Below are 57,671 nucleotides of genomic sequence, written 5' to 3' on the forward strand. Positions count from 1 at the left end.
ACGGCCCCGTCCCGCGGGGTTGCGCCCCAAAATCCGTCATGCTGCGTTGCTCGTCGTTCATTTAGACACGCCAAACCTCTCTCCTCGCGCCTTGCCTGACGTATTTTGGGGCAGCAACGCTGCGCCAAGCGTAGTGTGAACAGGCCCTAGTTCTTTCTGCCCTTCCCGTCCGGCAGGTCAAATGCCACGACCTGTCGCGTCGACGGCTCGTCGACATAGCGCGGCCGCAACAGCTCCTCACCGCCGATTTCACGTTCTCGCGCCGCGATCAGGGCCAGACACTGGCGCACATCCTCCACGGTCTGTGCCGAGAGCGGATGGCGCATGCCGGGCGCAGGCGTCACGTCCTTGATGATCGCCGCGAGCGTCAGGCGCATGGCGCGCAGAATTTCGCGTTCCTTGCCGACATCGGCGACGGCATTCGGGTCGTTCATGTTGCTCATTGCTCGCAATTCGATGCCAACCCCGGCTACTGCGCCAGTCGGCGCGTCAGGGGCCAGCCAATGGATTCGGAGCGCGAATGGTACCCCACCGCACACCTGTCATCGCCGGTCGCTTGCGGTGGACATTTCGGGCCGCGGCGATCTTGGATTGCCCCAGAGTTGTGCGGCCGGCCTGTTTTGTGCGAAATCAGAGCGAGATACTGGATTTTTCTCGAAAACTTCTTCAGACTTGCGCGCCCTTGAGATCCGCCCCGGGAACTCCGGGCAAGCATCTGAATCTACTGTCTTTTCTGGCTGGATTCGACGCCGGACCGAAGACCGTGTGAAGCAGTTCCGCGACCGGCCCCGGTGCTGGCGCGAAACTTGAATGTAATGACCGGGGACTACAATTTCCCTGCCATCGCCCCAGGGTTTGGGGCATCGGGTATTGCCATCATGTCGTTCCACGTCCGCCTGGGTCTGGCCCTGTTCGTCGCCGTCGCGCTGGTCGTGTTCAGCGTCGCGACCGTCATCGTGACCGACCCACGCACCGCATCCGGCGTCAACGAGACCGCGAGCGGCGTCCCGACGGCGCTGCCGCGCGTTCAGCGCCCGGGCTGATCCAGCAGCCCGCGCAGGCCCGCCTCATCCAGCGTAGGCACGCCCAGCTCAAGCGCCTTGTCCAGCTTCGAACCCGGGCTGTCGCCCACGACCACGAAATCGGTCTTCGCCGAAACGCTGCCGGTGACCTTGGCGCCCAGCGCCTGAAGCCGCTGCTTCGCTTCGTCACGGCTCATGGAGGCCAGGGTTCCGGTGAGCACGAAGGTCTTGCCGGTCAGGCTTGCGACGGCATCGCCTTGTGCGGGAGGCGGATCGGGCCAGTGCACGCCCTGTGCGATCAGCTCTTCAATCACTGCGCGATTGCGCGGCTGTGCCATGAATCGGGTGACGGACTCGGCGACCTTGCCCCCCACTCCACCGCCGATCGGGTGATGCCGAGGATCGTATTTCAGGTCGTCCACGGACGCGCCGGACAATTGCTCGACCGACGCAAATGCCTCTGCCAGCCCCCTGGCCTGACTGCGGCTCAGCCCGGCAATGCCCAATGACCCGATCTGTTCCTCCAGGGTGGCCCCCTCGGTGATCCAGGTCGTGTTTTGACTGAAAAACCCGACGATGTTCTCCGCGCCCGTCTGGCCGATGCCCTTCACACCGCTGGGGAACTCGTACTCGTCGAACTTCGAATCGACGATTCTCTGAATGCCGCCAAAATAGTCGGCCAATACGGACGCAACCTCCTCGCCGACCAGTGGAATGCCCAGCGCAAAAACGAACCGCGCCAGCGTCGTGGCTTGGCTCGCCTCGATGGCCGCGATGAGGTTGTCGGCGGACAGGTCGGCGAAGCCTTCGAGTTTCAGCAGATCATCCCGGGTCAGTCGGTAAAGATCGGCCGGACTGTGCACGAGATCGGCATCGACCAGTTGCTGGACGATCTTGTCGCCGAGGCCTTCGATGTCCATCGCGCGGCGCGACGCGAAATGCTTGATCGCCTCCACGCGCTGCGCGCGACATACCAGCCCGCCCGTACAACGGTGCGCGGCCTCGCCTTCGAGCCGCACGACATCGGAGCCACATACCGGACACTGCGAAGGCATGACATAGACCTGGGCGTGCGGATTGCGCAGATCCACGCGCACGCTCATGACCTGCGGAATGACATCGCCCGCACGCCGCACGATGACGGTATCGCCGACGCGAATGTCCTTCTCCGCGATGTAATCGGCGTTATGCAGCGTGGCGTTCGTCACCGTCACGCCACCCACAAACACTGGCTCCAGCCGGGCGACGGGCGTCAGCGCGCCCGTGCGTCCGACTTGTACTTCAATATCACGGATCACCGTGCTCTGCTCCTGCGCCGGGAACTTGTGCGCGACGGCCCAGCGCGGCGCACGCGCGATGAAACCGAGGGTCTCGCGTTCCTCCAGCGAATCGACCTTGTAGACCACCCCGTCGATCTCGTAGGGCAGCCCTTCGCGTCGCTTGCCCATGCGCGCGTAATAGTCCAGACAACCGCCGGCACCCAGAACACGCTCGACGTCGGAACACACGCGCATTCCCCAGCCGCGCAGTTGTTCGAGCTGCTCGAAGTGCGTCGTGGCCAGACGACCGCCCTCGGCGGCGCCGATCGCGTAGCAGAACATGGTCAGTGGCCGCGCCGCCGTCAGTTTCGGATCGAGCTGACGCAGACTGCCGGCGGCGGCGTTACGCGGATTCACAAAGGTCTTCTCGCCCTGTTCGCGTGCTCGCGCATTCATGCCTTCGAAGGCGGCCTTCTCGATGTAGACCTCGCCGCGAATCTCGATGAGTCGTGGCCAGTTGCGGCCCGCGAGCTTCAGCGGTACGGACTTGATGGTGCGTACGTTGTGCGTGACGTCCTCGCCGCGGCGACCGTCGCCGCGCGTAGCAGCGCGCACGAGCCGCCCCTGCTCGTACAAAAGGCCTACGGCGAGGCCGTCGAGCTTCGGCTCGGCGACATAGTGCACGGCGTCGGTATCGAGACGTTCGCGCACGCGGCGGTCGAAGTCGCGCACCTCTCCATCATCGAAGGCGTTCGCGAGCGAGAGCATCGGCACGCGATGCTCGACCTCGGCGAAGCCCTCGGCCGGCGCGGCACCGACGCGCTGGGTGGGCGAATCCGGCGTGACGCTTTCCGGGTGTTCGGCTTCGAGCGCCTGAAGTTCGCGTAGCAGTCGGTCGTACTCGATGTCGCTGATCGACGGCGCGTCGAGCACGTAGTAGCGGTGGTTGTGATCGTTGATTTCCGTGCGCAGGGCCGCGATCCGCGCGGCGGCCTTCGCCGGTACGCTCATAGATCGCGCGCGGCGGCCGCCAGTTGCATGCGCCGGCCGTACTCGATGATCTCCTCGCGCAGAAACTGCACGGCTTGCTTGGTGAGCACGCTGTGGGTCTGATCCCAGAGCTGTGCGCCAAGCCTTGCGGCCAGGCGCTCGGCGGTACCGAGCATGTCGGAAAAGGTCAGCAAGCCATCCTGCGGACCGGGCAGCTGCATGAACAGGGTGATTCCGGGTGTGCGCAGGCGATCCATCGCGTCCGGGTTGAACACGCCGGGCACGACCATGTTGACCGCGCTGTACAGCACGCGCCTGCCATCGACCGCGCGCCGGTGAAACAGCTGCATTTCGCCGAACGCGAGGCCTTCGGCGTCCAGCGCGGCCTGGATGTCCAGCCCGTACAACTGTTCGCCGTCCGGCGCGACCACGCTGATCTGCACGATCATGCCGGGGTCGGCGGATTCGCCCTGCGGCTGGGATCTGGATTCCTTGCGCTTTGCGGCACGACGCCGACCGGCAAGCGGCATGCGCGGTTCGCTGGGCGGTTCGAGTTCGGTCAGGAGTTCGCCGATCTCGCGAAGCTCGGCGGCGAAGCGCTCGGCCTCTTCCGGCGGGGCATCGATCGACGGCTCGGCCTGCGGAACCGGGCCGAAACCCGGTGCGGACTCGCCCGCCGGCACGGTATCGAGCGTGGGCTCGTGAACCTCGCGGGCGACCTGCGCGTAACGCTTGCGACGGTCCCAGACGATCAGCGCCACCACCGCGCCGACCACGGCCAGGATCAGTCCAAATCGCAGCAGCTCAGCTTCCACAGCGGCATTCTAGCAGTCTGACGCGCGTGCCCCGGATGGGCTGGCGCGCGTGGTGAATTACGCGGTCATGGCCACGGCGGCATCCACGTCCACGCTCACCAGTCGCGACACGCCGGGCTCGTGCATGGTCACACCCGTGAGCTGCGCGGCGATCTCCATCGTCAGCTTGTTGTGCGTGATAAAGATGAACTGCACATCCGCGGACATGGCCTTCACCATCTCGCAGAAACGTCCGACGTTCGCATCGTCCAGCGGCGCATCGACCTCGTCGAGCAGACAGAACGGTGACGGATTCAGCTGGAAGATCGAAAATACCAGCGCGACCGCGGTCAGCGCCTTTTCGCCGCCGGAGAGCTGCGTGATGTTGGTGTTTCGCTTGCCCGGCGGTCGCGCCATGATCGACACACCGGTCTCGAGCAGATCCTCGCCGGTGAGTTCCAGATAGGCGTGGCCGCCGCCGAACAGGCGCGGAAACATCTCCTTTACGCCCGCATCCACGCGATCGAAGGTTTCCTTGAATCGCGTACGCGTCTCTCGATCGATCTTGCGCATCGCGCCTTCCAGCGTATCGAGCGATTCGGTGAGGTCCGCGTGTTGCGCGTCGAGATAGGCCATGCGTTCGCTCTGCTCGCGGTGTTCGTCGATCGCCGCGAGATTGATCGGCCCGAGGCGCTCGATCTGCGTGGCCAGCCGTTCCAGCCGCTCGGCCCAGCCCTGCACGTCGGCCTGGTCCGGCAGCGCGCCGAGCACGGCTTCGAGTTCATGCCCGGTCTCGGCCAGTTGCTCCGACACCCCGGTGCTGCGCGCGGCCACCTCCTGACGCGCCATGCGCTCGTTGTCGAACACCTCGCGGCGTTCGCCCACGGCGCGTTCGGCCTTCGCGCGTTCGGTGTCGAGTTCGCGCAGCCGTGCCTCGATGGTCTCGAGCCGGTTGCGCGCCGCGCTGAGTTCGCGCTCGACCTCGACCCGGCGTTCGAGGTAGGTCTTCAGGCTCGATTCGTACTCGGCCAGCGGCGCCAGCGCATGGGCGGCCGCTTCGGCCAGTTCCGCGCTGCGCTGTTCCATGTCGCGAATCTGGTTTGCGCTGCGATCGATCGCGGTTGCCGTCGCATCCACGGTTGCACGCAATTCGCCCAGCCGCAGTTCCAGCGCATGCGCGCGTTCGCGCGCGCTGCGCGCCGCATCGCGCGCCTCGAGCACCGCCGATTGCAATCCGTCGCGCTGGGTCGCGAGGTCTTCGCGCTGCACATCGAATTCGGCCAGCGCACTGCGCGCCGCATCGGCCGCCGCGGCGAGTGCATCGGCCCGTGCCGACAGTTCGCCGCGCAGGCGTTCGATTTCGCTGCGCTCGCGCTGCAGCGCATCACGGCGTTCGCTCGCGTGCTGGCGCCGGGCCTCGAGTTCACGCAGCCGGGCCCGCGCATCGCCGAGCCGCTGCGCGCCGTCATTGAGCGCGCGCTGCGCGTCCTCACGTGACTGTTCGGCGGTAGCCAGTGCGCCCTGCGCCGCATCGCGCTGAGCGCGCGCCTGCTGTTCCGCGGCTGCCGCGGATTTCAGCGCGCCATCGACCTCGCGCAGCTCATCCTCGCGCGCCAGCAGCCCGATCTGTGCGCCGGCCTGGCCAGCCACACGCGCCCAACTCCGGCCCAGCCAGAGTCCGTCGGGCGTGATGACCGACTCGTGCGCGCCGAGCCCGGCGCGCATCGCGCGCGCGCTCGCGGAATCGTCGGCGCAGCGGACCTGCCCGAGCAGCGCGGCCAGCGGCCAGGCGGATTCGACCTTTGCCGCCAGCGTGCCGGCGGCTGGCGATTCACCCGCGCCGGTCGCGATCAGGCGCACGCCCTTCGGAGGCGCATCCGCGCCGAGCATGGCGTCCAGATCGGCTACCCCGACCCCGGCGAGCCAGTCGCCAAGCACGGCCTCGACGGCATCGCGCCAGCGTCGGTCGGTCACGCGCACCGTCGCCGCAAGCCGCGGCGCGCGGTCCAGCCCGCGCGCGCCGAGCCAGGCCTGCGGTGCCTTGCCGTCGGCGTCAAAGGCCTGCCGTTGCAGGGCCTTCAGGGAATCCGCCCGCGCGGCCAGACGATGATGTTCGCGGGCCGCGGCATCGAGTTCGGTGGCGCGCGATTGCAGCGCTGTACGGGCACTCGTCACCGCGTCGCGCGCGCCGGAGAGCGTTTCCTGCGCCGCAGACTGCGCGGTCGTGAGTTCGTCGTGGCCGCGGCGCGCATCCGTGCATTCGGCATCCACCGCTTCGAGGCCAAGCCCGGCAAGTTCTTCAGCGACGCGCGTCGCGCGACGTTCGAGTTCCGTCAGGCGATCACGAATCTGCGCGGCCTCGGCCGAATGCACGTCGGCCTTGCGGCGCGGATCCGCCGCGGCGTCGTTGAGCTGTTCCCAGTCCTGCTGCCAGCGCGCGAATACCGATTCGGCATCGACCAGCGCGCGCTGCGCGGCTTCAACGTCGGTGCGATGGCGATCGAGATCGGGGGCCGCATCGCTGAGCGCCGATTCCGCGCCCTGACGGCGCTCGAGATCGGTTTCGCGCTGCGAGTGCAGTTGCTGGAGGGTCCGGCCGAGCGTCGCCAGATCCGTGTCGATTCGCGAGCGCGCCTCGCGCGAATGTGCGATGGACTGCTCCACGCGCGCGATGTCCGCGCCGACCTCATAGTAGCGACGCTGCACGGCATTGAAGCTGTCGTGTGCCTCGGTCTGCTCGGCACGCGCGGTCTCGATCTCGCGCTCCGCACGGCGCTGACCGGCGACCGCGGCCTCGTGCGCGTTCTGCGCCTCGGCGATGCGGCGGTCGGCCTGCTCGAGTTCCTCGCGCAGCGCGCGGATGCGCAGCGCCAGCCACTCGGCCCGGGTGCGGCGCTCCTCGTCGCGCAGCGACTGGTAGCGTTCCGCCGCGCGTGCCTGCCGTTTCAAACGTTCGATCTGCTTGGCGACCTCCTCGCGCAGGTCGTTCAGGCGATCGAGGTTCTCGCGCGTGTGGCGGATGCGGTTCTCGGTCTCGCGCCGGCGCTCCTTGTAGCGCGAGATGCCGGCGGCCTCCTCGAGGTAGTTGCGCAGGTCCTCGGGCTTCGCCTCGATGACCCGCGAGATCATGCCCTGCTCGATGATCGAGTAGCTGCGCGGCCCCAGCCCCGTGCCGAGGAACAGGTCGGTGATGTCGCGGCGCCGGCAGCGCGTGCCGTTCAGCAGATAGATCGACTGGCCGTCGCGCGAGACCTGGCGCTTGATCGCGATCTGGTTGTACTGCGCGTACTGACCGCCGGCGCGACCATCGCTGTTGTCGAACACCAGTTCGACCGACGCCACACCCACCGGCTTGCGCGAGGCCGAGCCGTTGAAAATGACATCAGCCATGGACTCCGAGCGCAGGGTCTTCGCCGAGCTCTCGCCCATGACCCAGCGCACGGCATCGATGATGTTGGACTTGCCGCAGCCATTCGGCCCGACGATGCCGACCAGCGCGCCCGGCAGGACGACGGTGGTGGGGTCGACGAAGGACTTGAACCCGGCGAGCTTGATCCGCTCCAGACGCATGGGCGGCTACAATACCCGGCCCCGGCAAGTGGCGACAAGCGCGCCACGGCCGCCCCGTCAGCGCCCGGATTCGCCATGCCAAGTCAGCCCTCCAAGTCCCTGGAAACTTTCGAAAATCCCGAGCCGGGGCGCGATTACACGATCCGCATCCGCGTGCCTGAATTCACCTGCCTGTGCCCGAAGACCGGCCAGCCGGACTTCGCGACCCTGGACCTCGAATACGTCCCGGACGCGCGCTGCGTCGAGCTCAAGTCGCTGAAGCTGTATGTGTGGTCGTTCCGCGATACCGGGGCCTTCCACGAGGCGGTGACCAATGCGATCGCCGACGATCTGGTCGCAGCACTTGCGCCGCGTTTTCTGCGCCTGCGCGCGGAGTTCAACGTACGCGGCGGCATCTACACGACCGTCGTCGCCGAACACCGGGCCGCCGACTGGCGGCCGCCCGAGCCGGTCACGCTGCCCTGAGTGACGTCTGGCTGGGCCTGGACCTCGGCACGTCCGGGGTCCGCGCCATCGCGATCGACTCCGTCGGAGACATCGCAGCGAGCGCCGAATCCGCCCTGCTCTCTGGCACCCGCCCTGCGGCGAACCGCCACGAGCAGGACCCGGGCGCGTGGTGGCAAGCCACGAGCAAAGTCATCGGCGCGATCGCACGGGACCCCGGCCTGCGCATCCGCGCAATCGCCGTCGACGGCACCTCCGCGAGCGTGCTGCCGATCGACGCCCAGGGCGAGCCGCTCGGCCCGGCCTGGATGTACGACGATGCGCGCTGCGTGGAAGCCGCAGCGAAGATCGCCGCAGTCGCACCAGCCGAGAGTGCCGCGCATGGCGCGGGATCGAGCCTTGCCAAATGTCTGACGCTTGCGCAACTGCATCCGCGCGGTACACGGTTCGTGCACCAGGCCGACTGGATCGCCGGGCGGCTGCTCGGGCGTTACGACGTCAGCGATGAAAACAACGCGCTGAAGATGGGCTATGACCCGGTCGAGCGGGCCTGGCCCGCGTGGTTGGAACGCCTGGGAATCCCGCTGGGCGAACTGCCGCGCGTGGTTGCGCCCGGCACCGGACTCGGCACCCTCGATTCCGCCGTCGCGCGATCACTCGATCTGGACCCGGACTGCGAAGTGGTGGCCGGCACGACGGACAGCACGGCCGCCGCCATCGCGGCCGGGCTGGATCGACCGGGCCGCGGCATCACGAGCCTCGGTTCAACGCTCGTCGTGAAGATCGTCAGCGACCGGCCGATCTTTGACGCCGCGCGTGGCGTCTACAGCCACCGCGTTGGCGACCTGTGGCTGGCCGGCGGTGCATCGAATTCCGGCGGCGCGGTAGTGCGGCAGTTTTTCGACGACGCGACCATTGCCGAACTCAGCCGCCACATCAACGCCAGCCAGCCCAGCGGGCTCGACTACTACCCGTTGCCTGCAACCGGCGAACGCTTTCCCGATCCCGATCCACAACGTACGCCGCAACTCCAGCCGCGACCGACCGACGACGTTGTGTTCCTGCACGGACTGCTCGAGGGCATCGCAAAGATCGAGGCCCGCGCCTTTGATGTGCTGCATGCGCTTGGCGCACCAGCGTTGCGGGAGATTGTCACGCTCGGCGGCGGTGCAAGAAACACCGTCTGGAGTGAAATACGTTCGCGGCTGACGGGTGTTCCGGTTCACGCGGCCGAACACACCGAAGCCGCCTACGGCGGCGCGCTTCTGGCACGCGACCACTGAACCGCCCCGGGTATCGCGGAGGCTGTTGGGTTTAAGTTACGCAGCGACCGCCAACCGTCGGCCTGAACGATCTGCGATGCGAGGGTTGCGCCCCCGACCCGCTCCACACCGACCTACGCCGCGCAGACCAGATGGTAAAGGGCGAAAAGCCCGTCTTCGTCCTGCCACTGGTTGATCAGATGCAGTCCGGCCTTGCGGGCCATTTGCGCGAATTCCCTGGTGCTGTACTTGTAGGACGATTCGGTGTGGATTGCTTCACCCGCGTCGAACCGGTACTGATCCCCGTTGATGCGCACGGTTTGTGGTTCGCGGCTGACCAAATGCATTTCAATGCGTCCGACAACGTCATTGTAGTGCGCCCGATGTTCGAAACTCTCGGGATCGATGTCGGAATCGAGCTCGGTCCGAATGCGTCTGAGCAGATTCAAGTTGAACTCGGCGGTGATCCCGGCGTGATCGTTGTATGCGTCATGCAGGATTTGCGGGTCTTTCTTGGTATCCACGCCGATGATCAGGGCACCGTCTGGCGCTATGAACTGATGCACGTCTTCCAAAAACCGCAACGCATGGCCCGGTTCAAAATTGCCCAGACTGCTGCCGGGAAAGAACACGACCCGACGTCCACTGCTCAGCTGCTTCGGGATGGTCAGGCCCATGCTGAAATCCGCACACACGCCGTGCACGTCCAGCCATGGGAAGTCGCTGGCCAAGGTCAGAATCGCTCCCTGCAGATAATCTCCGGAGATGTCCACGGCAACGTAGGATTTGGGTCGCACCTGGCCCAGTATCAGACGAACCTTTTCAGCGCTGCCCGCGCCGGGTTCGACCAAGGTGACATCATCGCCGACGGCTGCGGCGATCTCATCGGCATATTCACGCAGCAGCCTTCGCTCGGTTCGAGTGATGTAGTACTCCGGCAGTTCACAGATCTGGTCGAACAGCTGCGAGCCGTTCTCATCGTAGAAAAACTTCGGCGGAATCTGTTTGGGACTCTTCGCGAAGCCTTCCCGCACGGCACGCGCGAGGCTGGCCGCTTTCGGGTGAAGGTCATGGAACTTGGGATCAGACATACTGCGCAAGCCGTATTCCGGTCATGGGCCAGCGATCGCGGGGGTAGTAAAAGTTCCGATAACTGGCGCGCACGTGAGCCCTTGGTGTCAATGCACAACCGCCTTTCAGCACCATCTGGTTGCACATAAATTTACCGTTGTACTCCCCCATGGAACCTTCCAGCGGCCTGAATCCTGGGTAGGGTTGATATGCCGACTGGGTCCACTGCCAGGCATTTCCAAACCAGGTATTGCCTTCCGCGGATTCAACGGGGTGCAGCGTCAAGGATTCGACAAAGTTGCCATCCAAAGACCGGCGTTGAAGCACATGCTCCAGTTCCGCTTCAGTGGGCAAGCGGAGGCCTTTCCAGTTTGCGAAGGCGTTGGCCTCATAGAAACTGACATGACATACGGGCTGTGAAAGATTCAGCTTCTGCATGCCGGACAGGGTGAATTCATGCCATTGCCCGTCACGGCGCTCCCAATACAGCGGGCAGCGAGCGCCCTGCTTCTGGTGGAGATGCCAGCCGTCTGCAAGCCACAGTTCTGGCCGCTCGTAACCGCCTGCCTCCATGAATGCCAGGAACTCCGCATTGGTGACCAGCTGGTTTGCGATACGGTATGGCCGCAGCATTGCCCGGTGACGCGGCGTTTCGTTATCGAAACTGAACCCATCGCCCCCATGTCCGATTTCGGTGCTGTCCACGTCGACCGTCAGCCAGTCCAAGGGCGTCCGGTCCTTGGCCGCCGCGACGCCGTGATTCTGGTAGACCGGGCGCAGCGGGTTCACCCAGAAGTTGTGCTTGATGTCCATGAGCAACAGCTCCTGGTGCTGTTGTTCATGGTGCAGTCCGAGGATGGTTCGAAACTCAATCTCCCGACGCTGTTCACCGGTATCGGTATGCAGGAGCTCAAGCATCGCTGCATCGATGTGACGACGGTAGGCGTAAACCTCGTCCACAGTCGGACGGGACAGCAATCCCCGGTCCGGCCGCGGCTGCATCTGTCCCACCGTCTGGTAGTAGGAGTTGAACAGATAGGAAAATTTCTCGTGAAAGGGCCGATACCCCGGCATAAACTCGCCGAGGACGAACGCCTCAAAAAACCAGCTGACGTGTGCGATGTGCCATTTCGGCGGTGAGGTTTCGAGGATGCTCTGGATCTGATAGTCATCCGGTGCAAGGGGCTGGCACAGACGTTCGGTCTGCGCACGAACGGCCTGATAGCGTTGTGCCAGGTCGTTGCGCTCGGCTGCGGGCATGGTTTCCATCACGTCCGGCGTGGTCTGCGGTCAGGGAAGAATGTTGATGATAGCAAAGCCCGATGACGATCATCTCCAGCGTGGGGAGAGGAAGTCCCCGGTGCAATCACTGATCGAGGCGCCACACAAATGCATTTACGCCGTGGCAAACAGGGGCCCGCATCAACCATCGGGATGGGCGTTGCCCCGGCGCCAGGATTGACTAAGGAAGCTCTGATCAATCCGTCCCGGATTGCCAGAGCAGCGAAAACGAAAAAGTGTGATTTTTCGTTTTCTCTCATTCTCAACGGCTTACAGCCGTGGTTGTGGCGGCACGTCCATGTGCCGCGGGAAACTCTGACAATTCAGAGTTTCCGTAATCACGATACAAGCGCGGCACACAGGGTGAAGCACGGGGATATGTGTCTCGGCGGAATCCACCAGGCGCGAGGCACTATCACGGCGCCGAATCTTCCCGCGCAACGAATGGGGCCGACGGTAATCTGCCAGCTAGTGTCCTGCCCCGCAATTATCTGTCATTTCTGAGGGTTCCTACGGTTCGATGGCAAGGCGCGTCGTGAAGGCAATGGTCATTCCATTGGCAAGCGGCGCAACACAGCCCTCGAACCGTAGAAGACCTCCCTGCGGGCGCGGCTGAGCCGGGCTGACTCAGCGTTGGCGATCCTGACCATAGCCTGGCTATGGCTGCGCATCGCCGCCTTGATTCAGCCCTGCTCAGCTGCGCAGAAACGATAGATAGTTGCGGGACAGGACACTAGGCCGCGAGACGACTGACCGTCCAGGTCAGTCCGATCGACGAAATTATGACGGATACGGGAATCACCACTGCCCGGCGATACCACCAGCGCCGCGCGAACCAGCCGGCGAACAGCGCGAACGCGGACAGTACGATCGCGATCTGGCCCAGTTCCACGCCAATGTTGAAACTCACGAGCGCGGTCGCGTAATCGCCGGGTGGCATGCCGAAGTCTTTCAGCGCGCCGGCGAAACCGAGCCCGTGCAGCAGCCCAAAGCCGAACACAAGCAGAAGACGTCGCTTCTGCACCTTGCGGCTGTACAGGTTCTCGATACCGATGTAGGCGATGGACAGCGCCACCAGCGGCTCGACGATGCGCGCGGGCAGTTCAACGACTCCATACACCGCCAGCGCCAGCGTGATCGAGTGCGCAATCGTAAACATCGTCACCTGGGCGAGCAGCGGGCGAAACCGCGCCGTCAGCAGAAAGATGCCGACGACAAACAGGATGTGATCCATGCCGATCGGCACGATATGGTTGTAACCGAGTTTGATATAGCCCCAGACGACCTCGCCGAACGGCCGCTTCACGAAACCGTCTTCGATCGGGAATGGATCGGACGCGATGTCCTCGTTGATCCAGACCCAGTCCGACCAGCGCCATTGCTGTCGCACGTCGTCGACCTGTTTCACACGCACGGCGTTGTCGCTGAACTCACGCGGAAAATACCAGGTCAGGGTCTTCACCCCGCGCGGCACCGTGCCGTGCAGGTACAGCACGCTCGGGCGTGGGACTTTCGTATAGCCGGGTTCCGGGATCTTCGTCTCGGTGATGTCGAGCGGAATGCGCTGACCGTCGAAACGAAGTTCGATGCCGTCGAGCAGCCGCGCCCTGAATGGCACGAACTCTGTGGCGAGTGCGTCAGGCTCCAGCACCCGCAACGCGTCGTAGGCGTCGGATTGCGGTGCATCCTTGGTGTTGCGCCAGCGGCCATTGATGCCGGTCAGCAGCGCCTCGATCGAGACGTGCAGTTCGACGAACACCTGCCCGTCGCTGTGCACGGCGATGTCGACCATCGTCGGCTTGACGACATCGGCACGCGCGACGTCCGCGAACAGCGCCGCCAGCGCAAGCATGAAAACGAAAAGGCCCCGTCGAAACGGGGCCTTGGGAAACGATCGCACCGTTATCAGGCAGTCTCGCCGGCGTAATCAGCCAGACCCGGGTCGTCGTTGACACCGACAAGCTTCGGATGATTGACCTTCGGAAGCTTCAGCACCTTGGTCTTGGGGTCGCGATGCCTGAGGATGTACTCGCGCGTGAGGTCCCAGAGCAACGGGCCTTCCGGCGTGTTGTTGACCTGCGCCCAGCCGGCGACCGCATAGGTCTTGTCGGGATCGATCGCCGTGCCGTCGTCGAGGCGCGCATCCTTGATGCGTTCGCCAAGCGTATTGCGCGGATGAATCGAGTAATCGAGCCCGCCCACGCGCACCATGTCGCCGCCGGATTGCAGGTACGGGTCCGGGTCGAACAGATTGTCCGCCACACCTTCGAGGATGTTCAGCAACTGCGCGCCGGTCATGTGCGAAACGTAGGTTTCCGCATAGGTCATCGACGACTGGCTCATGACATCGTCCATGGTGATCCACATGTCCTTCGGCACGGTCACGCCCCAGCGCACGCCGGCCGAAAGCGCGACATCGGCCTTGTAGTGTTCGCGCAGCGCATTGCACAGCACCTGGTCCCAGGTGCCCATGAAGTTGCCGCGGCGGTACAGTGTCTGGCCGGCGATCGCGAGCTTCTCGTCGAGGATCTGCGCAAAGGTCTTGCCCATGCGCTCCTTGTTGGTATAGAGCGCGGGCACGCGGCTTTCCTTGATCTCCTGGTCATAGACCTTGCCGCGCATGCGCTCGATGTATGCGGACATTTCGGGATCGGCCGGCAGCATGTTCGAGATCACGGGCACCATGCGGTAGTCCATGCCCTTGAGCTCGTTGCCGTCGATCTTCATGTCCATGATGCCGACGAATTTCGCATTCGAACCGGCGTTCGTGACCATGCATTCGCTGCCATCGTCGCGCTTGACCATGATGGGCTTGGCCGCGCCATCGTGTGTGTGGCCACCGAACACCGCATTCAGGCCCGGCACACGCTCGGCCATCTTGATGTCGACATCCATGCCGTTGTGCGAAAGCAGAACGACGGCGGCCGGCTTCTCTTCGTCCCAGATCTTCTGCACCAGATCCTTGAGGTCGTCCTCGCGCAGACCGAAGCTGAGATCCGGGAAGAATTCCTGCGGATTGGCATTGCCAAGCCGAGGGAACGCCTGACCGATCACGGCAATGCGCGCACCGCCGGCCTCGCGCACGGAATACGGCCGGAACGCATGGCCGGTGTCCTCGCTGAACAGTCCCAGTCCGTTGTACTTCTCGACCAGTTCCAGATAGTCGCCACCAAACAGCGAGGATTCCTTCACGCGCACGTTCTGGCCGACGAAATCGCCCTTGAACAGCGCCACGTTCTTCAGCAGCTGTTCCTGGCTGTAGGTGAATTCCCAGTGCCCGACCATCACGTCGACACCAAGGATGTTCGAGGTCTCGACCATGTCCGAGCCGCGGGTCCACAGCGAGGTGCCCGAACCCTGCCAGGAATCGCCGCCATCGAGCGTCAGCGTGTTGCCGCGACCGCCGGCCTGGGTGCGCAGGTGATCCAGCAGCGTCTTGAGCTGCGCGAAGCCACCGGTCGGGCCGTACTTCTTCGCATCCGCGTCGAAGTTCAGATAGGTATAGGCGTAGGACTCCGGCGTGCCCTCGGAAAGGCCGGCGGCCTTGAGGAAGCTGCGTCCGACGATGTGCGGCACGCGCCCGAAGGCGTCACCAACGCCGAGATTGACGTTCGGCTCGCGAAAATATTTCGGGATGATCTGCCCATGCACATCGGTGAAATGCAGGATGCGGGCGTTGCCGCGCATCGGCGCGTCATAGAGCTTCGGCAGTTTCGCGGCCGCGGCACGCAGCTGACCGGGCAACAGGCCGGCAGCCGCGGCGGCACCGATCGCCTGGATGAATTCTCGACGTTTCATGGCCATGGGACCCGTCCTCCAATAAATCTAGTGTGGTTATGTTTGCGGTCGCCCGCGAGTGCGGCGTTCTGACACGTCGGGAACGCGAGCCCGGCGGCCGTCAGGGTACCGCGATGGCGAGGTTGATGCGCCGCTGCCGCAAGCCTCGGCGCGACATTCACTCCGCAACTGTGCCGTATTACACCCGCATCGGCCGTGAAAAAAAAGGCCGCCCGGAGGCGGCCTGGCCCAAATCGCAGGGGCCCTTGTCGAGCCCCATGGGAGTCGGATTGCCTTTCAGGGTTTGATGTATGCGAAGCCCTGCGACTGCAGGATTGCGAGTTCGGCGACACCACTGGGCACGATGTCGGCCTCCTCCATGCCGTAGAGATTGGCCTTGTCGATCTGCCGGCCCTTGATGGTGTTGTTGCACACCTTGAACGAAATGCCCTGGCCCTTCAGGGTATCGATCCGCGCCGCCATCTCGTCGGTGGCGTTGCCGGCCTTCATCTTCGAACCGGCCACGCCCTCGGGCACGAGGATCAGGCTGAGCCCGTCACCGTGCATGACCACACGCAGGTCCAGATTGTCCTTACCAATTGCGTTGATATGGTTCTGGATGTTGCCGAGGGCGGCCTTCTGCTGCTTGGGATCGTCACCGTTCACGTGGTAGACGACCTTCTGCTTCTCGCCCGCGTAAACATTGGTCGCGGCCGCCAGTCCGGCAGCCATCGAAAGAGCCAAAACTACCGATGCCAGTTTCTTCATCTAGGGTTTCTCCTCCAAAGGTGATTTATCTATATCAAGAAGCGGGCCAGAACGGTGCCACGCCCGGATACGCCGGCGGAAGCCGGGTAAGCGCCCAAAAATCAGACGCTTAAGAGGTCATAGTCCGGTATACGAGCGGGACTGAAGCTGAACCGCCCAGCCAGAGGTGTTTCGTTCTGAAACGATCGCCGTTCTAGTTCGAAACGCCCGTGGACCTTTCGCGCTGCAACCAGCGCCACAGCGTGGTACGGCCGATTCCGAGGATGCGCGCCGCCTCACCGAGATTCCCGTCGGTCCGATCCAGCACGAAGCGCACGTAGCGCTGCGAGAGGTCATCGATGGTGTCGAGCGCGCCGAACCACTGGGCGAGCGCCGGGGCAATGGCCGCATCGTCGCCCACGATGTCCAGCCGGGGGCCGTCCGACATGATCACGCAGCGCTCGACAAAGTTGCGCAGCTCGCGCACGTTTCCAGGCCACGGCCGCTGCGCCAGCGCAGCGATGGTCTCCGGCGCAAAGCGGCGCGGCGGACGACCATGACGCGCGGCGAAGCTCTGCGAGAAATGTTCGATCAGCAGCGGCAGGTCGCCCTCGCGCTCGACCAGCCTCGGCATGCCGATCGCGACGACATTCAGGCGGTGATAGAGATCCTCGCGGAACGCCCCGGCGCGCACACGCTCGGCCAGATGGGCGTTGGTCGCCGCGATGAAGCGCGCCGCGACGGGGCGCGGGCGCGAATCGCCGACCGGCAGCACCGTGGCGTTCTCGATCACGCGCAGAAGCTTCGTCTGCATGGACTCGCTGATATTGCCGATCTCGTCGAGAAACACCGTGCCGCCCGCGGCCGACTCGAGCAGGCCGACGCGATCGCGGTCGGCTCCCGTGAATGCACCCTTGCGGTGACCGAACAACTCGCTTTCGAGCAGGGTGTCCGCGATCGCGCCGCAGTCGACCACGACGAACGGCGCGTTGCGCCGCACGCCGCGATCATGAATTGCGCGGGCGACGAGTTCCTTACCCACGCCGCTGTCGCCCTGCACGATCACGGGACAATCGACATCGGCGACCTTGTCGATCAGCCGATAGACGGCCCACATCGCCGGGCTGTCGCCGATCATGCCGTAGCCCGGCAGCGGCTCGGCGAGCTGGCGTTTCAGGTTCAGGTTCTCGCGGCGCAGGGCCGCATTCGACAGGTTGCGCCGCAGCGTCAGTTCCAGTTCCTGCAGGGAATAGGGCTTGCGCAGAAAATCCACGGCACCGGTGCGCATGGCCTTAACCGCGCGCTCAATCGTGGACTGCCCGGTCACGGCGACGATCGGCAGCAGCGGATGACGCCGCGCAAGCCGCTCGATCAGCATGAAGCCATCGGTGGCGGGCATGTTCAGATCGGTCAGAACGATATCCGGCGGCTGCTCGCCGATCACGCCGATGGCCGCTTCGGCGCTGTCAAAGACCCGGCAGCGGAAACCGAGCTCGATCGCGTAACGCTCGAACAGGCGGTTGGCGACCGGATCGTCGTCGACAAAGTCGACCCGCAGGTTCTCCGGAAGCCCCTTCATGCCGTACCGGCGCCGGGCAGCCGGCTGCGATCCTCAACGGTGGCGGCCGGCACGTGGAACCAGACGCACAGTCCGCCGGCGGATTCCTGCCGGGCACCCATGCTGCCGCCGTGCTGACGCACGATCGCGTCACTGACCGACAGCCCCAGCCCCGTGCCACGCTCGCCCTTGGTGGTGAAGAACGGCTCGAACATGCGCGGCAGCAGGTTCGCATCGATTCCGGTCCCGGAGTCGACCACCCGGGCCTCCGCCCATTCACCGTCGGAACGGACGTTGACACTGACCGTGCCACCGCGCGGGCTGGCCTGCATGCCGTTGAGCACCAGATTGACGATGACCTGCTGCAGCTGGGCGCGATCGCCGTCGACCGCGCTGCCGTCTTCACCCTGCACCTCGAGCCGCACGCCGAGTTGCTCGGCCTGCTTGTCCAGCAGGCGCACGCTCTCGCGCGCAAGCTCGGCGAGATCGAGCCGCTCGACGTGCGGCGCGCGCGGTCGTGCGTAGTCGAGCAGTCCCTGCACGATGCGCGCGACCCGCCGGCCTTCGCTGGCCAGCACGTCGAGATCCCCGCGCAGCGCCGCCGGCAGCGGCTGACGCTGCATCAGTTCGGTCAGCCCGAGCATGTTGTTCATCGGGTTGTTGATCTCATGCGCGACACCGGCGGCCAGCTCGCCGACCATCGCAAGCCGCGCCGCGCGCGCGGCGGCCGCCTCGGCCCGGCAGCGTACGTCCTGGGCCTGTTCGAGGCGGTCGGTCAGATAGTTGAACGTGCGACCGAGCGAACCGATCTCGTCCGCCCGCGCATCCTCGTAGCGCACGCGCTCGCCATCGGCGTAGCGACGCATCAGCGCGACGAGATTCTCGACCGGCCGCGCAATGCTCTCCGACGACCAGCGCACCAGTGCAATCGAGACGACCGCCAGCACGCCGAGCAGCACCCAGATCGTCCGCCGCATGCCTTCGACCGGCGCCAGAACGGCCTCGCGCGAGCGCGAGGCCACCAGCACCCAGCGCAGATCGCTGCGTGCATCCGGCGCGAACGCCCGATAGAACCAGAAGCGATCGCCATGCTCGATCGTGCCGTCCGCAGACCCGGCCAGGATGGCCGCCCAGCCGGCCTCGCCAACGTCGGCCGCAAACCGGGCGGGGTTGCCCGTCTGGTTGCCGAAGCGTTGCCGGGTGTCCGGGTGGAACAGAAACACACCGTCGCGCGACGGGTCCGCGGCGTTGCGCTCGACAATCGCAACATCGTTTCCGAACTCCGCCAGCGTGCCGTTCACCAGCTGGTCGATGCGCCGGCCCCACATGTTGACGACCAGAAATCCGGCCTCGCCGAGCGGCGTCATGTAGCGCACCATGGCCGGACACCAGTCGTCCTTGAACTCGATCCAGCCCAGTTCGAACTGCGACATGCCGACTTCGCCGGGCGCGAGCGCGAGTGCGCTGCGGAAGAACTCGCGACTGGCGAGGTTCGCAACGAACCGCCGCCCATCGGGCATCGCGTGCTCCGCCTCGATGCGCTGCTTCTCGCGCACCTTCACCAGGGTGTTGCCGTCGCGGTCGATGACCCGCATCGCCTGAATGCTGGGCACCACACTCTGATAGTCCAGAAAGAACTTCGTGATCTCTTCTGCGGCTCGCTCGTAGCCCGACCCGGTCGGACCGCTCGCAAGCCGCGCGAACTGGTCAACCGACGGCACGACCACCAGCCCGCGCACGAGCGCGGCCTGGGCATCCAGCAGGGTTTGCAGTTCGCCCTCCAGACGCTCGAGTACGCTGTGGACCTCCTGCTCGGTGCTTTCGGTCAGCGCGCGCGCGTTACGCTCGACGACGCCGTACTGCAACAGCAGCAACGGACCCAGCGTCAGCGAGCTGAACAGCCAGAAGAGTTTGCGTTGAAGTGGCATGGCGGGTGATCTCCACGCGATTCTAGTCCGAACGGCGGGAGATTTAGCAGGCTGTTGAAATTCTCATTTCAACAGCCTGATAACGCGAGACAGGGACGTCTCGCCCGAAAATCGAACACCCAAGTGTTTGATTTTCGTGAGCAACCGAAAACCGCGCTTTTCGGTTGCGACATTGAAAAGGCCATGGACGGGCCTTTTTCAACAACCTGTCCGGCGTCACCGCGCCGGCAACCGTCTCCCGGGCGGGTCGATCAGCGCATCAGGAGGCCGCCGCCGGATTGCGGGCCGGCGCGGCTGGCCGTGACGGCCGCCGGCCAAACCGCAAACGATCACGCACGGCGGGAATTCGCATTCCCAGCAGGCTGACGGCAATCGCGCCGTAGATCGCCGGCTCCAGCCAGTCGGCCTTCACCAGCCAGAGAAAATGCAGCACGCCGAGCGGCGCTATGAGATAGATGGCGCGATGCAGGCGCAGCCAGTTTCCGCCCATGCGGCGCATCGCGGCCGTGGTCGAGGTCGCGGCCAGCGCAGTCAGCAGAACAAAACCCGCGAAACCGACCGTGATGAACGGCCGTTCCACGATGTCCTCGACGATCATCGGCCAATCGAAGAACTGGTCCAGCACCAGCCAGGTTGCAAAGTGCACCAGCGCATAGAAGAACGTGAACAGCCCGAGCAGGCGACGTACACGCACGATGCGCCGCCAGCCCGTGAGGTTCTTGAGCGGCGTGATGGCAAGCGTGACCAGCAACAGCCGCAGGGCCCAGTCGCCGGTGGTGTGTGTGATGGCCTCGATCGGGTTGGCGCCCAGATCGTCACTGAACGCGCGCCATGCCAGCCACGCAAACGGCGCGAGCGCGGCAATCCAGATCGCCGGCTTGAGCAGCCAGCGGATGCGCTGATCGACGTTCACGCGGGCCTTCCGTTCAGTAGAACTTCCGAAGATCCATGCCGGAATACAGGCCCGCGACCTGATCCGCATAGCCGTTGAACATCAGGGTCTCGCGGCGCGCGGAAAAGAACGAATCCCCGATGCGGCGTTCCTTCTTCTGCGACCAGCGCGGATGCGAGACCTCCGGGTTCACATTCGAATAGAACCCGTACTCGCCTGGCGCGGCCATGTTCCAGCTCGTCGGCGGCTGTTCCTTCGTGAAACTGATCCGCACGATGGACTTGATGCTCTTGAAGCCGTATTTCCACGGCACCACCAGACGCAGCGGCGCACCGTTCTGGTTCGGCAGAATGCGCCCGTACAGCCCGACTGCGAGGATCGTCAACGGGTGCATGGCCTCATCCATGCGCAGCCCTTCGCGATAGGGCCATTCCAGCACGCTGCGGCGCTGGCCGGGCATCTGCTGCGGATCGAGCAGGGTCTCGAACGCAACGTACTTCGCATCCGCCGACGGCTCGAAGCGCCTGAGCAGGGCACCGAGCTCTAGCCCGACCCATGGGATCACCATCGACCAGGCCTCGACGCAACGCAGACGATAGATGCGTTCCTCCAGCGGAAACCCGGAAAGAATGTCCTCGATCCCGATCCGTCCCGGCTTTGCGCAGGCACCATCGACGACGACCTCCCACGGCCGCGTGCGCAGAGTTCCGGCATAGGCCTGGGGGTCGTCCTTGTCGGTGCCGAACTCGTAGAAATTGTTATAGGTCGTAATGTCCTTCCACTCGTTTGGCGCCTCGTCGGTCGACAACGGGCTCTTTCCGGCTGACTTGAAAACGGCATCGCCCGGTGGCTCGCTCTTCGCGACACTCAGGCCCGGCACACCCATCGCACCGGCGGCCAGCGCGGCCTTGAGCCACTGGCGCCGGTCCAGATACAGCGACTCGGGCGTGATCTCCGATGGCGCGATGTCGGTCGGTTTACGAATCAGCATGGTGGATCTCCTCGGCGCGCGGTCTGCACGAACGTTCGTGGTGGCTGGCATTCAGCAAGGGCAACCCCGATTCAGGTCAGCGTTGCCCGCGGCACTAACAGGTTGTCGAAAAAGGCCCGTCCATGGCCTTTTCAACATCGCAACCGAAAAGCGCGGTTTTCGGTAGCTCACGAAAATCAAACACTTGGGTGTTCGATTTTCGGGCGAGACGTCCCTGTCTCGCGATATCAGGCTGTTGAAGTGAGAATTTCAACAGCCTGCTAAGGACGGGCCGCCATTTTCAACGGCGGCAGGCCGTTGGAAATGGGAGAAAACGAAACACCGCGCCTTTTCGTTTTCGTGACTCTGGCAAGCCAGGATGGCCTGATCAGCGCTTCCCAAGAATAGACCGACCCGCGCGCCCAGAAATTGCAGGCGAGTCAGCCCATCGCGTCGATTGCAGCCGTCAACGACGTCACGCCGGTGACCGACATGCCGCCGACCGGGCGCCGCGGCACGTTCGCCTGCGGCACGATTGCGGCGGTAAAGCCGTGCTTGGCCGCCTCGCGAATGCGTTCCTCGCCATTGGGAACCGGCCGCACCTCGCCGGTCAGTCCGATCTCGCCGAACGCCACCAGGCCGCGCGGCAGCGCCCGCCCGCGCAGGCTTGACAGGGCGGAAAGAACCAGCGGCAGATCGGCCGCGGTTTCCGTGATGCGTACGCCGCCGACGGCATTGACGAACACGTCCTGGTCGGCCAGCGTGATGCCGGCGTGACGGTGCACGACCGCGAGCAGCATCGCCAGCCGGTTGTGTTCCAGGCCCACGGCCACACGGCGCGGATTGCCGAGCGGGCTGGTATCGACCAGCGCCTGGAGTTCCACGAGCAGCGGCCGGGTACCCTCGCGCGTAACCATGACAAGACTGCCCGGCACCTCGTGCTCGTGCCGCGCGAGAAAGATCGCCGACGGGTTCGACACCGGTTTGAGCCCGGCACCGGTCATCGCGAAGATGCCGAGTTCGTTCGCGGCACCGAAGCGGTTTTTCACCGCGCGCAGCACACGGTAGCGCTCGCCGGGGTCGCCGTCGAAATACAGCACACAGTCGACCATGTGCTCGAGCACTCGCGGCCCGGCCAGCGCACCCTCTTTGGTGACATGGCCGATCAGCAGGGTCGCACAGCCGCCGCGTTTGGCGTGCTCAACCAGCATTCCCGCGCACTCACGCACCTGCGCGACGGAACCCGGCGCGGACTGCAGACGCTCGGTCACGGCGGTCTGAATGGAATCGACGATGAGGACGGCCGCGCGCTCGGCCTCGGACGCCGCCAGCACCGCCTCGACGCTGGTCTCGGCCAGAATCCCGACGCGGGCCGCGTCCAGTCCGAGGCGCTCGCCGCGCAGGGCGATCTGCGCCGGCGATTCCTCGCCGCTCGCGTACAGCACCGGCCGACCGCCGGACAGCGCCGCGGCGGTCTGCAGCAACAGAGTGGACTTGCCGATCCCGGGGTCGCCGCCGATCAGCACGACCGATCCGGCGACCAGCCCGCCGCCCAGGGCTCGGTCGAACTCGTCCGAACCGGTCGCGAGCCGCGCGGCCTCGCCCCGCTCCACCTCGCCCAGGCGCTGGACCCTGGCGCTCTGCACGCCCGCGTAGCCGCCGCGCCGCCGCGCACCGCCGGCCGGCGAACTCAGCGCGACCTCGTGCAGGGAATTCCACGCGCCGCAATCCGGGCACTGACCGGCCCACTTCGGCTGCTGGCCACCGCAGGCATCGCAGCGATAGACGGATTTGGCGCTCAAGCGTCCGGACCCGCCGACCCGCGGTAGACATGCTCGACGCGCGCGGTGATCCCGCAGAACAGTTCGTAGGCGATGGTGTTGGCGCGCTCGGCGATGGCGTCCGCCGGCAGGCCCGCGCCCCACAGCGTCACCGAGTCCCCGACGCGCGCCTGTTCATGCCCGCGCAGGTCCACACACATCGTGTCCATCGAAACCGTGCCGATCAGCGGCACCGGCCGGTTGCCGAGCAGCACCGGCGTGCCCGAGGGCGCGTGGCGCGGATAACCGTCCCCGTAGCCGGCACCGACGACCCCGACCGGCATGTCCTCGGGGCAGACCCAGGCGCCGCCGTAGCCGATCGCATCGCCCGCGATGTGCTGGTTGATCGCGATCAGCCGGGCGGAGAACGTCATCACCGGCTTCAGGCCGAGTTCCGCCGCCGTGCGGTCGGCAACCGGCGCTCCGCCATAGAGCGCAATCCCCGGGCGAATCCAGTCACCGGCGGCCTCCGGCCAGCTGAACACACCGGCCGAATTGAGCAGGCTCGTTTCGCGGCCGAGTGCAGAGGTCACGTCGGCAAAACGCCGCAGCTGTGTCTCGTTCTCGGGGCGTGCGGGACGATCGGCGTTGGCGAGATGGCTCATGACGCGCACGGTTCGCACGGATTCGAGCCCGTTCAGCCGACTTATCAGCGCTGCGACCTCGGCCGGCTCGACCCCCAGACGGTGCATGCCGGTATCGATCTTCAGCCAGACGTCGACCGATGGCGGGCCAGCGGCCGCGAGCAGGTCGACCTGTTCGCTGCGGTGCACGACCAGGCCCAGCCCAAGTGCCGCCGCGCGTACCAGCTCGGCCCGGTCCGCGGCGCCGGCCAGCAGCAGTACGCGAGATTCGATCCCCGCTGCGCGCAGGGCCTCGCCCTCGTCGAGCCGGGCCACCGCGAGACCGTCGACCAGCGGCGCCAGCATGCGCGCGACCGGCACCAGTCCGTGTCCATAGGCATCGGCCTTGACCACGGCCAGCACCCGCGCATCCGGGGCCTGCGCACGCACACGGGCTAGGTTCGCGACGAGTGCCGCAAGATCGATCTCGACGCGCGGCCTAATCGACGTCTCCGTAACCTTCGCGATACGGAACGTAATCTTCGAATCTTGTGAGATGTGAAATAAATGTCATCTTGACCGTGCCGATCGGCCCGTTTCGTTGCTTGCCGATTACGATCTCAGCGACGCCCTTGTCCTGCGAGTTCTCGTTGTAGACCTCGTCGCGATAGATGAAAAAAATTACGTCCGCATCCTGCTCAATCGAACCTGAGTCGCGCAGGTCCGACATCACCGGGCGCTTGTTCGGCCGCGATTCCAGATTTCGGTTCAACTGCGAAAGCGCGATGACCGGCACGCTGAGTTCCTTCGCCAGCGCCTTGAGCGAGCGGGAGATCTCCGAAATCTCCGCGACGCGGTTGTCGGCATGACTCGGCGACTGCATGAGCTGCAGGTAGTCGATCACGACGAGCCCGAGGTCCCCATGTTCGCGCTTCAGTCGACGCGCGCGGGCGCGCAGCTCCACGGGCGACAGCGCGGCGCTGTCATCGATGAACATCGGCTGGTTGTCGAGCAGACTCACCGCTGAAATTACGCGCGGCCAGTCGGCTTGGTCGAGACGACCGGTTCTAAGCTTTTGTTGATCAATCCGTCCCAATGATGCCAGCATTCGCATCGCGAGCTGTTCGGCCGGCATTTCCATGCTGAAGATAGCCACCGGCTTGCCAACCTTGATCGCGACGTTTTCCGCGATGTTCATAGAAAAACTGGTTTTCCCCATCGACGGCCTGCCGGCAATGATCACCAGATCGCCGGGCTGTAAACCAGAAGTACGTTCATCAAGGTCGTGGAACCCAGTAGGTATGCCGGTGATTGAATCGCCGCGAGTCCTCAGCACCTCGAGACGATCCACGCATAGCCCTAGCAACGGACTAATTGCGCGGAATCCCGCCCCGTCAGGCTGGCGTGAGTCGGCGATCTGGAAAACCTTGCCCTCGGCCGCATCGAGCAACGCGGGTGGAGCCTGGCGTGGAGTGGCGTAGACCGATGCTGCAATCGCGTTCGCAGCTGCCAGCAACTCGCGACGAATAGCATGCTCGCGGACCAAGCGGGCATAAGCCTCGATGTTCGCCGCGCTGGCGGTGTCGATCGCGAGCTGGGCGAGGTAGTCGGAGCCGCCGGCCTCGGCGAGCTGCCCGGTGTCTCGCAGAGACTCGGTAACGGTAATGACGTCGAAGGGATCGTCGCGCTCAGCGAGCCTTGAGATGGCGGCGAACAACACGCGATGTTCGCGGCGGTAGAAGTCCTCCGCCGTCACCGCATCGCCGATGCGCTCCCAGGCGGAGTTGTCCAGCAGCAGCCCGCCGACGACGGCCTGCTCGGATTCGATCGAATGGGGCGGCAGCCGCAGTTGCTGAGCCCGCCCGTCCAGTTCGATCGCGGTTTCGGCGGCACGATCCGGCACGGCAATCCGCCTCGGCGTTGGGCTGTTTATCTTGTCAAACAGCCCGGGCCGCCGACAAGCGGCCCGGCGGGCGCCTATTCCTCGGCGACGAGGACGACGTTCAGCGTCGCGTTGACGTCGGCGTGCAGGTGGACCACCACCTCATGCTCGCCAAGGTGGCGCAGCGGGCCGTCGCCCATGCGCACTTCGGAGCGCTCGATCTCGACGCCGGCGGTTTCCAGCGCATCGACGATGTCGGTCACGCCGACCGAGCCGAACAGGCGACCCTCGTCGCCGACCCGGCAGGCGATCGTCACGGTCTGCGCCTCGATCGTGGTCTTGCGCGCCTCGGCCGCGGAGCGCGCCTCGGCCTCGGCCTGTTCGAGCTCGGCACGACGCGACTCGAAGGCCGCCACGTTGTCGGCCGTCGCCGGCACGGCATGACCGCCCGGGATCAGGAAATTGCGCGCGTAACCGCTCTTGACCTTCACGGTGTCGCCCAGCTTGCCGAGCCGGCCGACCTTTTCAAGCAGAATCACATCCATCGGTATTACCTCGGTTCGAAACCTGCCCCGCCGTGCGCGTATCCGCGCCCTGCGGTCGGAGCGTTGTCAATCAGGTCCGTCGCGCGCGTCTGCGCAAATCGACGAACGAATCCGCGATGCCGAGCACCGCAAGCACCGCGACCGACTGCGGCAGTGTCAGCGCCATCGCGATATACATCAGCACCAGCCACACACGCCCGGCGCCGCGCAGCGCCACCATGTCGTGGGCGACCGCCAGCGCCTGGATTGCACAGACGATCGCCAGCGGCGCCACCACGTCGCGCGCCCACAGTCCCACAGGCGCCGGTACAAACATCGCCAGCGCCAGCGCCGCGGCGGTCGCGATCGCGAATGCCTGTCCGAGCCGCAGTGCACGGAACTCGTCGGCGAATCCGCCCGGGTTGTACAGCGCCGCCTGCCAGGCCCGCGCCAGCAGAAGCGAAGCCGCGAACGTCGCCGTGGCCATCGCGCCGACGGCCGCCGGCATCAGCGCCGCGGCATCGCGCAGGATCGGTTCGGCCTGGCTCGGGTCGAACCCGGGCTGCGATTCAAGCATCGCGCGCAGGGTGCGATCCAGCACGCCGAACCACACTTCCTCCGGCACCGTGATCCTCAGGATCACGATCAGCACCAGGCCGATCCCCGCGGCAGCCGCCAGGCCGAGCGCCAGCGCGCGCGTGTTGCGCAGCACCGATCCGACCAGCACCATCGGCAGCCACAGCCCCAGCACATAGCCGAAGGCCGGCATCGGCGTGCCCAGCAGCAGCGCCACGATCACGGCCGCGGCCAGCGCCGAGACCAGCATGACCACGGCGCCGTCGGTCTCGCCCTTGCGCAGGGTGGCCAGCGCCACCGTGCCCCCGCTTACGACCGCCAGCGGCAGAAACACCAGCGAGCCGATCGCGCTCGTCGTCGCGACCATCGCGGCCTGCGACCGGCCACGCATCGCAAAAGCCGCCAGTGCGCGCATGACCTCGCCCTAACACACGACCGGGCTTACCCCGGTCGGATTCGTTACCGGTGCGCGTCCGAATACGGCAGCAGGGCCAGGAAGCGCGCGCGCTTGATCGCCTCGGCAAGCATGCGCTGGTAGCGCGCCCGCGTGCCGGTGATGCGGCTCGGGACGATCTTGCCGGTCTCGCCAACGTACTGGCGCAGCAGGTTCAGATCCTTGTAATCGATGTCGGTGACGCCGTCGGCCGTGAAGCGGCAAAAGCGTCTGCGCGCGGATCGTGCCATGTTCGATAACCCTTAAAAATACTGGAATTTCGTGTGAATCGGACGTCCGGCCACTCAGGCGGCGTCGCGCGAATCGTCGTCGTCGTTGTCGTCGTCGGACGAATCGTCATCGCTGGAGCGGCGTCCGCGTGAACGCGGGCGGTCGCCACCATCATCCTCGCGTTCGCGCTCGCGCTCCTTGTCCTTGAGCATCGGCGAGGCTTCGGTGACTGCCGCGTCGCGGCGCAGGGTCATGTGGCGCAGGATCGCGTCGTTGAAGCGGAAAATTTCCTCGAGTTCCGCAAGCGCCTCGGCACCGCACTCGACATTCATCAGAATGTAGTGGGCCTTGTGGACCTTGTTGATCGCGAAGGTCAGCTGGCGGCGACCCCAGTCCTCGAAGCGGTGAACGCTGCCACCGTCCTTCTCGATGATGCCGCGATAGCGCTCGGCCATCGCCGGCACCTGGTCGCTCTGGTCCGGATGGACCAGGAACACGATTTCGTAATGTCGCATGGCTGTCTCCCCGTGGGTGATGGCCCCCCGTTGCGAGCGGTGGAGCAAGGAGCGAAAAAAGACGCGCGATGATACGCGAGCCGGCCGGCGCTGTCCACGGCCCCGCCCGCGACCTCAAACCCAGTGTAGTGCGGCGCGCTTGGAGGTACTTTCAGTGAGTCACAGTGCGTCCAGCTGCAAGGCCCGCCTGCGCAGGAATGGCCGTTCCCTTTCAAGCAGGCGCAACGCCGCAGATAGGCGCACTGTGGCGCACCCGAAGGGAGCCCCCCAAAAGCGCCAGCTCCGCGTTGCGGCGCTTGCCAAGGGGGGAGCCATTCGCTGCGCACCGCGCCTTGATCTGACACTTTTGGCGGGCTCTGAATGTGCCTCCAAGCGCGTCGCACTACACTAAGGCACGAAGGCCGGGGTTTGTGCGAAGGTCGCAAAGTTTGAAGCGTTCGCCTGGTCTTCGAAGCTGAAGGCCCGGACCTCGTAGACGTATTCGCCCGGGCTCAGCGCCACGGTCGCTGCCTCCTGATCGCTGAACGTGGTCACATCCCCGTCCACGATTGCGATTCGCTCCCACTCGCCGATTCCTGACATGGGATGGTCATAGCGACGATGAATATAGAAGCCGTCCTCATTCGAGGAATTGTCGTCCCAATCGAGCCGGATCGCGCCTGCGTCCTCAACGGCCGTCAGATTGGACGCGGCATTGACCGCGGGCGGCTGTCCGCCGGAAAATCCCAGGTTGTCGACTCGCCGTATGTCGAAGTTCTGCAGCCGCTGATTCCAGTGCACGTACAGGTCAAACGCCGTGTAACCGGAACCTATCGAGGCATTGACCAGCGCCGAGGACACCACGAATTCATCGAGCGACAGGCGCTGGGCGCCCATCGGCGCGGGGGCATCGCGCTCGAATACATAGCCCTGAAGCACCAGCGGCGCGCTGTGAAAGCCAACTTCCTTGCTGGCCTTGTGGCCCATCAGGTCGGTCACCTCGATCTTCATCACGTGATCGCCGGCCGCGTAGTTCGAAAAATTGATCACGGCGGCATAGCCCGGATTGTCCGAATCCGGGAAGCCCGGATGCGCGGCTGTTACGTCGGTCCGCACCCCGCCGTAACCTAGACGCCCGACGATGAGCCCGTCGATGGTGAGCGTCACGGTATCAACGCCGTCGCTCGACAGCGCCCAGCCGCGTACGACGTTGATTCCGGTCAGGCTCGCGCCTTCGTTCGGGAACTCATGCTGCAACAGCGGCGTGTCAGCGGCCGCCGGAACGGCAGCCGAAAACACGCACGCGGCCACGACCACCCGCAGCAATCCTGCTCTTTGAACGCTCTTCATTTTGCAAGGCTCCTCATTCCGTGCACGGATATTGCATTGACCTTCCCGGCAACAGTGCAATACTTTAGGGGCAAGCTGGAATTCTCGGGCCGTGTTGCAGGAAATTGCAACAGAATACGCAACGAGAGCGTTGCGCAACGCGATTTGGATGTCTTGCCCTGAATCAGACCAAGGCAAGGACGGCGCAACCACCCGTCAACCTGAGCACGAACGATATGTATTCCGACATTCCGCCAAGCACTCTCCCGAGCCGAATCGGCAGGTTTTCGCTGATTGCGATCGTACTGATCGCGATGCTGATCGCCGCCGCCGGCATGGGCATGTTCATGTACAACATGGGTCGTGACATGAGCAATATGACGGTGTCCGTCGTGCAGATGGGCAAGGACGTGCACTCCATGGCCACGGACATGCAGGGCATGGGCCGGCGCATGGAAACCATGGCCAAGAGCATGGTCGAGGGTCAGGCCGGCATGGGCGCGGATTTCCGCATCGTGCGCGAGGGCATGGTCATGATGAGTGGCGACATGCGCAAGATGGGCAATGACATGCACCAACTCAACCAGAGCATTGCGACCATGACGGGCCAGATCAACGCGATGACCGGCAATATCGCGCAGATGAATATCGCGATGGGTCAGATGAACTCATCCATGGGTCACATGGGCAACGACATCAACAAGTTTTCGAATCCCATTCGGATGATGCCCTTCGCACGCTAGCGGGCGGGGGGAGCAGCGCGCTGGCGCACCGCCTCGAACAGACAGACGCCGGCCGCGACGGAAACATTCAGACTCTCGACCGCGCCCGCCATCGGGATCCGGGCGAGGAAATCACACTGCTCGGCGGTCAGACGGCGCAGCCCCGCGCCCTCCGCGCCCAGCACCAGCGCGACGGGGCCGCTGAGGTCGGTCGCGTACAGGGACTGCGTCGCACCGTCCGCCATGCCGACCAGCCACAGACCGAGGCCCTGAAGCTCGCGCAGCGTCCGCGCGAGATTGGTCACCTGAACGAACGGGATGCGCCCGGCGGCCCCGGCCGCGACCTTCGCAACCGTCGGCGTGAGTCCAACCGCGCGATCCCGGGGCGCGACCACGGCGAGCGCGCCCGCGGCCTCGGCACTGCGCAGACAGGCGCCGAGGTTGTGCGGATCGGTCACCCCGTCGAGCACCAGCAGGAGCGCCGGCCGGTCAGCGTTCTCGATCAGGGCTCGCAATGAATGTTCGTCGTGCGTCTCGGGCAACCGAACCTCGGCGGCAATGCCCTGATGTCGAACGCCGGCGAGCATGCGATCGAGTTCACGCGGGTCGACCCGATGGACGGACACACCCAGTGAAGCTGCGGCTTCCACAAGCTCGGTTATGCGCCGATCGTTGCGCCCCTGGGTGACCCAGATCGCCCGGACCGGCGCATCCGCGTGCGCATCCAGTGCCGCACGCACCGCGTGCAGACCGCCGATGCGCGCCGGCTTTTCACTCACCGGCGCTTGCGCTTGTCGCGCTTGCCGCGCCTGGCGGGTTTCTCGCGCGCGGGCTTGTCCTTGCGGGCAGGCTTTGCGCCGCCACGCGAACTGCCATGTTCGAGCAGTTCAAAGTCGATCTTGCGCTCCTCCAGATCGACCCGCGCAACCTTCACGCGCACGCGATCGGCCAGGCGGAACACCTCACCGGATCGCTCGCCTTCCAGCCGATGGCCAACCGGATCGAAGTGGTAGTAATCATTGCGCAGGTTCGTGATGTGCACGAGTCCTTCGACATAGACACCGTCGAGCTCAACGAACAGCCCGAACGACGTCACGGCACTGATCGTGCCTGCATACTCCTCGCCGACATGCGCGAGCATGTATTCGCATTTGAGCCAGTTCACCGCATCGCGCGTGGCTTCGTCGGCGCGCCGCTCGGTCATCGAGCAGTGCTCTCCGGTCTCGAGCAGGCGATCGTGGTTGTACCCGAACGATCCGGGTTTGCCGCCGCGCAGCAGATGCCGGATCGCACGATGCACCAGCAGGTCCGGATAGCGGCGGATCGGCGAAGTGAAGTGCAGATACTCTTCGTAGGCGAGACCGAAATGCCCGACATTGTCCGGCGAATACACCGCCTGCATCATGGATCGCAGCAGCACGGTTTCGACCATTCGCACATCGGGGCGTTCCTGGATGCGCGCGATCAGCCGCGCGTAGTCACCGGGCGTGGGCAACTCGCCACCCGGCAGGCGCAGCCCAAGCTCACCGAGAAACCGCCGCGTGTCAGCGACGCGATCTGCATCGGGCTGTTCGTGGATGCGGAACAGCGTGCCCATCTTTCGACGCAGGAGAAACCGCGCGGCCGAAACGTTCGCGACCAGCATGCACTCCTCGATCAGCCGGTGCGCTTCGAGGCGTTCGCGCTGTTCGATGCGATCAATCTTGCGCTCGGCATCGAACACGATGCGCGTTTCGCTTGACGAGAAGTCAATCGCACCGCGTTTTTCGCGTCCCGTGCGCAGCACCTGATACAGGGCGTTCAGATCGTCGAGCTGCGCGACGACGCCGGAATATTTCCTGCGCAGTCCATGATCGCCACGCACGAGCATGGCCTCGACCTCGCTGTAGGTCAGGCGCGCGTGCGAACGCATGACGCCCTCGAAGAACCGCGTGCGGGTGATCGAGCCATCGCCATCGATGCGCGCCTCGCAACACAGGCACAGCCGGTCGACCTTCGGGTTCAGTGAACACAGCCCGTTGGACAGCACCTCGGGCAGCATCGGAATGACGCGGTCCGGGAAATAGACCGAGTTGCCGCGACTGTAGGCCTCGCGATCCAGCGCCGTGCCGGGCTCGACGTAGCTGCTCACGTCCGCAATCGCGACGATCAGGCGAAAGCCCGAGCGCGTGCGGGTGGCCCACACGGCGTCGTCGAAATCGCGCGCGTCTTCGCCGTCGATCGTCACCAGCGGCAGCTCGCGCAGGTCCTCGCGTCCGGCCTTGGCGGCCTCGGGCACCTCGGTTCCGAACGCCTTCATCTCGTCGACCACCGCATCCGGCCATTCGTGCGGCAGGGCGTGGGCGCGAATCGCGATCTCGATTTCCATGCCCGGCGCCATGTGATCGCCGAGCAGTTCGACCACCCGCCCGACCGGCGGACCATGGCGCGACGGCGCCTCGACGAGTTCGGCCACCACAATCTGCCCGGCGCGCGCGCCACCGGTGTCGTTCGGGCCGATCAGGATGTCGTGGTGGATGCGCGGATTGTCCGGCACCAGAAAACAGGCGCCGCGCTCGTTGTGCAGACGACCCACCACGCGCGTGACGGATCGTTCGATGACCTCGACGACCGCCGCCTCGCGCCGGCCGCGGCGATCCACGCCGGCCACGCGCGCAACGATGCGGTCGCCATGCAGCAGTGCGCGCATCTCGCGCGCCGACAGCGACAGGTCTTCGCCGCCTTCGTCCGGCTTGAGGAAACCGAACCCGTCGGGATGGGCGATGACCCGCCCGCGCACCAGGTCGCGGTCGTTGACCCGACACCAGGCCCCGCGACGGTTGAGGATCAGCTGCCCGGCGCGCCCCATGGCCTCGAGCCGGCGATCCAGCGCCTGACGGTCCGCACCGGAGCTCAGTCCGAACGCCTCTGCGAACTCCTCGGGCTTCGCCGGCGCGCCGTGTTCACGCAGCCAAGCGAGCAGGTACTCGCGGCTCGGGATGGGGTTTTCGTAGTGGCGCGCTTCGCGCGCCCGATGCGGATCGCCCGAGAGCGACTGCTCCCGGCGCGGCTTCTTCGGTGGGCTCATGACGCCGCGATCATCCCCGCTCCGCGGACGTTTGACAAGCCGTCACGGCACCAGTAGATTGCGCGGTCCCACCTGCCGAGGTGGCGGAATTGGTAGACGCGCATGGTTCAGGTCCATGTCGGGGTAACCCGGTGGAGGTTCAAGTCCTCTCCTCGGCACCACATCCTTATCCAGAACACACTGCGGGCGGGCGATCGTGCCTCGGTCGCTCCGGCGGCTCTGAACTGACCGCCACTCTCTGGCCGGACTGATCCGTCCCGCGCGAAGCTGTCCTTCAGGAACGCGAGCAACCGGGCCCACGAACGCCGGTCGGCCCTCTCGTTGTAAGCGAGTCCGTCCATGCCATAGCCGCCCGTATAAGGATTGGCAAAGCCATGCTTGGCGCCCCCATAGATATCCATTTCCCAGTCCACCCTGGCGTCATTCAGATCGCTGGAGAACTGCTCGATTCGGTCTTTGGGCACCGATTCGTCGGAGGCACCGTGGGCGACGAGAATGCGCGGCTTTATCGCTGCAGCCTGCTCGGGAGTCGGCGGCGACAGCGGTCCGTAAACACTTACAGCCGCCGTGAGCGATGCGCCAGCGTAAGTCAATTGCATGGCCGTCGCTCCGCCAAAGCCATACCCAACGACGGCAATCTTTTCCGGATCCACCTGCGAACTCGCCCTGAACTGCTCCACGCCTAGGAGGGCGCGCTTCTGCCAAGCTTCAGTATTTGTTGTGATCTGCATCATCCAGCCTTTGGTGTCCGGCGGTGGAAGGGATTTTGTTTGACACGGACAAGACTGATCTCAAGCCGGAATCAAAGCCCGCGCTCGACGAAGTCGCAAAGCTCCTGAACGATCGTGCTGACCTGAAACTTTATGTAGTCGGGCATACCGATATGCAGGGTAGTCTGGCCCACAGCATGAGTTTGTCGGAAGGTCTCGCCAAGCCGGTCGTCAAAGCGCTGACGGCAGATTACGGGATTGATGGCGCACGGCTGGAAGGCAGGGGCGTCGGACCGCTTGTGCCGGTGGCGACTAATGCGTCCGAAGGCGGTCGCGCAAGCAATCGTCGGGTGGCGCTGGTGCAACGCTGAAAAACATCGGCTGTTGCGGGAAGAACATCATTGCCCAAGCCAAACGGCAACGAAAAGCGGGGAGTCAACCGATCAAGCCGAGTTGCGGATAATCCGGACGCCAACGATTCGCGCGCAAATTCAGCTCGCGGCCTTGACGGACCACCCCAGATCGGCCGCCTTGGCGCGGGCCTGCGCCGGGACGTCCGTTGCAACGAACTGACGGTGCAGGGCTTGTACGCCGATCATGTGGTTGAATACTGCATCCAGATTGTTACGGGTTGCGGCCGTCGTATCATCGCGGTCGTGTAATGCAAACAGCGCATCTACGCCGTCGGCATCCAGCAGGCCCGCGGCCTCAATGCTGCCACCGTCGAGATATTTTCGCGCAAGCCCCTGCATCGCCTGCCATTTCTTCGGGTCCGTATGCGCCGGCGGAGCCATGAAGGCGAATTTCTCGCGCTTGTAAAGCACCTCCGGCAACAGACCCTTCATCGCTTCGCGCAACACCCATTTCTCGGTCTTGCCGCGAATGCGAACGCTGGGCGACAGGGTCGCGGCAAACTCCGCCAGATGATGATCGAGAAACGCGGGCCGGGCCTCCATGGAGTTGGCCATGTCCACGCGATCGCCGCCCCAGGTCAGGATCTGTCCTTCCAGCATGGTCTTGATCCAGACGTACTGTGCGCGATCCAGCGGATGACGGCCCTCGAGGGAATCTGCGTCCAGCGCTGCGGCGATCGCTGCCCCCGGATCGTAGCCAGACAAAACGTCGGCAATCTCGCGGTTCAGAATCCCCGGAACATAGTTTGATGAAGCAAGCCACGGCTGCAGACACGCTGGCGTGAAGCCGACACGCTCGGTCAAGGCGGCATTCTCCACGGCGTTCTCGGCGAGCATCGCGCCCTTGAACAGCGCGTTCTGTTCGTGCAGCAGACGTTTCCATTCCGCGCGTTCTGCCTCGGCCATGTGATCGAGACCGTGCAGGAACAAATCATTGCGAAACGCTGGATAACCCGCGAACAGTTCGTCCGAGCCTTCGCCCGTGACGACCACCTTGTAGCGTGCGTCACGTACATGCCGGCTCATCAGGAACTTCGCAACCGCAAGCGTGTTGTAGACGGTGCGTTCGGTATGCCAGATGGTTTCTTCGAAATAGTCATAGAGATGGTCGGCGGACAGCCGCATCACGTCCTGATTGGCGCCGACCGATTGCGCCATCTCCCGGGCAATCGGGGTCTCGTCATATTGGTCGGAATCAAATCCGATCGTGAAGGCCTTGACCGGCGACTGCTGCACGGCGGATGCAAGCCCGAGAATGGAGCACGAGTCGATTCCACCCGACAGATAACACCCGACCGGCACGTCGGCTTCGAGCCGCAGGTGCACGGCTTCCAGCAGTTTCGCACGCACGCCCTCGATCGCTTCCTCGTCGCTCAGCATGGCATGCACACCATCAGCGGGGAACGGCATGTCCCAATAGCGGCGATCGCTGATCTGCAGTCGACCATCGCGGCGGCGGATCGTCACCACGTGGCCAGGCCTGACCTGATGGATGCCGGCAAAGGCCGTGCTTCCGGGGACAATGGCCTGCATCAGCTGGTGATAAAGACCCTGCGGGTCGAACCGGCGCGGAACATCGGGATGCGCGAACAGCACCTTGAGTTCCGAACCAAAGATGACGTTGCCACCGACTTCCGTCCAGTAGAGCGGTTTAATTCCGAACCGGTCCCTGACCAGATGCACGGTGTCGGCTTCGTGGTCGTAGAGTGCGAACGCAAACTCGCCGCGCAGATGCGGCAGGGTTCCCTCCAGCCCAAAACGAGGATACAGATGCAGGATGATCTCGGAATCCGACTTGGTCTGGAATCTTGCGCCGTCCGCCGTCAATTCCGCGCGGATTCGCTTGTAGTCGTAGAGTTCGCCGTTCTTGGTCAGCAGCAGTTTGCCGTCTGTCGTCACAAACGGCTGGCGCCCACGGTTTTCATCCAGATCAATGATGGACAGGCGCGCATGGCTGAATCCGATCCCGTCCATGACCTGCCAGCCGAAGCCGTCCGGCCCCCGGTGATGTTGGATTGCCGCCATGGCGACCAGCGTTTCGGGATCGACCGGACGAGACCGATCGGCATGAAAAACCCCCGCTATGCCGCACATGGTGTTACTCCAATGGGCCTGTACGCCGCGTAATTGTGAATACAGATGGACTTGGCGCAGGACAGCGTCGCTCTGCCCGCCCGTCGAGCAAATGGATGCATATGGGTAATAAAAGTCAGGAAAACGTTTTAAGAATCGCCGACAGCAGCGCCATGCGAACGAACACCGCGCCGCGTGCCTGCGCGAAGTACCAGTTGTGCGACGTATCGTCGAGACTCGAATCCAGCTCGGCGCCGCGTGCCAACGGGTGCATGACAATCGCATCGGACTTCAGCGGCGAGTTCGCATCCAGCCGGTATCGAACGCCAAGCTCTTCGTAACCGTCACCGGTCCACGCGATGGAATTGATATAGACCACATCGAGTTCCGGCAGCACAGCGTCGAGATCCGACGTGATCCCAACCTTCAGACCGGCACGGCGAAGCTCCTCAAGTTGACCGTCCGCAAATGGTACCTTCTCGTCCGATATCACCGTGACCGCTTCGATTCCCCGGGCAAGCTGCGCCAGCATGAGCAACAGGCTGCGAACTGTGCGCATGCGCGCAGGCACACCAATGATGCCAATCCGCACATTGCATTTGGGGTGCTCGCGTGCGAGCTCCGGACACGATTTAAGGATTGCGTAGATATCGGCCATTGCCTGGGTTGGATGCTCGTCCAGGCCGTTTCCGGCGTTGACGATCGGTATGCGCAGAGCCTCCATCATTTCGTACACGGCACGATCGTTACTGTCACGCAGCACCACCAGATCGCCGTATGCATTGAGCATCTCGCCCACGTCGTGGAGCGATTCGCCCTTCGCGATGCCGGTGGATGCCGGGTCCGTGATGGACATGATGTCGCCGCCGAGACGATGCCAGGCACTCTCGAATGAAAGCCGCGTTCGCGTGCTGGGTTCGTAGAACGCACTGACCAGGATGCGCCCGGTCAACGGACGACTCACGGTCTGGCGCTTGGTTTCATATCGCGCGGCGACACGACACAGCTGCACAAGTTGCGATCGATCGAACTGGCGTGCCGACACAACCGGCCGGTTGACAAGGTCAAGCAAGGGCGTCAGATCCTCGCCGACGACGTCCATCAGCGCGCGTGGACGCTCGAACCCGGTTCGGTCGAGCGCGGGCTCCTCGAGTGGTTCGAGCAGTCGCTGGGATAGATTGCGTTTCACCACAGTTCTCCTTTGCGGCGGTCGCGTAACCACAAAACGACCAACAGGATTGGCGACACGGCTGTGACCAGCGTGGCCACGATGACGAGAACCCCGAGTACGGATGCAGACGCAGTCATGACACGCCCTCACGGGGATTCAGCCGCGCCCAGTCGAACGCCGCGGGTCGCAGCCAGGTGCTCACGATCACGGCCAGCATGGACACGGCAGCCGAAACCAGCGCCGCGACATAGAACCCGATCGAGAAATACGCGATCAGCCCGGTGACAGTACCGAGTACCATGCCCGACACCGCGCCCGTTGAGTTCGCGTTGCGCCAGAAAAGCCCCGCAGCCACGGGCCAGATCGTGCTGGCGACAAACGCGCCGGTGAAATACAGGAGTTCCGCAAGCGTCGCCAGACGTGGCAAGCACAGCAGCCAGGTCATCAGCCCCAGCCCGAGTACGACCCAACGCGCGACGCTCGCCAGGTGTTCGGGGCTCGCATCCGGACGCACGTGCCCCTTGTACAGATCGGTCAGCACCAGATCGGATGTCGCGGCCAACAGCGAATCCAGACTCGAAGCCAGCGCCGCAAACACGACGATGAAAACCAGCACGGCACCAACACTTCCCAGCAACTGCGCGGCCACCATCGGGCCCACCATGTCACCCGCGGGTACATTCAGCCCCAGCGCCGGCACCCCGAGCGCGATGAATCCCGCAACGATCGGCACGGGCGCCCACATCAGGCCGGCCAGCAGGTAGGCCTTGAAGCCGACGTTTTCACGGAACGCGAATGCGCGGCTCCACCAGACGTTGGAGTGAAAGATCTCGCCGATGCCGAACAACAGATTGTTGAACAGGAACATGATCGCCGCCGGCATCAGCAGATTCAGCAGTTCCGGACGCTCTTCGACCACGGCGGCGTGCATGGTGTCGATCCCGATCCGGTCGATCGCAAGCCAGCCGAGCACGACGATGCCGACCAGAATGATCAGCGTCTGAATAAAGTCGGTACCAATGACCGCACGCAGACCGCCAAGCAGCGTGTAGGCAACGCAGATCCAGACAATCACGGTCATGCCGATGCGGTAGTCAATACCGGTCAGCGCGTGGATCAGCACGCCGCCGGCCATGCCCATGGAGATCAGCCAACCCAGCGCATAGAAGAAGGAAATCAGCAGGAACACCCGCCATGCCGTATTGCCGTAACGAAGCCGGATGAAGTCACCACTGGTGAATGCGCCGGGCATCAGTGCGCGGATGCGGCGCGCCAGCGGCGCGAACAGCAGCAACCCGATCGAGCCCAGCGAATAGCCGATCATGCCCCAGAGCCCAAGCTGCAGGGCGAGCTGCGGCGCGGCCATGGTGGTGTTCGAGGTGACCCAGGTCGCCATCGCCGTGGCCGTACCCAGCGCGAGCCCAACCTTGCGCCCGGCGAGCATGTAACCCTCCAGATCACGATTGCGACGCCCGAACGACCAGCCGAGCACGACCCACAACGCGCTGAACAACGCAAGGATCAACCAGCCCGTACTGCTGTCGAGCACGGCGGAGTTGACGACGTTCACGCGGCCACAACCAGCTCCGCTAATTCGGCGATGAATTCGTCTGTGGACATCACGCGCGCATAGCGGTCGGTCATGGTCGTGATGGTTGCATGCTGCAGTTCCGGTGTTACGGTCGCGCAACCATCGGAGATCAGCGTGACGTGGAACCCGAGGTCACAGGCATCGCGAATGGCCGTTGACACGCACTCGTTTGAATACACACCAACGACCACAAGCCCGGTGATGTTCAGATTGCGCAGAATGTATTCAATATTCGTCGAGGTGAACACGCCCGACGCCGTCTTGTTGATGACGATCTCGTCGCCCACCGGTGCCACTTGTTCGAGAAACTGCGCTTCCCGCGAGCCGGGCGGCGCGTGCAGGCCGAGTCGTTTGTGCCCCGGACCTCGATCGCGGCCGTCCTGTGTCAACGACTGTATGCGCGTGTGAATGACCTCCAGCCCGCGCGCGCGAAACGCGTCCTGCAGACGGCGAACATTCGGCAGCACCAGTGCATCGAGCCGCTCGAAGTAGTAGGTCTGTGCCTGCTCGGGAACGCCGGATCGCTTTGCATCCGCGAACACTCCACAACCACGCGCGGCGTCGAGATATTGAAGATCAATGCACAGCAGTGCGGTATCCGCATGGCGGATCGACGTACGGACCGCCGGCGTTTCCGTGATCGCATGTCGATACGATTCGCGCAGCGGGTCAACGTTCAGAAAGGCATCGGCCGATTGCGTGGATTTACTCATGAATACATTCCGAATCAGGCGGCGAGTCGAAGCAGTGTGCCAATCAGCACGTTCGTGCCGGTTTCGATATCGCGCAATGAAGTCCACTCCGCCGGCGAATGGCTACGGCCATCACGGCTGGGGACGAAGATCATTCCGGCCGGCGCGATGGAGGCCATGATCTGCGTGTCATGGGCGGCCCCGCTGGGCAGCCGCATGGCATTGACCTCGCGCTCGGCCGCGGCGGCCTCGATGGCGGAGACCACGCTGTCGTGACAACGTACCGGCGCGATCTCGCTGAGCACCTCGAACTCGAACATCAGCCCGCGGCGTCGCGCGATCGCTTCCAGCGTGCGCCGGAATGCACTTGCAAGATCGGCGAGTACAGCCGGATTGGTATCGCGAACATCCAGCGAAAACTCAGCGATTCCCGGCACCACGTTCGCCGCTCCCGGATGCAACTGCACGCGACCGACTGTTGCGCGGCTGCGCGGACTGCCGTATTCCTCGAGCACGCGCGTCATCTGCTGTGCAAATTCCGCCATGCCCTGGAACGCATCGCGACGCAGGTCCATCGGCGTGGTACCCGCATGGTCGGCGGCACCCGTGTAACGCACATTCCATTTGAACAGCCCGGTGATCGCCTCGACGACTCCGAGTGGAACCTGCTGGCGGTCGAGCACCGGACCCTGCTCGATATGCAGTTCAACGAAGGCAAGGATGCTTCCGGGCGCGCGGTGTGCCGCAAGCGCTTCGCGGGCGTCCATCCCGTGCTCGGCCATCGCTTCAGTCAACTTGACGCCGTCGAGGTCTTCCGCGGCCGCGAGATCCTCCGGCGTCAGTTGCCCGCACAGCGCCTGCGATCCGAACAGGCCGCCGAAACGGCCCTCTTCGTCGCTGAAACCAACGAGTTCGACGCGGTGGCGCAGGCCCAAATCTGACTCCGCCAGCACACGCAGGGCCTCAAGGCCACAGATCACGCCGAGCGCGCCATCGAGATGACCCGCGCCGGGCACGGAATCCAGGTGCGAGCCTGTCATGACGGTGGTGGCGGTCGCATCACCCAGCCAGCCGCTGACGTTGCCGGCGCCGTCCATCGCATGGGGCAATCCCGCGGCTTCCAGCCGCTCACGCAGCCAAGCGCGCGCCTGCATATCGGCGGCGCTGAACGCGGTGCGGTGGATGCCGTGGTCGCTGGCCCGACCGATCCCCGACAACTCATCGAGGTCCGCTCGTAGACGCTCGAGGTTGCATGCGAGCATCGGTGAACGGACTCGACTCATGTGCGTCGTGCGCCGACGACGATCATCGCGGTAGTCGCGACGAATACCAGCGCACCCACGGCAAAGAAGCCGAGCGCGCGCGACAGGGGATGATGGTTCACGGATACAGTGACGGGCTCGCTCCATGTGACCTCACCCATCGGACGTACCTCGTAGCGATAGACCCCGTCCGGCTTGCCGGAGACCAGGCGTGCGGTGTCGGGCCCGTGATAGGCGATGCGTGACGAGCCTGACCGTTCGGTCTCACGCAACTCGAAGACCGACGGCCCAACACCGTCCCAACTCAGGGTGAAGTAGCCGGCGCTGGCGACCTCGGTGTCGCTGCGCAATTGGAGGGGGCCGGCGGTGGCGATGGTGCTGGCCATGCAGAACACTGCAAGCAGCACCGCGCCGGAACTGGCCGCAAAGCAGTTCATGGCGTAGCCGTCCAGACGGGAAACGGCGAAATTGTTTAGTAGGCTAAAGATTTTGCCGGGCCGAAGCAACCGCAGCCCAGCGATGATCGAGGTCTATGGTCGCTGCCTCCCGTGCCGAACACCCTCTCCCGCTGCCCAGTCGGCCCGCTTGCGTCGCCATCAACCATACAGACATGAAAGACCAGTTTGGAATAAGCCAGCCCTCAGCTAACATGGATCAGGCGCGCATACGCCGCGGCGCAGACGGCTCGAACTACCCATCCTTGCGGATCCCGCTCCATGCCCAGAAACGATTTGTCTGCAAATCATCCGCACCGGGCCAACGGCTCGCCAGGCGACCAGTCAGAGCAGATGCTCGTCGCCCTGCGTCGCGTGATGCGGGCCGTGGACATGCACTCACGCAGCCTGTATCAGCGCTACGGTCTGACCGGACCGCAGGCGATCCTGCTGAACGCAATCGTGCGCGCCGGCAGCCTGACCGCAGGCGAACTTGCCCGCCGCGTCAGCCTGAGTCAGGCGACCCTGACCGGCATTTTCAAACGGCTTGAGGAGCGCGGCCTGTTGGAGCGCCGTCGTGACCAGGCCGATCGGCGCTGCGTGGTGCTTCGCGCGACCGAGGCCGGCTACAACGTGGTCGCGGGGTCGCCGCCCCTGCTGCAGGAGACCTTCGTTCAGCGGTTCGGGCAGCTCACCGCATGGGAACAGAACCTGCTGTTGTCGAGCGTACAGCGGGTCGCCGAGCTGATGGATGCCGAAACCCTGGAAGCCGCACCGTTGTTGTCGAGCCAGTCCACGCTCGATCAAACGGATTAGCGTCTACCGGTCAGGATGACGTCAACTCGAAGGGATGCGTGAGGCTTACGCAACGCCCGGCAACTTCGTCGCAAACTTTCGCTTCCAGCTTGTAGGAGCCCAACGGTGTGCCCGCACCGAACGGAACCACGAGGTTGTTCAGACCCAGTTGCAGATGATCGGCGGGCGGTGACGGCGTCCGCCAGATCTCGACCTGGTGATTTTCAAACACCGGGGTGCCGTTCGGATAGAGCAGACGAAATGTTGCATTCACGGCCCCGCTCCCATCGTCACCGCTCGTGGCGCCCTGAAAGTGAATGAATCCATTCAGATTCTGGCCGGTATACACGCGATCGTCCGAGACCAGCAACGGCGACGGCGCCCCGTGGCGTCGGTTCCACGTCTTCACATAGCGGGCGACATAGAACTGCGTCAGCACCGGATATACCGAGAAGTGCCGCAGAACCAGGCTCGCACGAAAGCCATCGTTTTCAGCGCTTGCAGTGACCGGCGGTGCATGACGTTTCACCGCGGCCTTGGCCACCTCGATGAATCGCTCGCTTTCCAGCCAGTGGAGCTGTGCCTTGACCATACCGTTCACTTCTTCGTAGAAGCGGTCGAGGTCTTCCGGCGGACGCTGGTATTCGCGGTGCAATGAAACCGCGTCGGCCACGGGATCGTAGGCAAAATCCGTACCGGCACGCTCATCCTCACGTGAAGTCGCCTCATTGAGCGCCGCCGCGAGTTCAACACCCGTCAGGCCGTAGTATCCGATCCGCCCGCGTTTCTTGACGAACCGCTCCCAGACGGTCATCGTCCGGCGATTTTCGTTGTAGGTCAGCGAAAGCGGGTTGTGCTTTCCGAACGGATAGACCACGCCGCGCTCATTGGCCTTCGGCGGATTTGCCCTGATCTTGTCGATCTCCTCCTGCCGTGTGGGCTCGTCCGTCGCGATCATGAAGATCTTCATCGCCAGCGGAATGTGCAATCTCCGCGTGGACTCGGTCGCGAAATACAGGGCCAGGTTCTCAACCACCTCCAAGCTGAAACCACCACCTGACTTGCCGTCAGCGGCAGTCGAGACCGTGGACAACACGGTGGTCATCCAAAACAACAAAGGCGCACAGATCAATCGTACTAAACTCACGGTTCCATGCCGGTTCTCATTCGATAGCAGCATAGCACCCGCACGCTCAGCGACGCGGTACGGGATTGTCGGCGCCATACAGGGGCAAATCGCCAGTTGCAGGCTTGAACGGATAAATCGTCATTTCATCCGTGCGGATGAACTGAAGTTTCAAATTGACGGGTTTGTCGAGATCAGCCGACACTCGCTCATACAGCGTGCGCAACTGAAGCGCGGAAAAGGCGTTATCCGGCGCCTCCAGTTCAACGAACACGAACACATGGTCCGCGAATAACACGGCATCCACACGACGCAGATCGTCCGGATGCACCGTCTGGTTGACGGGATAGAGTTCATGCAGAAAATGCTCAACCGTATCCTGTGCCACGTCGTCGACATGCAAGCGCTTCATCGACGCGAACAGGGACGGTGCCAACACCGCCAGCAATACGGAGATGCCGAGCATGCCGGGAACGGCGCGCGTCGATTTTCCGTACCCATCGATCAGAAACACGATGCCAGCGCAGAACATGATTGCGGCGAGGTTTACGGCAAACAGAATGAATGCGCCGGAGGCGACGGACCATTGCTGCGTCGACAGACCAATGCCCGACACACAAAGCGGTGGGACCAGCGCAACGGCTACCGCGACGCCTGGCAAGGTTTCCGCAACGTCGGGGCGCGTGGCCGCCAGTGTGGCGGCGATCGCCGCGGCGACCGCAACGCCCAGATCAATCAGCGACGGCTGGGTTCTCGCAAGAATCTCGGAGGTCAGCCCGCGCAGGTCAAACGCAGCTTCGGTGCCGGCAGCGACCAGCAGGGTGATCGCTATTCCCACAGCGACCGTGATGAACGCCCGCAGCATGAGGCGCGAATTGCCGGTCACCGCGCCATAGGCAAACGCTACGATCGGCTTCATCAGCGGAGCGATCAACATCGCGCCAATGACCGTGACCGGACTGTCGGCCATCAGACCGAGGGTGGCGATCATGCAGGCGAGCGACAGCACGAGGGCAAAGCGCAAAGACAGCGCGGAATTCGCGACCTGCCGCTGCTGCAGGACGGCCTCGGCCTCCAACGCGACCCTCGGCGCCTGACCGTGAGCGATCAGAAAACCCATAAACCCACGCAAACCACCGGATGGCGGCGGCGACTCGGCACTCATGAGACCCTCCCCCAGCTGGAACCACCCCACCGTCTACCCGAGATCCCTGGCGTCGGCACTCTGGCCGAGCATCGCGGAATCAGGCGTCGTTATTCGCACCATCTGATAGCCCCAAACCCGCGCAAAAGCAAGGGCCTGGCGGAATCTGCCGACCGAACGAGGCAGTCAGACTCGGGGCGGGCGGACGGGGGGGCATTCAGCCAGGGTTCAGCCACCCGCGCGTAGCCTGAGGACCATGATTCATGAATACGAGGGCATCGCCATGAAACGCCTGACCGCGATCGCCGCATTGGGCCTGGCCGCCACACTCGGCGGTTGTGCCCACTATTACGACTACGGATATGCGGGCTACGCCTACGACGACGGCTACGACCGCGAGTACCTCTACGATGACTATGGGTACGGCTACGGTTATCCGGCCTGGTCCGTCGGCGTCTGGTCCGTCCACACGCCGCACTACGGGTCAACCATCTACCACGACGACCACCATCGCGACGGAAAAAAGAATCGCCATGACGGCCACCACTCAGACCGTCGCCGGCGCGACCACGACCGTGGCAAAAAGGATGACCGGCGTTCGGGTCACCGAAGTGATTTTCGTGGCGAGCGCGAACATAAGGGCCGAGACCCCAGCCGGAACGTCTACACCGAGGGCGACTGGGCGCCCGATCGCCGCCATGTGAAGAAACCTGACGACAACGACAGCGGCAAAAGAATATTCAACCAGATTCACGGTCTGGATGAGCGATCGAAGTCCGCGAACGATAGGGGCGGCTCGCGGGATTGGTCGAACCGTTCCTCATCGCGCGATGACGATTACGGCAGACAACGCCGCCGAGACTAGAACCGACCGTACAGACTTGCAGTCCCGACGGGCATCCGGCTGTCAGGCTGTCGTCTGATTCGAGACGCCGCCGCTGGTTCTGCGCTGGAACGGATCGCGCAGCACGGCCAGCAGCCCGATGGCCTCGCCCACGGGCACGTCTTTCACGCCAATGCCCATGCGCGCATGTCCCAACGCCGGCGCAGCCCGGTAGGTGCCAAATAGGCGATCCCATATCGGTGTGATAGCGGCGAAGTTTGAGTTGGCCTCTTCCATGTCGATCGAATGATGCGTGCGATGTACATCGGGCGTGACGAACACCATCCGCACCAGCGCATCAACACCTGCTGGGATGTTTACGTTCGCATGCGCAAAAAACGTCATCACCACCGAGAACAGGCCGTATACAGCGACAAGCAGCGGCGGCGCTCCAAGCAGTACAACGATCGATAGATCGACGGCGGTGGAAACCACAGCTTCGAGCGGGTGAAACCGCAGCCCCGTGGAAAAGTCGTAGTCCGGGTCGGAGTGATGGATTCGGTGCAGCCGCCAGAGCACCGGTACCGAATGCAGTAACCGGTGCATCCAGTAGCGGCTGACATCCATCACCACGAGCGAACCCACAACGGCAACAGTCGTCGGCGCAGCGACATGGTTGAACAGTCCCCAGCCGTTTTCGCGCGCCCAGAGTGCGGCGCCGACCGCAAGAACGGGGAACGCAAGACGGACGATCGCGATGTCCACAATGGTGACGAGAATGTTCGTGCGCCAGCGCCCCAGCATAGGCGCATTCAACGCTCGTCGCGGCGCAAGGGATTCCAGTATCGCCACGATGCAAATCATCGCGAAGTAGAGCAGGAGATAGATCTCCGGCTCGCGCTCGATCAACCAGGTCTCCATCCGCTTCGGGCCAGCGCGACCCGCTCAGTCTAGCGACGACGTTTGATCCGCCAGGCGAGCACGGCAGCCACCGCACCCGCGCCGGCGAGCACGACGACATTGGGTTCGGAAACCGGAATTACCACGCAACTGGCGTAGGCACTCGCACTGAGACCGAGCGCACCCAACGCCGCGAGAAAACGTACCAACATGGTCTACCCCCCAACCCGCAGGTGATGGGCGCCCGATAACGGAACCGAGCGCCCGGGACTCAGCGGCGATGCCTGATTCGCCAGGCAAGCACTGCCGCGAGCGCGCCGGCGCCCGCCAGACCGAGGATGTTCGGCTCGGAAACCGGAGCGCCCCCGTTACCGGCCAAAGTGCTGACGCTGACAACCAGCAGGCCCAGCGCAGAAATGATGCGAATTTTCATTGCGTTTCCCCCGTGGTGGACGTTCGGCTTCGGGATACCGTTCAAGACCGATGAGACTTACCGTCGACGCCGGATTCGCCACGCGAGGGCGCCAGCAAGGGCACCCGCGCCGACCAGCCCAAGGATGCCCGGTTCGGACACCGGAGTAATAACGACGCCCGCGAGGACGCTGCCGCTGGAAAGCAACATGCCCAGCGCCGTGAGAACGCGAATCTTCATAGCCCCTCCCGCTCCGCCGCCCGGCAGGCGTCGAAGTTTGTTCGACAATTCAGTTGGTTAGCGACGGCGCGAAATACGCCAGATCAGAACGGCCGCGACCGCCCCGATCCCGCCCAGCGCCAGTATGTTCGGTTCGGGCACCGCGGCCGAAGTGGCGTGCGCCATCGGTGCAAATACAGCACTCGCTAAAGTCAGTGCCCTTTTCATGATGACCCCCCAATGCGGAAATGCTTGCCTGAGGAATCTTAGTCCTGACTCCGGGCCAATTCCAGCCACGGCGAAAGCACCCAGCGGCGAGCGTTATCGCGTCTGCCCCTTCCCGAGCAGAGCCGGTCCAAAAGCGGGAACCCCGGCAATACGGGCCGCCCTACTCAGCGCACACGGCCGGTGGCTGGTGGCTGGTGGCCGAGCGCCCGACTCGGCCTGACGTCCTCCTCGCACCCTCGCCGCTGCTCAATTGTTGAACCGGCGTCGCTGACACCGGCAGAGCAGTGGAGACCGATACCGTCGCAGCCACGGCTACGACCATAGCGGAAGGGGCGTCCGGCGCTAGGACCAGTGCAAAGATATTCGTGGCAAGCGCGAGCAAAAGAGCCCAGACCCAACCCGAAACTTCTACACCGAGGGCGACTGGGTGCCCGATCGCCGTTATGTTAAGAAACCTGACGACAACGACCACGGCCGCAAAGGATTCAACCAGATTCACGGGCGCGACGAGCGCGATCTTCAGGACCAAAAAGCGTCAAGCAATGGCCGCCCTCGATCACGACCGCCCCGGATTTCGCCCCAACCGGTCATCGAACCCCTGATCGCCGAGGCAGCCAACGACGGAGCCGCTAGAAGGAATCCGACTGTAGCCGGCTATCCTCGCTGTCCAGGCGAGCGCTACCATTCTTATCGGCGCGGCCCGCTAGACGAAAATCAAATCGCCCCCAGTTCGTCCTTTGACTTTTCGTTTGGAACATGTGCAATACCCCACCCATCTTGCTCTCCCCTAATCGGAAACCGCATTTTGTTATCCTGAATGACGTCGCCGTCATTCAGATTCTCAATTCCTTCCCGAAGCCGCATCCCACGCTCTTGTAGTTCGAGTTCTCGTTCCTCGTTGCGCAGTCTGTCGCGGACGTTTGCATTCTGGATATAGGCTATACATGCCTCGCCCAAGGCCGTTTTTTCGCTATCCCCCCAATTGAGATATGCCCAGCATAACTGACCCGTATCGTCGGTCTCGATGATTGCTGTTACGATTCTTTCAACCGTATCCGAAACCGCTTGAATATGCGCGTCGCTTCTCGAGGAGGCCGTTCCTATTTCACTGATGGACGAGGTCGTCTCACCAGACGCCGCCATTCCACGCGCATTTTCTATTGCCTTTTCAATTGCCTTTTTATCACTTTCCAAATCAGCAATATCCGTTTTTGCTGCTGCCGCTGCGGCCATTTGATCGGTTTTGGCATCCCCCGGACTGCCCGCTGATGCCACCCCCTGAATTGATGATATCTTCCGGTTTACCAGTTCAAGCTGTGAACGGAGACTCGAAATGGACTTCGCCGCCTCCGCCGACCCTTTGGAATCAAAAGAAATTGTTGGGGTTTTGACTGTGCCTGTCAGCTGCTCTATTGCCAGAAGAGCTACCATGTACTTCTGATACCGGCGCATCAAGATATCGTACTTTCCGGTATCGAGTGCACCGCTCATGTATCCCTCGCACAAACGATATAGCGAGTCACGGAGCAACTGAATACTCTGGGTACGAAGACCCACGAATGCGCTGCCTTCCTGCAGGGCGGCAGTGAGCTGAGCCGCGACGTTGTTTGGCAGATTTGCCTCGGCCGCAAACTCCGCCGCATAGGCCGAAAGAGAGTCTGGACTTGGTTCCGCACAAACCAGCGTGCGAGCGCTTCCGTCGGAGTGGACCTGACGGGATGCGAATATCGCACGTTGCTTGATATCGATTAGCGCGCCTTTACCCTCGTCGACATTCAGATCCCGGTGCACGCTGCTTAGGTTTGCGCACCCCGTAGCTACAAGAAGTATCGACGGCCACAGAACAGTCAGCCTCATTTTTATCCTCTCGATCGCAACAGTGGCGTAGCGCGCGAAACGCCGACGGAGTTCGCGCAAAGACGGCTGCTTCCTGGTCGGGTTAATCCGCGCACGACGACACTCACGCGACTCGTCACGGATCGAACGACCAAATCGACAGGAATACACAATTTCCAACAACGCTGCATGGCGCAGCGCCCCACACGGTTGACATGCATCGTCAGCCCTCCAAGTTCCCAAAACGACCGACGGACTGGTCCCTGCCGGTCGCACCCATTGCGCCCCCACGCCCCGGGTTATCGCCCGTTTTCCGGGCGACGCTTTTATTGATAGCCCACCGTGTACGGTATGGCAAGAACAAATTCTGCCCAGTCACAAATTTGCCTTGCCCAGATATGGGCGGCTGAAGGTGGCTCGGGCATCAGCAGCAGGCGGTCGGCCCGCTGTAAGATTGTGGGTTGTCCGACCCGCTGGCTTTGAGCCACAACGCGCATGCCCACCGGCAAGATCACGCTCCGTAACGTCCGCCAGAACAACCTGAAGGGTCTCGATCTGGAGTTCCCGCTCGGGCAGTGCGTTGTCGTGTAGACCCGCCCGGGTTCAGGCAATCCGCAAGAGGTCACAAGCCTCCGTCAACAGTCTGTTGCCGACGGAATGTCAACTGGCCGTTATGGGCGGTCCGCAAGCTGAGACAGGTAGTCTGCCGGAGCGAGAGTCTGCACGGTTCCGAATGGGTGCAACACCAGCAGATCGTTGTCGCCCGAGATGATCGCGGTTGTGTTGCCGCTCAACCCAAGCTCGAGAAATTTGTCATCACGAGGGTCACGGCAGGCCTGTACACGCGTAGTGATGGGTACCACTTCCACGATACGGCCGAACTTGCGCAGAAATTCCATGCGGTCCTCCAGCGCAATGTAGTGATCGAACCTGGGGCGCGCCAGCACATCCGCCAGCTCCGCCAAGGTGTCTTCCGAGGCAAGAAGCTGTCCCCGCCGGACAGCCACACCGACCGCCTGAGCCGGAACGCTTTTGGGAAGCAACAGGTGGCTGATGAGGCAGTTGGTGTCAAATACGAGCCGTGGCCGATCGCTCATTCAGCCAGCATCTGGGCCAACTTCTCCTCGGTGAGGCCCCGGTTCAGGGCCTGCTCGCCCATTCGCTCACAAAAGCGCTCGAAATCCTCGACGCTCAAGCCCCGCAAACGCTGGTATTCCTTCGGTGAGACGAGCACCGCTACTTCGCGATTCTGCCGCCGAATGGTCACGGGCTCGGCTTGCGCGGCATCGAGCACTGCGGCCAGCCGCTGTTTCGCTTCTGTTGCGGATACGTAGCGCATAGTTGGGGCACCCGGAAACTAGACGATTTGTCTATTTTAGACATTCCAAGCCAGATTTCAAAGACAGGCCTGCGCGATAGACTGATAGGTCGGCTCGGCCGTCAACTTTTCTACCCAACCCCATGCCCACCGGCAAAATCACGCTCCGTAGCGTCCGCCAGAACAACCTGAAGGGTCTCGACCTGGAGATTCCGCTCGGGCAGCTGGTGGTCGTCACCGGGGTTTCGGGCTCGGGCAAATCCTCGCTGGCCTTCGACACGATCTACGCCGAGGGTCAGCGCCGCTACGTCGAGACCTTCTCTGCATACGCGCGGCAGTTTCTCGATCGCATGGACCGCCCGGCCGTGGATCGCATCGACGGCATTCCGCCGTCGATCGCCATCGACCAGACCAACCCCGTGCGCACTTCGCGCTCGACGGTCGGCACGATGACGGAGCTGAACGATCATCTGAAGCTGCTGTTCGCGCGTGCGTCGCAGCTCTTCTGCAGTGGTTGCGGACGCGAGGTCGTACGCGACAGCACCGATTCAATCGCGCAGACCGTGACGGCTCTGGATCGCGCGATCGTCACGTTTACGGTTCCGCTGGAACACGCCGGCAACCTTGACAAGGTCAGGACCTTCCTCGCGAGCCAGGGGTATACGCGCATCCATCGCGAGGATGATCAAGGCATCGAGGTCGTGCAGGATCGACTGAAACCCGCGGATGATCCGCAGCGCCTCGCCGACGCACTCGACCACGCGCTGCACATGGGTGGCGGGCGCGTGCAGGTGTACCCGATGAATGCCGATCGATCGCCGGGTGAGGCGCTGAAGTTCTCGACCGATCTGCATTGCCCGGACTGCGACCTCAACTACCGCGATCCGCAGCCGAACCAGTTCTCGTTCAATTCGCCACTCGGCGCCTGCCCGACCTGCCGTGGCTTCGGTCGCGTGATCGGCATCGATCCGAATCTGGTCGTACCGGATGCCGGCAAGACGATTGCCGACGGTGCGGTACGCCCGTTTCAAACCGACAGCTTCATCGACAGCCAGGGCGACCTGATGCGCGCATGCAAACGTCATGGCATCGCAACCAACATCGCCTGGCGTGACTTGCCCGATGAACATCGCGACTGGATCTGGCGCGGCGAAGGGCCATGGAAACGCAACATCTGGTATGGCATCAACCGATTCTTCGAGTGGCTGGAGTCGAAGGCCTACAAGATGCACATACGCGTGCTGCTGTCGAAGTATCGCGCGTACAACCCCTGCCCGGATTGCGGTGGCGCGCGCTTGCAGACCGCATCGCTGCTGCATCGCATCGGAACGAAACGGCAGGCCGACGCCGTACTGGCGGCCGACCAGCGTCATTACCCGAATGCCGTGCGGATCAGGCGTGCGGCCTGGCATAACCTGCCTGGCCTGAACCTGCATGACGTGATGCTGCTGCCGATCGATCGCGCGGCCAAGTTCTTTGCCGATCTCACCCTGCCAGCAGGCATCGACCAAGCGACCGACCTCATGCTCGGCGAGATTCGTGCGCGGCTCGGCTATCTGCAGACCGTGGGGCTCGGCTATCTGACGCTGGATCGCCAGTCGCGCACGCTTTCCGGCGGCGAGGTGCAGCGGATCAACCTGACGACGGCGCTGGGCACTTCGCTCGTGAACACGTTGTTCGTGCTCGACGAGCCATCGATCGGCCTGCACCCGCGCGACATGCAGCGCATGGTCACGGTGTTGCACCGGCTGCGCGATGCGGGCAATTCTCTGCTGGTCGTCGAACACGATCCGCAGGTGATCCTCGCGGCAGATCGCATTCTGGATATCGGGCCCGGCCCCGGCGAACATGGCGGCGATCTGATCTTTCAAGGCACGCCGAAACAACTGCTACGTTCGCGTAAGTCGCGCACAGCAGATTACCTCGCTGGCCGTGCGGTCGTTAGCCCGCCGCAGGCCGTGGCAGATACGCGCGGCGATACGCCATGCATAACCGTGCGCGGTGCAAGCGCGAACAATCTTAAAAACATCGACGTGGTGCTGCCGCTGCGCAAGCTCGTCTGTGTCACCGGCGTGTCGGGTTCCGGAAAATCCACCCTGATTCACGATGTGCTCTACAACGCGCTGGCGAGCGCGAAGGGTCACCCGAACGAAACGCCCGGTGAACATCAGGGCGTAGACGGTGCGGAGCTGATCGACGATGTCGTGCTGCTCGATCAGTCGCCGATCGGCAAGACCTCACGCTCGAACCCCGCGAGCTATGTCGGCGCGTTTGATGCGATCCGCAAGCGGTTTGCGAAACAGGAACTTGCGAAGAGTCGCCGCTACACCGCCGGTACCTTCAGCTTCAACGCCGGCACCGGTCGCTGCCCGACCTGCCGCGGCACGGGCTTCGAGCATGTGGAGATGCAGTTTTTGAGCGACGTGCATCTGCGTTGCCCGGACTGCAATGGCACGCGCTATCGGCAACCCGTGCTGACCGTTGAGATCGAGGGTAAATCCATCGCGGACGTGCTGGCAATGACCGTGACCGAAGCAGCGAACTTTTTTGCCGACGATCGAGACGTCGTTCGGGCGCTGGCACCACTGGAACAGGTCGGTCTTGGCTACCTGCGCCTCGGGCAACCCGTGCCAACGCTTTCCGGCGGCGAGGCACAGCGGCTGAAACTTGCGGGCCATCTCGTCACGGCCGGCAAGCGACGGAGCACGGCGAAGGGCCTGCTGTTTTTGCTTGATGAACCAACCACCGGCCTGCATTTCGACGACATCGCGGTATTGCTGAAGGCGCTGCGCCGGCTGACCAATGGCGGGCACTCCGTCGTATTGATCGAGCACAACCTCGACGTGATGCTGGCCTCGGACTGGCTGGTCGATCTCGGTCCGGAAGGTGGCGATGGTGGCGGCCGGATCGTGTGCACGGGCACACCGGAAGCGGTTTCACAGCATCCGACCAGCCACACCGGCGCGGCACTGCGCCGCTATGCAAGCGAGCTGTCGGACCTCAAGGAAGCCGCTGCCAAGTACGAGATCAAACATGCAGACACATCAGTGGTCCGCGCGAGCGACGCCATCGAGATTCGTGGCGCGCGTGAGCACAATCTCAAGAACATCAGCGCAAGTGTGCCGCGCGACCGTTTCACCGTCGTCACCGGCGTGTCCGGATCCGGCAAATCCACGCTCGCGTTCGACATCCTGTTCGCCGAAGGCCAGCGCCGCTACCTCGAATCACTGAATGCGTATGCGCGTCAGTTCGTACAGCCCGCGACCCGCGCGGATGTCGATGGCGTGTTCGGCATCCCGCCGACGGTGGCCATCGAGCAGCGCACGAGTCGCGGCGGACGCAAGAGCACGGTCGCGACGCTGACCGAGACCTACCACTTTCTGCGTCTGCTGTTCGTGAAGCTCGGCATCCAGTATTGCCCGGACTGCCGCGTGCCGATCGAACCGCAACCACGTGAAGCCATCATCGATCGCATCCTTGATCAACACAAAGGCCAGACGGTCTCCGTACTCGCTCCGCTGGTGATCGCACGCAAGGGCATCTACAAGGAACTCGCGAAATGGGCCGAACGCAAGGGCCACACGCTGCTGCGGGTCGACGGCGAACTGCTTCCCACGCAGCCATGGCCCGCTCTGGACCGCCATCACGAACACAACATCGATCTGCCGCTCGGCGAGCTGCGCATTGCCGCGAAGAACCGCATGGACAACGAGTCCCTGCTCGGCCAGGCGCTCGAACACGGCAAGGGCACGATTCGCGTCATTGCGCGTGGCAAAGAGCGCAGCTATTCAACACGGCGTGCCTGCCCGAGTTGCAATCGCGGCTTTGACGAACCCGACCCGCGCCTGTTTTCGTATAACTCCAAACACGGCTGGTGCCCGACGTGCTTTGGCAACGGTGTCGTGCTTCCGGGTTTCGATCCAGACGAGGCCAGCGGCGAGGAGGCGCAGTGGCTGCGCGGCGACGGCCCTGAGACGCCCTGCCCGCAATGCCACGGCACACGGCTGCGACCCGAGGCGCTGGACATCCTGTTTGCCCGACGTTCGATCGCCGAGATCGCTGCGCTTTCCATCAATAGTGCCTCTGAATGGATTGCAACGCTCACGCTCGATCAACGCCAGGCCGCCATCGCGAAGGATGTGCTCGCGGAGATCGCGAGCCGGCTTGCGTTCCTGAAGGAAGTCGGGCTCGGCTATCTGACGCTGGATCGAGCCGCACCAACACTCTCCGGCGGCGAGGCGCAACGCATCCGGCTCGCCGCACAACTCGGTTCGAACCTGCGTGGCGTCTGTTACGTGCTGGATGAACCTTCCATCGGACTGCATCCGCGCGACAACTCACGCCTGCTCGATACCTTGCATGCGCTGCGCGCCCACGGCAACACAGTGGTCGTCGTCGAGCATGACGAGGAGGCGATCGAGCGCGCCGAGCATGTGATCGATCTCGGTCCCGGTGCCGGCGTGAACGGCGGACGCATCGTTGCCGAAGGCAAGGCCGGCGATCTCAAGCGCAATCCCGCGTCGATCACCGGGCAGTGCCTTGCGCAGCCCCTGAAACACCCGCTACGCGAGCACCGTCGACCGGTCGGCGACGCCCGCATCGTCATCCGGGGCGCGGATACGAACAACCTGAAAAACATCGATGTGTCCATTCCGCTGAAGTGTCTGGTCGGCGTGACGGGCGTTTCCGGTTCGGGCAAGTCCACGCTGGTACGCGAGGTGCTGGTGCGCAACCTGACGGCCAGCCTGGATCGTCGCCGTGGTCGCCCGGCATGGCAAGGCTGCACGGGGGTCGACGGCATGGACTCGATCGAGCGCCTGCTCGAGGTCGACCAGACGCCGATCGGCAAGACGCCGCGTTCCTGCCCGGCGACCTACATCGGTTTCTGGGACGCCATCCGGGGTCTGTTCGCCGGCACGGACGAGGCACGCATCCGCGGCTGGACGGCTGCGCGGTTTTCCTTCAACACCGGCAATGGGCGCTGTGAGACCTGCGACGGTCAGGGACTGCAACGGGTGGAGATGAACTTCCTGCCCGACGTGAAGGTCGTCTGCGAGTCCTGCGGCGGACAACGCTTCAACGCCGCGACGCTGGCCGTGCATTGGCGCGGCAGGTCGGCCGGGGACGTGCTCGCGATGAGCGTCGACGAGGCCGTGGAGTTCTTCGCCGCACACCCGAAGATTCATCATCCGCTGACGCTCCTGCAGGATGTCGGACTCGGCTACCTGACACTCGGCCAACACAGCCCGACGCTCTCCGGTGGCGAGGCGCAGCGGCTCAAGCTCGTCACGGAACTCGCGCGCAACCGACCGAACCTGCGCAAGACCCCGGCGCAGACCCTGTACGTGCTCGACGAACCCACGGTCGGCCTGCACATGGCGGACGTCGCGCGCCTGATCAACGTGCTGCACCGGCTCGTCGACGAGGGTCACTCGGTGCTGGTGATCGAACACAATCTGGATGTCATCGCCGAAGCCGACTGGCTGATCGATCTTGGCCCGGAGGCCGGGGATAGCGGCGGCCAGCTCGTTGCGGAAGGTACGCCGGAACAGGTTGCGCAGATCACGCATTCGCACACCGGAACGGCCCTACGCGCGGTGCTGGATCGCACCGTTGCAAGCAGAATCAGGCAGCGCTGAGGCAGTCAGTAGCCGCCGGGCACCGGGATCGGATATTCCATGCCATTGATGTCCATCATGCCGTCGGCAAACTGCGCGTCGATCCGATAACCATCGGCATTGGATACCAGCACGCGCTGCACCAGCAGGAGCTGAGTCTGGATGCGCAGGCTGCGCCGCATGTCCGTCAGTGAGCCGACGCGGTCACGTGATGTCGGCCCGAGCAGCATCTCGGCGACGGTCGCATGTGTCAGCTGCGCGTTGAGCCTGCCGCGCAGCGCGCGCGCGGCCGCCGGCAGATCGTCAAACCGGTCGGCGGGAACCTGAAGATCGAAATCCAGCGTAGAGTCGCCATCGAGCGCATCCATGCAGCCGCGACGCGACTGCATCGCGAGCATGGCGTCGAGTTCGAGCCGCCAGTCCAGATCGACGTATCCGGTTGCCGGACACACGCGATCTCCCGTTTGCGCGAGCGGATTCAGTTCAATGGCCGCGCGCCCGTCGGCCAGCCGGGTCAACACCCCGAATGGCGCGAGTTTCGCATCCAGTGCGACGCGCGCCTCTTGCAGCACCGCATCGCGCCCACGCAGCACGGCTGCCGCCTGCGCCGTTGCGATCGCGCGATCGAAACGCAGTTCGATGATCTCCAGACCGAATGAATCCGCCACGCCGCGCACGGCTCCAGCAAACGCGGCCTCCACCCGCGCGCCGATCCACCAGCTGACCAGCGCCGTGGAGAGCATCACCAGCGCCACGCTCCAGAGCGCGACATTTCGCAATCGGCGCGCCCCGTCAGTCACCTTCTTGCAGACAACGCCGCAATGCGACGCGCCAGTCGGGCAACTCGACATTGAAACGCCGCTCGAACCGTGCGCAGTCGAGTCGCGAATTCAGCGGGCGGCACGCCGGTGTCGGCCAGTCCGTCGAAGCGATCGGATCGATCGCGCAGTCGAGCCCGAGTTCGTCGCGAATGGCCAGAGCGAATCCATGCCAGGAGGTCTCACCGCGCGCCGTGACATGGTAGATGCCGCTGGCGGACGCGATGTCCGCAATACCATCCGCATGGATTGAATCCAGTGCGCCGATCAGGGCCTCGGCCACGGTGACCGACCAGGTCGGTGCGCCGATCTGATCGGCCACGACGCGCACGTTTGCGCGTTCGGCAAGGAGCCTGCGCATGGTCAGCAGAAAATTCGCGCCGCGCAGGGAATACACCCAGCTCGTGCGCAGGATCAGATGCGGAACGCCCGAATCGACGATCGCCTGATCGCCGGCGAGCTTCGTCCGGCCGTAGACATTCAGCGGGCCGGTGTCGGCGCCTTCATCCCGCGGCTCGTCGCCCTGCCCGTCATAGACATAGTCGGTGGAAAAATGCACGAGCGCGGCACCGCAACGGCGTGCTTCCGCCGCGAACACCGCGGGCGCATGCGCGTTGATGCGCGAGGCGAGTTCCGGTTCAGACTCCGCACGATCAACCGCCGTATAGGCCGCCGGGTTGACGATCAGGGTGGGCTTGAGCGCACGCACGCTGTCGCGTATGGAATCGGGACTGGCCAGATCCAGCACGCGACCGACGCTGCCGTCGCGGCTGGTCGCGACCACCGTGCCAAAGCGCCCGAGCCGTTCGCGCAGCGCATGGCCGATCTGGCCGTTCGCGCCGGTCAGCAGAATCGTCGACTCGCGACTCATCCCCGCTCGCC

50 protein-coding genes, 1 tRNA gene and 1 pseudogene (1 of these 52 running past the window's edge) are annotated in these 57,671 nt (G+C 63.9%); 9 read left to right on the plus strand and 43 right to left on the minus strand.

Going from position 1 to position 57,671, the window contains the following annotated elements; all coding sequences use genetic code 11:
• Positions 1 to 146 precede the first annotated feature (146 nt).
• Complete coding sequence (locus KDG50_00900) at positions 147 to 434, minus strand: segregation and condensation protein A (protein ID MCB1863962.1); 288 nt, start codon at positions 432 to 434, stop codon at positions 147 to 149.
• A gap of 444 nt (positions 435 to 878) precedes the next feature.
• On the opposite strand from KDG50_00900, the gene KDG50_00905 reads away from it, so the two are divergent.
• Positions 879 to 1,043, plus strand: a complete 165-nt coding sequence (locus tag KDG50_00905) for a hypothetical protein (GenBank protein MCB1863963.1) — start codon at positions 879 to 881, stop codon at positions 1,041 to 1,043.
• Here KDG50_00905 and ligA read toward each other — a convergent pair.
• Genes ligA through smc form a run of 3 tightly spaced genes read right to left on the minus strand, consistent with a single transcriptional unit; the run spans position 1,028 to position 7,635 of the window.
• The gene (gene ligA / locus KDG50_00910) at positions 1,028 to 3,292 is read right to left on the minus strand and encodes an NAD-dependent DNA ligase LigA (protein ID MCB1863964.1); all 2,265 of its coding nucleotides are present in this window, start codon (positions 3,290 to 3,292) and stop codon (positions 1,028 to 1,030) included. The genes KDG50_00905 and ligA overlap by 16 nt on opposite strands.
• On the minus strand, positions 3,289 to 4,086 hold the full coding sequence (locus KDG50_00915) for a cell division protein ZipA C-terminal FtsZ-binding domain-containing protein (GenBank protein ID MCB1863965.1): 798 nt from the start codon (positions 4,084 to 4,086) through the stop codon (positions 3,289 to 3,291). The genes ligA and KDG50_00915 overlap by 4 nt, the downstream gene beginning before the upstream one ends.
• Before the next feature lie 57 nt (positions 4,087 to 4,143).
• Positions 4,144 to 7,635, minus strand: coding sequence for a chromosome segregation protein SMC (gene smc / locus KDG50_00920; GenBank protein MCB1863966.1), 3,492 nt, complete (start codon positions 7,633 to 7,635; stop codon positions 4,144 to 4,146).
• Between the two features lie 75 nt (positions 7,636 to 7,710).
• Here smc and queF point away from each other — a divergent pair, with 75 nt between their 5' ends.
• Together queF and KDG50_00930 are read left to right on the plus strand one after the other, a co-directional pair.
• Complete coding sequence (gene queF, locus KDG50_00925) at positions 7,711 to 8,100, plus strand: NADPH-dependent 7-cyano-7-deazaguanine reductase QueF (GenBank protein ID MCB1863967.1); 390 nt, start codon at positions 7,711 to 7,713, stop codon at positions 8,098 to 8,100.
• The gene (locus tag KDG50_00930) at positions 8,097 to 9,362 is read left to right on the plus strand and encodes an FGGY-family carbohydrate kinase (protein MCB1863968.1); all 1,266 of its coding nucleotides are present in this window, start codon (positions 8,097 to 8,099) and stop codon (positions 9,360 to 9,362) included. Before queF ends, KDG50_00930 begins: the two co-directional genes overlap by 4 nt.
• Positions 9,363 to 9,475: 113 nt before the next feature.
• Here KDG50_00930 and egtD read toward each other — a convergent pair whose 3' ends face one another.
• From egtD to KDG50_01015, 17 genes are all read right to left on the minus strand, one after another.
• Positions 9,476 to 10,432: an L-histidine N(alpha)-methyltransferase gene (gene egtD, locus KDG50_00935; GenBank protein MCB1863969.1), complete on the minus strand. Its 957-nt coding sequence runs from the start codon at positions 10,430 to 10,432 to the stop codon at positions 9,476 to 9,478.
• On the minus strand, positions 10,425 to 11,681 hold the full coding sequence (gene egtB, locus KDG50_00940) for an ergothioneine biosynthesis protein EgtB (protein MCB1863970.1): 1,257 nt from the start codon (positions 11,679 to 11,681) through the stop codon (positions 10,425 to 10,427). Before egtB ends, egtD begins: the two co-directional genes overlap by 8 nt.
• A 745-nt stretch (positions 11,682 to 12,426) precedes the next feature.
• Positions 12,427 to 13,545 (minus strand): HupE/UreJ family protein, encoded by a 1,119-nt coding sequence (locus KDG50_00945; GenBank protein ID MCB1863971.1) that lies wholly within the window; start codon positions 13,543 to 13,545, stop codon positions 12,427 to 12,429.
• A 53-nt stretch (positions 13,546 to 13,598) separates the two neighbouring features.
• Positions 13,599 to 15,497 carry a 5'-nucleotidase C-terminal domain-containing protein gene (locus KDG50_00950; GenBank protein MCB1863972.1) on the minus strand — a complete coding sequence of 633 codons (1,899 nt, stop codon included), beginning with the start codon at positions 15,495 to 15,497 and terminating at the stop codon, positions 13,599 to 13,601.
• Between the two features lie 270 nt (positions 15,498 to 15,767).
• Entirely contained in the window at positions 15,768 to 16,238 is a 471-nt protein-coding gene (locus KDG50_00955; protein ID MCB1863973.1) for a DsrE family protein, read from the minus strand.
• Between the two features lie 193 nt (positions 16,239 to 16,431).
• Positions 16,432 to 17,796 (minus strand): sigma-54-dependent Fis family transcriptional regulator, encoded by a 1,365-nt coding sequence (locus KDG50_00960; protein ID MCB1863974.1) that lies wholly within the window; start codon positions 17,794 to 17,796, stop codon positions 16,432 to 16,434.
• The gene (locus KDG50_00965) at positions 17,793 to 19,703 is read right to left on the minus strand and encodes a sensor histidine kinase (GenBank protein MCB1863975.1); all 1,911 of its coding nucleotides are present in this window, start codon (positions 19,701 to 19,703) and stop codon (positions 17,793 to 17,795) included. Before KDG50_00965 ends, KDG50_00960 begins: the two co-directional genes overlap by 4 nt.
• Before the next feature lie 259 nt (positions 19,704 to 19,962).
• Entirely contained in the window at positions 19,963 to 20,685 is a 723-nt protein-coding gene (locus tag KDG50_00970) for a sulfoxide reductase heme-binding subunit YedZ (protein ID MCB1863976.1), read from the minus strand.
• Entirely contained in the window at positions 20,630 to 21,586 is a 957-nt protein-coding gene (msrP, locus tag KDG50_00975) for a protein-methionine-sulfoxide reductase catalytic subunit MsrP (GenBank protein ID MCB1863977.1), read from the minus strand. The genes KDG50_00970 and msrP overlap by 56 nt, the downstream gene beginning before the upstream one ends.
• 419 nt (positions 21,587 to 22,005) lie before the next feature.
• Positions 22,006 to 23,367 carry a DNA repair protein RadA gene (gene radA / locus KDG50_00980; GenBank protein ID MCB1863978.1) on the minus strand — a complete coding sequence of 454 codons (1,362 nt, stop codon included), beginning with the start codon at positions 23,365 to 23,367 and terminating at the stop codon, positions 22,006 to 22,008.
• On the minus strand, positions 23,364 to 24,452 hold the full coding sequence (alr, locus tag KDG50_00985; GenBank protein ID MCB1863979.1) for an alanine racemase: 1,089 nt from the start codon (positions 24,450 to 24,452) through the stop codon (positions 23,364 to 23,366). Before alr ends, radA begins: the two co-directional genes overlap by 4 nt.
• Entirely contained in the window at positions 24,448 to 25,797 is a 1,350-nt protein-coding gene (dnaB, locus tag KDG50_00990) for a replicative DNA helicase (protein MCB1863980.1), read from the minus strand. The genes alr and dnaB overlap by 5 nt, the downstream gene beginning before the upstream one ends.
• A gap of 128 nt (positions 25,798 to 25,925) precedes the next feature.
• Positions 25,926 to 26,375 (minus strand): 50S ribosomal protein L9, encoded by a 450-nt coding sequence (rplI, locus tag KDG50_00995; GenBank protein ID MCB1863981.1) that lies wholly within the window; start codon positions 26,373 to 26,375, stop codon positions 25,926 to 25,928.
• A gap of 70 nt (positions 26,376 to 26,445) precedes the next feature.
• Positions 26,446 to 27,345 (minus strand): hypothetical protein, encoded by a 900-nt coding sequence (locus KDG50_01000; protein MCB1863982.1) that lies wholly within the window; start codon positions 27,343 to 27,345, stop codon positions 26,446 to 26,448.
• 44 nt (positions 27,346 to 27,389) lie between these two features.
• Complete coding sequence (locus KDG50_01005) at positions 27,390 to 27,614, minus strand: 30S ribosomal protein S18 (GenBank protein ID MCB1863983.1); 225 nt, start codon at positions 27,612 to 27,614, stop codon at positions 27,390 to 27,392.
• A gap of 54 nt (positions 27,615 to 27,668) precedes the next feature.
• Positions 27,669 to 28,109: a 30S ribosomal protein S6 gene (gene rpsF / locus KDG50_01010; GenBank protein MCB1863984.1), complete on the minus strand. Its 441-nt coding sequence runs from the start codon at positions 28,107 to 28,109 to the stop codon at positions 27,669 to 27,671.
• A gap of 387 nt (positions 28,110 to 28,496) precedes the next feature.
• On the minus strand, positions 28,497 to 29,438 hold the full coding sequence (locus KDG50_01015) for a hypothetical protein (GenBank protein MCB1863985.1): 942 nt from the start codon (positions 29,436 to 29,438) through the stop codon (positions 28,497 to 28,499).
• A 215-nt stretch (positions 29,439 to 29,653) separates the two neighbouring features.
• Here KDG50_01015 and KDG50_01020 point away from each other — a divergent pair, with 215 nt between their 5' ends.
• Positions 29,654 to 30,160: an LPXTG cell wall surface anchor family - like protein gene (locus tag KDG50_01020; GenBank protein MCB1863986.1), complete on the plus strand. Its 507-nt coding sequence runs from the start codon at positions 29,654 to 29,656 to the stop codon at positions 30,158 to 30,160.
• On the opposite strand, the gene rlmB is transcribed toward KDG50_01020, so the two are convergent.
• Together rlmB and rnr are read right to left on the minus strand one after the other, a co-directional pair.
• Positions 30,157 to 30,918, minus strand: coding sequence for a 23S rRNA (guanosine(2251)-2'-O)-methyltransferase RlmB (gene rlmB, locus KDG50_01025; GenBank protein ID MCB1863987.1), 762 nt, complete (start codon positions 30,916 to 30,918; stop codon positions 30,157 to 30,159). The two genes, KDG50_01020 and rlmB, sit on opposite strands and share 4 nt — an antisense overlap.
• Positions 30,915 to 33,206 carry a ribonuclease R gene (rnr, locus tag KDG50_01030; GenBank protein MCB1863988.1) on the minus strand — a complete coding sequence of 764 codons (2,292 nt, stop codon included), beginning with the start codon at positions 33,204 to 33,206 and terminating at the stop codon, positions 30,915 to 30,917. Before rnr ends, rlmB begins: the two co-directional genes overlap by 4 nt.
• 74 nt (positions 33,207 to 33,280) lie before the next feature.
• Between rnr and KDG50_01035 the strand changes: the two genes are divergently transcribed.
• A tRNA-Leu gene (locus KDG50_01035) sits at positions 33,281 to 33,367 on the plus strand.
• A 108-nt stretch (positions 33,368 to 33,475) separates the two neighbouring features.
• On the opposite strand, the pseudogene KDG50_01040 reads toward KDG50_01035, so the two are convergent.
• Positions 33,476 to 33,940, minus strand: a pseudogene (locus tag KDG50_01040) (dienelactone hydrolase family protein).
• Positions 33,941 to 33,960: 20 nt separating this feature from the next.
• Here KDG50_01040 and KDG50_01045 point away from each other — a divergent pair.
• Positions 33,961 to 34,287, plus strand: coding sequence for an OmpA family protein (locus KDG50_01045; protein MCB1863989.1), 327 nt, complete (start codon positions 33,961 to 33,963; stop codon positions 34,285 to 34,287).
• Positions 34,288 to 34,407: 120 nt separating this feature from the next.
• Here the strand turns inward: KDG50_01045 and asnB are convergent, their stop codons facing one another.
• The 6 genes from asnB to KDG50_01075 all read right to left on the minus strand — a co-directional run bounded on the left by asnB (position 34,408) and on the right by KDG50_01075 (position 41,555).
• Positions 34,408 to 36,423, minus strand: coding sequence for an asparagine synthase (glutamine-hydrolyzing) (gene asnB, locus KDG50_01050; protein ID MCB1863990.1), 2,016 nt, complete (start codon positions 36,421 to 36,423; stop codon positions 34,408 to 34,410).
• A gap of 115 nt (positions 36,424 to 36,538) precedes the next feature.
• Positions 36,539 to 37,504: an aspartate carbamoyltransferase gene (locus tag KDG50_01055; GenBank protein MCB1863991.1), complete on the minus strand. Its 966-nt coding sequence runs from the start codon at positions 37,502 to 37,504 to the stop codon at positions 36,539 to 36,541.
• A gap of 202 nt (positions 37,505 to 37,706) precedes the next feature.
• The gene (locus tag KDG50_01060; protein MCB1863992.1) at positions 37,707 to 39,143 is read right to left on the minus strand and encodes a sodium:solute symporter family protein; all 1,437 of its coding nucleotides are present in this window, start codon (positions 39,141 to 39,143) and stop codon (positions 37,707 to 37,709) included.
• Positions 39,140 to 39,877 (minus strand): cysteine hydrolase, encoded by a 738-nt coding sequence (locus tag KDG50_01065; GenBank protein MCB1863993.1) that lies wholly within the window; start codon positions 39,875 to 39,877, stop codon positions 39,140 to 39,142. Before KDG50_01065 ends, KDG50_01060 begins: the two co-directional genes overlap by 4 nt.
• Positions 39,878 to 39,891: 14 nt before the next feature.
• On the minus strand, positions 39,892 to 41,118 hold the full coding sequence (locus KDG50_01070; GenBank protein ID MCB1863994.1) for a Zn-dependent hydrolase: 1,227 nt from the start codon (positions 41,116 to 41,118) through the stop codon (positions 39,892 to 39,894).
• A gap of 17 nt (positions 41,119 to 41,135) precedes the next feature.
• Positions 41,136 to 41,555: a fibronectin type III domain-containing protein gene (locus tag KDG50_01075; GenBank protein ID MCB1863995.1), complete on the minus strand. Its 420-nt coding sequence runs from the start codon at positions 41,553 to 41,555 to the stop codon at positions 41,136 to 41,138.
• A gap of 279 nt (positions 41,556 to 41,834) precedes the next feature.
• Here KDG50_01075 and KDG50_01080 point away from each other — a divergent pair, with 279 nt between their 5' ends.
• Positions 41,835 to 42,368 (plus strand): MarR family transcriptional regulator, encoded by a 534-nt coding sequence (locus tag KDG50_01080; GenBank protein MCB1863996.1) that lies wholly within the window; start codon positions 41,835 to 41,837, stop codon positions 42,366 to 42,368.
• A 10-nt stretch (positions 42,369 to 42,378) separates the two neighbouring features.
• On the opposite strand, the gene KDG50_01085 is transcribed toward KDG50_01080, so the two are convergent.
• Entirely contained in the window at positions 42,379 to 43,572 is a 1,194-nt protein-coding gene (locus KDG50_01085) for a hypothetical protein (protein MCB1863997.1), read from the minus strand.
• A complete protein-coding gene (locus KDG50_01090; GenBank protein MCB1863998.1) occupies positions 43,541 to 44,638 on the minus strand; it encodes a DUF389 domain-containing protein in 1,098 nt (365 codons plus the stop codon). Before KDG50_01090 ends, KDG50_01085 begins: the two co-directional genes overlap by 32 nt.
• Positions 44,639 to 44,900: 262 nt before the next feature.
• On the opposite strand from KDG50_01090, the gene KDG50_01095 reads away from it, so the two are divergent.
• Positions 44,901 to 45,482: a hypothetical protein gene (locus KDG50_01095; GenBank protein ID MCB1863999.1), complete on the plus strand. Its 582-nt coding sequence runs from the start codon at positions 44,901 to 44,903 to the stop codon at positions 45,480 to 45,482.
• 42 nt (positions 45,483 to 45,524) lie between these two features.
• On the opposite strand, the gene KDG50_01100 is transcribed toward KDG50_01095, so the two are convergent.
• The 8 genes from KDG50_01100 to KDG50_01135 all read right to left on the minus strand — a co-directional run bounded on the left by KDG50_01100 (position 45,525) and on the right by KDG50_01135 (position 50,374).
• Positions 45,525 to 46,349 (minus strand): sterol desaturase family protein, encoded by an 825-nt coding sequence (locus KDG50_01100; GenBank protein ID MCB1864000.1) that lies wholly within the window; start codon positions 46,347 to 46,349, stop codon positions 45,525 to 45,527.
• Positions 46,350 to 46,390: 41 nt separating this feature from the next.
• A complete protein-coding gene (locus KDG50_01105) occupies positions 46,391 to 46,552 on the minus strand; it encodes a hypothetical protein (GenBank protein ID MCB1864001.1) in 162 nt (53 codons plus the stop codon).
• A 59-nt stretch (positions 46,553 to 46,611) separates the two neighbouring features.
• Positions 46,612 to 46,773, minus strand: a complete 162-nt coding sequence (locus KDG50_01110) for a PEP-CTERM sorting domain-containing protein (GenBank protein MCB1864002.1) — start codon at positions 46,771 to 46,773, stop codon at positions 46,612 to 46,614.
• Between the two features lie 57 nt (positions 46,774 to 46,830).
• The gene (locus KDG50_01115) at positions 46,831 to 46,992 is read right to left on the minus strand and encodes a PEP-CTERM sorting domain-containing protein (GenBank protein MCB1864003.1); all 162 of its coding nucleotides are present in this window, start codon (positions 46,990 to 46,992) and stop codon (positions 46,831 to 46,833) included.
• A 57-nt stretch (positions 46,993 to 47,049) separates the two neighbouring features.
• Positions 47,050 to 47,157 (minus strand): PEP-CTERM sorting domain-containing protein, encoded by a 108-nt coding sequence (locus KDG50_01120; protein MCB1864004.1) that lies wholly within the window; start codon positions 47,155 to 47,157, stop codon positions 47,050 to 47,052.
• 756 nt (positions 47,158 to 47,913) lie between these two features.
• Positions 47,914 to 49,116, minus strand: a complete 1,203-nt coding sequence (locus KDG50_01125; protein ID MCB1864005.1) for a hypothetical protein — start codon at positions 49,114 to 49,116, stop codon at positions 47,914 to 47,916.
• A 590-nt stretch (positions 49,117 to 49,706) separates the two neighbouring features.
• Positions 49,707 to 50,132 carry a putative toxin-antitoxin system toxin component, PIN family gene (locus KDG50_01130; protein MCB1864006.1) on the minus strand — a complete coding sequence of 142 codons (426 nt, stop codon included), beginning with the start codon at positions 50,130 to 50,132 and terminating at the stop codon, positions 49,707 to 49,709.
• The gene (locus tag KDG50_01135) at positions 50,129 to 50,374 is read right to left on the minus strand and encodes a type II toxin-antitoxin system Phd/YefM family antitoxin (protein ID MCB1864007.1); all 246 of its coding nucleotides are present in this window, start codon (positions 50,372 to 50,374) and stop codon (positions 50,129 to 50,131) included. Before KDG50_01135 ends, KDG50_01130 begins: the two co-directional genes overlap by 4 nt.
• Positions 50,375 to 50,496: 122 nt before the next feature.
• Between KDG50_01135 and uvrA the strand changes: the two genes are divergently transcribed.
• Positions 50,497 to 55,992: an excinuclease ABC subunit UvrA gene (gene uvrA, locus KDG50_01140; GenBank protein MCB1864008.1), complete on the plus strand. Its 5,496-nt coding sequence runs from the start codon at positions 50,497 to 50,499 to the stop codon at positions 55,990 to 55,992.
• A 5-nt stretch (positions 55,993 to 55,997) separates the two neighbouring features.
• On the opposite strand, the gene KDG50_01145 is transcribed toward uvrA, so the two are convergent.
• The 3 genes in view from KDG50_01145 to rfbC are tightly spaced (at most 13 nt apart) and all read right to left on the minus strand, a layout consistent with a single transcriptional unit that may run on beyond the window.
• Positions 55,998 to 56,750, minus strand: a complete 753-nt coding sequence (locus KDG50_01145) for a hypothetical protein (GenBank protein ID MCB1864009.1) — start codon at positions 56,748 to 56,750, stop codon at positions 55,998 to 56,000.
• 13 nt (positions 56,751 to 56,763) lie between these two features.
• Positions 56,764 to 57,660, minus strand: a complete 897-nt coding sequence (rfbD, locus tag KDG50_01150) for a dTDP-4-dehydrorhamnose reductase (protein ID MCB1864010.1) — start codon at positions 57,658 to 57,660, stop codon at positions 56,764 to 56,766.
• On the minus strand, positions 57,657 to 57,671 hold the end of the coding sequence (gene rfbC / locus KDG50_01155) for a dTDP-4-dehydrorhamnose 3,5-epimerase (GenBank protein ID MCB1864011.1). The gene runs 555 nt beyond the window's last position; the window shows 15 of its 570 coding nt (coding positions 556-570); its start codon lies off the right edge, out of view — the gene reads right to left on this strand; it ends in the stop codon at positions 57,657 to 57,659. The genes rfbD and rfbC overlap by 4 nt, the downstream gene beginning before the upstream one ends.

It is taken from the genome of Chromatiales bacterium, from assembly GCA_020445605.1.
GTDB lineage: Bacteria > Pseudomonadota > Gammaproteobacteria > JAGRGH01 > JAGRGH01 > JAGRGH01.

Bases quoted from the DNA above. Each gene is read 5' to 3' on its own strand.
- rnr (MCB1863988.1), bottom strand. From the start codon at position 33,206: ATGAGCCCACCGAAGAAGCCGCGCCGGGAGCAGTCGCTCTCGGGCGAT.
- KDG50_01080 (MCB1863996.1), top strand. From the start codon at position 41,835: ATGCCCAGAAACGATTTGTCTGCAAATCATCCGCACCGGGCCAACGGC.
- queF (MCB1863967.1), top strand. From the start codon at position 7,711: ATGCCAAGTCAGCCCTCCAAGTCCCTGGAAACTTTCGAAAATCCCGAG.
- KDG50_01105 (MCB1864001.1), bottom strand. From the start codon at position 46,552: ATGTTGGTACGTTTTCTCGCGGCGTTGGGTGCGCTCGGTCTCAGTGCG.
- KDG50_01095 (MCB1863999.1), top strand. From the start codon at position 44,901: ATGAAACGCCTGACCGCGATCGCCGCATTGGGCCTGGCCGCCACACTC.
- rplI (MCB1863981.1), bottom strand. From the start codon at position 26,375: ATGGATGTGATTCTGCTTGAAAAGGTCGGCCGGCTCGGCAAGCTGGGC.
- KDG50_01020 (MCB1863986.1), top strand. From the start codon at position 29,654: ATGTATTCCGACATTCCGCCAAGCACTCTCCCGAGCCGAATCGGCAGG.
- rfbD (MCB1864010.1), bottom strand. From the start codon at position 57,660: ATGAGTCGCGAGTCGACGATTCTGCTGACCGGCGCGAACGGCCAGATC.
- KDG50_01090 (MCB1863998.1), bottom strand. From the start codon at position 44,638: ATGAGTGCCGAGTCGCCGCCGCCATCCGGTGGTTTGCGTGGGTTTATG.
- KDG50_00955 (MCB1863973.1), bottom strand. From the start codon at position 16,238: ATGAAGAAACTGGCATCGGTAGTTTTGGCTCTTTCGATGGCTGCCGGA.
- KDG50_00945 (MCB1863971.1), bottom strand. From the start codon at position 13,545: ATGCTTGCGCTGGCGGCGCTGTTCGCGGACGTCGCGCGTGCCGATGTC.
- msrP (MCB1863977.1), bottom strand. From the start codon at position 21,586: ATGCTGATTCGTAAACCGACCGACATCGCGCCATCGGAGATCACGCCC.
- KDG50_01135 (MCB1864007.1), bottom strand. From the start codon at position 50,374: ATGCGCTACGTATCCGCAACAGAAGCGAAACAGCGGCTGGCCGCAGTG.
- smc (MCB1863966.1), bottom strand. From the start codon at position 7,635: ATGCGTCTGGAGCGGATCAAGCTCGCCGGGTTCAAGTCCTTCGTCGAC.
- asnB (MCB1863990.1), bottom strand. From the start codon at position 36,423: ATGTGCGGCATAGCGGGGGTTTTTCATGCCGATCGGTCTCGTCCGGTC.
- uvrA (MCB1864008.1), top strand. From the start codon at position 50,497: ATGCCCACCGGCAAAATCACGCTCCGTAGCGTCCGCCAGAACAACCTG.
- KDG50_01070 (MCB1863994.1), bottom strand. From the start codon at position 41,118: ATGCTCGCATGCAACCTCGAGCGTCTACGAGCGGACCTCGATGAGTTG.
- KDG50_01055 (MCB1863991.1), bottom strand. From the start codon at position 37,504: ATGGACGTCGTCGGCGAGGATCTGACGCCCTTGCTTGACCTTGTCAAC.
- KDG50_01000 (MCB1863982.1), bottom strand. From the start codon at position 27,345: ATGCGCGCACTGGCGGCTTTTGCGATGCGTGGCCGGTCGCAGGCCGCG.
- egtD (MCB1863969.1), bottom strand. From the start codon at position 10,432: ATGTCTGATCCCAAGTTCCATGACCTTCACCCGAAAGCGGCCAGCCTC.
- KDG50_00950 (MCB1863972.1), bottom strand. From the start codon at position 15,497: ATGGCCATGAAACGTCGAGAATTCATCCAGGCGATCGGTGCCGCCGCG.
- egtB (MCB1863970.1), bottom strand. From the start codon at position 11,681: ATGGAAACCATGCCCGCAGCCGAGCGCAACGACCTGGCACAACGCTAT.
- KDG50_01075 (MCB1863995.1), bottom strand. From the start codon at position 41,555: ATGAACTGCTTTGCGGCCAGTTCCGGCGCGGTGCTGCTTGCAGTGTTC.
- ligA (MCB1863964.1), bottom strand. From the start codon at position 3,292: ATGAGCGTACCGGCGAAGGCCGCCGCGCGGATCGCGGCCCTGCGCACG.
- KDG50_01005 (MCB1863983.1), bottom strand. From the start codon at position 27,614: ATGGCACGATCCGCGCGCAGACGCTTTTGCCGCTTCACGGCCGACGGC.
- KDG50_00905 (MCB1863963.1), top strand. From the start codon at position 879: ATGTCGTTCCACGTCCGCCTGGGTCTGGCCCTGTTCGTCGCCGTCGCG.
- KDG50_01120 (MCB1864004.1), bottom strand. From the start codon at position 47,157: ATGGCGCACGCCACTTCGGCCGCGGTGCCCGAACCGAACATACTGGCG.
- KDG50_01085 (MCB1863997.1), bottom strand. From the start codon at position 43,572: ATGGCGCCGACAATCCCGTACCGCGTCGCTGAGCGTGCGGGTGCTATG.
- KDG50_01015 (MCB1863985.1), bottom strand. From the start codon at position 29,438: ATGAAGAGCGTTCAAAGAGCAGGATTGCTGCGGGTGGTCGTGGCCGCG.
- KDG50_00970 (MCB1863976.1), bottom strand. From the start codon at position 20,685: ATGCGGATCAGGTCGCGGGCCTGTATTCCGGCATGGATCTTCGGAAGT.
- KDG50_01110 (MCB1864002.1), bottom strand. From the start codon at position 46,773: ATGAAAATTCGCATCATTTCTGCGCTGGGCCTGCTGGTTGTCAGCGTC.
- KDG50_01065 (MCB1863993.1), bottom strand. From the start codon at position 39,877: ATGAGTAAATCCACGCAATCGGCCGATGCCTTTCTGAACGTTGACCCG.
- KDG50_00965 (MCB1863975.1), bottom strand. From the start codon at position 19,703: ATGCCACTTCAACGCAAACTCTTCTGGCTGTTCAGCTCGCTGACGCTG.
- KDG50_00900 (MCB1863962.1), bottom strand. From the start codon at position 434: ATGAACGACCCGAATGCCGTCGCCGATGTCGGCAAGGAACGCGAAATT.
- KDG50_01130 (MCB1864006.1), bottom strand. From the start codon at position 50,132: ATGAGCGATCGGCCACGGCTCGTATTTGACACCAACTGCCTCATCAGC.
- KDG50_01115 (MCB1864003.1), bottom strand. From the start codon at position 46,992: ATGAAGATTCGCGTTCTCACGGCGCTGGGCATGTTGCTTTCCAGCGGC.
- rpsF (MCB1863984.1), bottom strand. From the start codon at position 28,109: ATGCGACATTACGAAATCGTGTTCCTGGTCCATCCGGACCAGAGCGAC.
- KDG50_00960 (MCB1863974.1), bottom strand. From the start codon at position 17,796: ATGAAGGGGCTTCCGGAGAACCTGCGGGTCGACTTTGTCGACGACGAT.